A 54,953-nucleotide genomic window follows, 5' to 3' on the forward strand; every position below is an offset into this window, starting at 1 on the left:
CACGGCCTTGTGCGTGGTGTTGCCGGTATTCAGGTCGGGGAACACAAAGACCGTGGCCTTGCCCGCGACCTGGCTGTTGGGCGCCAGTTGCCGGGCCACCGTTTCGTTGGCGGCGGCGTCGTATTGCAGCGGGCCGTCGATCAGCAGCGAACCCTGGGCCTCATGCGCCAGCAGGGTAGCCTCGCGGACTTTCTCTACCTCTTCGCCGCTGGCCGATTCGCCGCTGGAATAGCTGATCATCGCCACTCGCGGGGTGATGCCGAACGCGGCCGCCGAGTCGGCGCTCTGCAAGGCGATCTCGGCCAGTTCGCTGGCGCTCGGGTGCGGGTTCATCACGCAGTCGCCGTAGACCAGCACCTGCTCGGGGAACAGCATGAAAAACACCGACGACACCAGGGTGCAGCCCGGCGCGGTCTTGATCAGTTGCAGGGCCGGGCGGATGGTGTTGGCGGTGGAGTGGATCAGGCCGGAGACCAGGCCGTCGACTTCGTCCAGGGCCAGCATCATGGTGCCGATCACCACCGGGTCTTCCAGCTGTTGTTCGGCCATCGGTGCGTTGAGGCTCTTGCTCTTGCGCAGCGCCACCATGGGTTCGACGTAGCGTTCGCGGATCAGGTCCGGGTCGATGACTTCCAACCCTGGCGGTAATTCGATGCCTTGGGCCCGGGCGACGGCCTCGACGTCCGCCGGCTTGGCCAGCAGCACGCAACGGGCAATGCCGCGCGCCTGGCAGATCGCCGCGGCCTGCACGGTCAGCGGCTCGCTGCCTTCGGGCAGGACGATGCGCTTGTTGGCTTCCTGGGCACGCTGGATCAGCTGGTAGCGGAACACCGCCGGCGACAGGCGCATTTCCCGCGGCGTGCCGCAGCGCTGGTGCAGCCACTTGGCGTCCAGGTGGCTGGCGACGAAGTCGGTGATGATCTCCGCGCGCTCGCGGTCGTCGATGGGGATTTCCTTGTTCAGGCCGTTCAGCTGGTTGGCGGTGTCGTAGGAACCGGTGCTCACCGACAGCACCGGCAGGCCGGCGTTCAGGGCGCCGCGACAGAGCTCCATGATGCGCGGGTCGGGCAGGGTATCGCTGGTCAGCAGCAGCCCGGCCAGGGGCACGCCGTTGATCGCCGCCAGGCTCACGGCGAGGATGATGTCGTCGCGATCGCCGGGGGTCACCACCAGTACGCCGGGCTTGAGCAGCTCCACGGTGTTGCGCATGGTACGCGCGCAGATGATGATCTTGGTCATGCGCCGGCTTTCGTAGTCGCCGGCATTGAGCACCTGGGCGCCCATCAGCTCGGCCACGTCGCGGGTACGCGGGGCATTCAGTTCCGGCTGGAAGGGGATGCAGCCGAGCAGGCGGAAGTCGCCGCTGCGCAGCAACGGCGAATGCTCTTTCAGACGAGCGGAAAAGGCTTCCATGCTTTCGTCGGTCCGCACCTTGTTGAGGATTACCCCCAGCACTTTCGGGTCGCGTGGGCCGCCGAACAGTTGGGCCTGCAATTCCACGCGGCCGGACAATTCGGTGAGCACTTCGTTTTCCGGGGCGGACACCAGGATCACCTCGGCATCCAGGCTTTTCGCCAGGTGCAGGTTGACCCGCGCGGCGTAGCTGGCGCTGCGGGTCGGCACCATGCCCTCGACCACCAGCACGTCCTTGCCGACGGCCACCTGCTGGTAGAGGGTGATGATTTCTTCCAGCAACTCGTCCAGCTGGCCGTCGCCGAGCATCCGCTCGACATGGGCCAGGCCCAGCGGTTGTGGCGGCTTCAGGCCGTGGGTGCGGGCCACCAGTTCGGTCGAGCGTTCAGGGCCGGTATCGCCGGGGTGCGGCTGGGCAATGGGCTTGAAGAAGCCTACCTTGAGACCGGCCCGCTCCAGGGTACGCACCAGCCCGAGGCTGATGGAGGTCAGGCCCACACCAAAATCGGTGGGCGCGATAAAAAAAGTCTGCATGCGGATTCTCGAAGGGTGCATGGCAACGGCGGGCTGCCTATGTGTGGCGCTCCACCGGAAATTCAGGCGCCAAGATTATCGCTAACCGAGCCTTGAGCGCACCAGCCGCAGGCGAAGGGATGGCCTATTTTTTCCGCGCGCCGGCGCGGGTCCAGGACCCAGGCCCGGGATTGCCAGGGCGGTTGGTGGCGCAGGTGCTGGGTATGGCCGCAGGACAGCTCGGCGACCCAGTGACCCTCTTCGTCTTGATGAAAGCCGGTGATCGTCGCGCCTGGCGTGGCGTTCCGTTTGTCTGGGTTCCGTTCGCTTTCGGGCGATTGCTTCGCTAAACTTGCGCATTCTTCATTCTTATGCAAAAGGTCTCGCCCCATGCTGATCGCCGCCAATAAGGCTGTCTCCATCGACTATACCCTGACCAACGACGCCGGTGAGGTCATCGACAGCTCCGCCGGCGGCGCGCCGCTGGTCTACCTGCATGGCGCAGGGAACATCATCCCGGGCCTGGAAAAAGCCCTGGAAGGCAAGAACGTCGGCGACGAGCTGAGCGTTGCCGTTGAACCGGAAGATGCCTACGGCGAGTACGCTGCCGAACTGGTCAGCACCCTGAGCCGCAGCATGTTCGAAGGCGTCGACGAACTGGAAGTGGGCATGCAGTTCCACGCTTCCGCTCCCGATGGTCAGATGCAGATCGTCACCATCCGCGACCTGGACGGCGACGACGTGACCGTCGACGGCAACCACCCGTTGGCCGGCCAGCGCCTGAACTTCAAGGTCAAGGTCATCGATATCCGTGACGCCAGCCAGGAAGAAATCGCCCATGGCCACGTCCATGGCGAAGGTGGCCATCACCACTGATTTCTGCGCTAAGCTCAAGTTTGACTGGAGAGGCGCCTGCGGGCGCCTTTTTAGTCCGCGGCTTTTCTTGCCGGGCAACAGACGGTACTGTCGAGGGGCTGTTTTCTGCAAGAACACGGGAATCTGGAGTTCGTCATGAGTGCTTTTCACGACCTTAAATTGAAAGCCCTGGATGGTCAGGAGCTACCGCTCGCGCCCTTCAAGGGGCACGTCGTGCTGGTGGTCAACGTCGCCTCCAAGTGTGGTTTGACACCACAGTACGCGGCGCTGGAGAACCTCTACCAGCAGTACAAGGGCCAGGGTTTCAGCGTTCTGGGCCTGCCGTGCAACCAGTTCGCCGGGCAGGAGCCAGGCTCCGAGCAGGAGATCCAGGCGTTCTGCAGCCTCAACTACGGCGTGACCTTTCCCTTGAGCAGCAAGCTCGAGGTGAACGGTCCTGAGCGCCATCAGCTGTACCGTCTGCTGGCGGGCGAGGGTGCGGAATTTCCGGGCGACATCACCTGGAATTTCGAGAAGTTCCTGCTGGGCAAGGATGGCCGTGTCCTGGCGCGTTTTTCGCCGCGCACCGCGCCTGACGATCCGTCCGTGATCCAGGCCATCGAGAAAGCCTTGAGCTGAATCTGCACGCCGGGCGCTCTTGCCCGGCCGGTTTACCGCGCGTTCGCGCAACCTCGTATCCCTGCGCTTTGGCACCTTAATCACCCTGATCAATAGTGCTGGGCGTTACTCTGGGGACAGAATATTATCGCCATCATAAGGTCGTCGGCGCGCTCGCTCGACGTGCCGCCTCCCTGTGATTCCCGCGATTCAGACTGTCTGCCCTGGAGTACAACATGCCTGTTCAAGCTTTGTTCAAACCCTTTCAGCTGGGTGCCCTGGAGCTGTCGACCCGTGTGGTGATGGCGCCGATGACCCGCTCGTTTTCCCCGGGCGGCGTGCCGAACTCGAAAGTCATCGAGTACTACCGTCGCCGTGCCGCGGCCGGCGTCGGGCTGATTATCACCGAAGGCACCACGGTCGGGCACAAGGCTTCCAACGGTTACCCGAACGTGCCGCGTTTCTACGGCGAGGCTGCCCTGGCCGGCTGGAAGAAGGTGGTGGATGCGGTGCACGCCGAAGGCGGCAAGATCGTTCCGCAACTGTGGCATGTGGGCAATGTGCGCCGCCTGGGTACCGAGCCGGACGCCAGCGTGCCGGGCTACGGTCCGTCGGAAAAACTCAAGGACGGCCAGGTGGTGGTCCACGGCATGACCCAGGACGATATCCGCGAAGTGATCGCCGCCTTCGCCCAGGCCGCCAAGGATGCGCAGAGCATTGGCATGGACGGCGTGGAGATCCACGGGGCCCACGGTTACCTGGTCGACCAGTTCTTCTGGGAAGGCAGCAACCAGCGCACCGACGAGTACGGCGGCACCCTGGCCCAGCGCTCGCGCTTTGCCATCGAGCTGATCCAGGCCGTGCGCACCGCGGTGGGCCCAGGCTTCCCGATCATCTTCCGCTTCTCGCAGTGGAAACAGCAGGACTACAGCGCGCGCCTGGTACACACCCCGGAGGCCTTGGGCGAGTTCCTCAAGCCGCTGGCGGACGCCGGCGTGGATATTTTCCACTGCTCGACCCGACGTTTCTGGGAGCCGGAGTTCGAGGGTTCCGAACTGAACCTGGCCGGCTGGACCCGCCAGCTCACCGGCAAGCCGACCATCACCGTGGGCAGCGTCGGCCTCGACGGCGAGTTCCTGCAATTCATGGTCAACACCGACAAGGTGGCGCAGCCGGCGAGCCTGGAAAAACTCCTGGAGCGCCTGAACAACGATGAGTTCGACCTGGTGGCGGTAGGCCGCGCGTTGCTGGTGGACCCGGACTGGGCGCAGAAGGTGCGTGAAGGCCGCGAGCAGGACATCCTGCCGTTCAGTCGTGAGGCGTTGATGACGCTGGTTTAAGCGGTAAATCGATCGCGAGCAAGCTCGCTCCTACAGGTCACGTGAATCATGTAGGAGCGAGCTTGCTCGCGATGTTTTTATCAAGGCAACAACCGCCCCTCGGGCGCCGCCGTTGCTTCCGTGCAGGCGCCGCGCAACTGGGTCTCGAACTGCTCGATGATCGCCGCCCAGCCCTGGCGGCTGGCATGCTGGCGGGCATTGAGGCGTACCCGGCGCAAGGTCTCGGGCTCTTCCAGCAGCCAGTTGGTCGCGTCGCAAAACGCACTTTCGTCCCCCGGCATCGCCAGCACGCCGTTGTAGCCATGGCGAATGTGCTGGGCCGCCGCGGCCTGGTCGTAAGCCACCACGGCCAGCCCCGAAGCCAGGGCCTCCAGGACCACGTTGCCGAAGGTTTCGGTCAGGCTGGGGAACAGGAACAGATCCCCCGACGCATAGTGGCTGGCCAGCGCTTCGCCACGTTGCGAGCCGCAGAACACGGCATCCGGCAGCTCCTTTTGCAGCTCGGCGCGTTGCGGGCCGTCGCCGACCACGATCAATTTCATCGGCTGTTGTGGATAAGTGCGTTGCAACTGCTCGAAGCAACGCTTGAGCAGGCCGAGGTTTTTTTCCGGCGCCAGGCGCCCGACATGAATCACCGCGATGTCGTCGCTGCGCAGGCCCCAGCTTTCCCGCAACTCGCCGAGGCGCTTGGCCGGGTGGAACAATTGGCTGTCGACGCCGCGCGACAGCAGGGCCAGGCGCTCGAAATTACGCCGTTCCAGTTCCAGGCGCTGGCTGGCGCTGGGCACCAGGGTCAGCTTGGAGCGGTTATGGAACCAGCGCAGGTAATGGGTCAGCAGGCGCGTCAGCAACCCCAGGCCGTACTGGCTGGAGTACTGCTGGAAATTGGTGTGGAAGCCGCTGACCACGGAGATCCCCAGGCGCCGTGCCGCCCGCAGCGCGGACAGTCCCAACGGGCCCTCGGTGGCGATGTACAGCACGTCCGGGCGCTGGCGTTTCCAGCGGCGCAGCAGCTTGTGCATCGACGACTGGCCCCATTGCAGCCCCGGATAACCCGGCAGCGGCCAGCCCCGGCACAGCAGCAGGCCGTCGTCGCTGACCCGGCTCTGATCGCTGCCCTGGCGCGGGCGAATCAGCTCCACCTGATGGCCGCGGGCGCGCAAACCGTCGCACAGGCGGCCAAGGGTATTGGCCACGCCATTGATTTCCGGTGGGAAGGTCTCGGTGATCAGGGTGATATGCAGAGCTGTCGTCATGGCCTCAGTGTCAGCCGAGGCCATGTCGTCATTGTGACGTTGCAGTGATGGATTTGTGACCCGTCAGCCCTGGCGGGTCACCAGGTTTTCCGCGCCGCGTTCGCGCACCCAGAACAGCGTCGCCCCGGCCACGGCGGCCGGCATCATCAGAATGTTGACCACTGGGATCAGCAGCACCAGGTAGACGATCCCGCCGAAGCTCATGCTCTGCCAGCGCTTTTCCCGCAGCCAGGCGAGCATCTCGTTCCAGCCCAGCTTGTGGTTGTCCGCCGGGTAGTCGATGTACTGGATCGCCATCATCCACACCCCGAACAGCAGCCACAGCGGCGCGGCGACCAGGTTCACCACCGGAATGAACGACAGGATGAACAGGCCGATGGCCCGCGGCAGGAAGTAGCCCAGCTTGCGCATTTCCCGAGCCAGGGTGCGCGGGATCATGGCGACCAGTTCGCCCCAGCTGAAGGGTGGGAAGTCGTCGGTGCCGCGCACCACCACTTCGACCTTTTCCGCGAGAAAGCCGTTGAAGGGGGCGGCGATTACATTGGCTAGCATGGTGAAGGTGAAAAACACCATCAGCAGCACCAGCACCACGAACAGCGGCCAGAGGATGTAACCGAGAAAACTCAGCCAATCCGGCAGGGACGGCATCAGGGCATCGACCCACAAGCTGAACTGATGGCCGGCGAAATAGATCAATCCGACGAACAGCACCAGGTTGATGACCAGCGGTAACAGGACGAACAGGCGCAGGCCGGGGCTGAGCACCAGCTTGAGGCCTTCGCGCAGGTATTGCGGGCCAGACAGGACGGGGGCGGGCATAAGAGGCTCCAAGGTGGAAACGCGCCGACCTTACCGGCTTTGCCCCACAGGCGAAAGCGCGGTCGCAAGGTCGACATCAACTGTAACAAAGGCGCCGGTAAATACGCCGATACGGGATAGAGACCACCTATGAGCTGGATTGTTAAACCGTATTTCCTTAATCTTCGCCCCCTCTATACGCTGCACCCATTATTTTTTGGACGGCGAATCCGAAGCCTTCCCCAAGTGCTTTCGCTGTCCTTTTTTATTCCAGCCGGCAACCCGGCGTTCCGCGCCAGTTGTCCGGGCCGGTCGATAGGAGTGAGTCATGTCTGATGTACGTCATTCGCGTGTGATTATTCTCGGTTCCGGCCCTGCCGGTTACAGCGCCGCGGTCTACGCCGCCCGCGCCAACCTGAAGCCGCTGCTGATCACCGGCATGCAGGCCGGCGGCCAGCTGACCACCACCACCGAAGTCGACAACTGGCCGGGCGATGTCCACGGCCTGACCGGCCCGGCGCTGATGGAACGCATGCGCGAGCACGCCGAGCGTTTCGAAACCGAAATCGTCTTCGATCACATCAATGCCGTGGACTTCGCCGCCAAGCCTTACACCCTGACCGGCGACAGCGCGACCTACACCTGCGACGCGCTGATCATCGCCACCGGCGCCAGCGCCCGCTATCTGGGCCTGCCTTCGGAAGAAGCGTTCATGGGCAAAGGCGTATCGGCCTGCGCGACCTGCGACGGTTTCTTCTATCGCAACAAGCCGGTGGCTGTGGTCGGCGGCGGCAACACCGCTGTCGAGGAAGCCCTGTACCTGGCTAACATCGCCAGCAAGGTCACCCTGATCCACCGTCGCGAGACCTTCCGCGCCGAGAAGATCCTGATCGACAAGCTCAACGCCCGCGTGGCCGAAGGCAAGATCGAGCTGAAGCTGAACGCGAACCTGGACGAAGTCCTGGGCGACAACATGGGCGTCACCGGCGCGCGCCTGAAGAACAACGACGGCAGCTTCGACGAAATCAAGGTCGACGGCGTGTTCATCGCCATCGGCCATACCCCGAACACTTCGCTGTTCGAAGGCCAGCTGACCTTGAAAGACGGTTACCTGGTGGTGCAGGGCGGTCGTGAAGGCAACGCCACCGCGACCAGCGTCGAAGGGATCTTCGCCGCCGGCGACGTGGCCGACCACGTGTACCGTCAGGCCATCACCTCGGCCGGCGCCGGCTGCATGGCCGCCCTGGACACCGAGCGTTACCTGGACGGCCTGCAGAACGCTTCGTTCTGAAACCGTTGAAATGAAAAAACCGGCGCAAGCCGGTTTTTTTATGGGGCGACCTTGGGACCGCTATCGCGAGCAAGCTCGTTCCTACAGGGGGATGTGCAGTCCTTGTAGGAGCGAGCTCGCTCGCGATCGGGTCTTTCAATCAGCGCCGAGCCAGCGGCTGGGCGGCAAACTTCACGCCCGCCAGGCCATGGGCGATCAGCGCGCGGATATTGCCGTGGTCGCTGCCTTCAGGGGTCGCCAGCACCGAGCGGTAATGCTCGCCGAACGCCAGCAGTGTTTCTTCGTCGCTCAAGCCTTCCAGCAACGCCAGGCCCAGGGTCTTGCACGAGCCTTCGTTCTGCCCGGCGGCGTTTTCTACGCCGCCGTTGACGAAGGCCTGGGGCTGGTAGTCGTAGCCGGCGGCGACAAAGGCCAGGGTGTCGGCGAAAACGTGCTCGCCGCTCTTGAGGCTGGCGCGCAGGGTGTTCAGGTCAGTCATGGGGTTTTCCTTTGGCGAACGCCGCTTGCTGTTCGGCGCTGGCTTCTTTCTGGTAGAGATGCTTCCACTCGGCGTAGGGCATGCCGTACACCACTTCGCGGGCGTCATCGAGGCTGACCTCGATCTGGCGCTCGTCGGCCTCGGCCTTGTACCACTTGGACAGGCAGTTGCGGCAGAAGCCGGCGAGGTTCATCAGGTCGATGTTCTGCACGTCCTTGCGGCTGTCCAGGTGCGCGACCAGGCGGCGGAAGGCGGCGGCTTCGAGTTCCAGGCGTTGTTGGGGAGTCATAGGTCTCTCTGAGACAGCTTCAAGCGGCAAGCTTCAAGCTGCAAGATGGATTGCGGTGGCTGGAAGTTTACAGCTTGAAGCTTGCCGCTTGTAGCTAGCGGCTCGCTGCAAGCGTTATCGACACCGACTCGGCGAAACGCAGGGCATGGGGTTTGTCGACCTCGACCTCGGCGTACAGCACCGATTCGTTGGCCATGATCAGGTCGAGGATTTCCTGGGTCAGGCGCTCGAGCAGGGCGAAGCGGTTGCCTTCCACGTGGGCGATGATCGCCTTGGTGATGGTGCGGTAGTTCAGCGCATGGTCGATGTCGTTGTCGCGCACGGCTTCCTGCGCGGCGTACAGGATGGTCAGGTTGATCAGCACATCCTGCTTGTTGAGGATCTCGTCCTCGTTGATTCCGATGAAGGTCCGCAGGCACAGGTCCTTGACCCGGATGCGAGCCATTCCTGGCTGAAGTTGTGGCATTGCTACTTGCTCCGTCCGATCAATTGCAGGAATTCCTGGCGGGTGGTGCTCGAGTCGCGAAAGGCCCCGAGCATCACCGAGGTGTGCATGGTCGAGTTCTGCTTCTCGACACCGCGCATCATCATGCACATGTGCCGGGCTTCGATGACCACCGCGACGCCGGCGGCCCGGGTCACCTGCTGCACCGCATCGGCGATTTCCCGCGTGAGGCTTTCCTGGATCTGCAGGCGCCGGGCGAACATGTCGACGATACGCGCGATCTTCGACAGGCCCAGCACCTTGCCGGTGGGAATATAAGCCACATGGGCCTTGCCGATGAAGGGCAGCAGGTGATGTTCGCACAGGGAATAGAGTTCGATGTCGGCGACTATGACCATTTCATCGTTGTCGGAGGCGAACAGCGCGCCATTGACCACCTCGTCCAGCGACTGGCTGTAGCCATGACATAGGTACTGCATGGCCTTGGCCGCGCGTTGCGGGGTGTCGAGCAGGCCCTCGCGCTCGGGGTCTTCACCGAGACCCTTGAGGATCTCGCGGTAATGCTGGGGCAGGGAAAGAGTCATGCAACGTCCTCGCGGGAAGCCTTACTTGAGGTGCCGCCCGCCGTTGACGGTCAGGGTAGTGCCGGTGACATAAGGGTTGTCGAGCAGATAACGCAGGCTCTGGTAGACCACCTCGCAACCGGGCTCGATGCCCAGGGCGGATTTGGCCAGGGCCTTGGCGCGGTATGCCGCGTCGTCGTCGGGGTTGAACATTAACAGAGCCGGGGCGATGCCGTTGACCTTGATCGTGGGCGCATATTTGGCCGCGAAGGACAGGGTCAGGCTGTTGAGGCCGGCCTTGGTGGCGCAATAGGCAATGTGCTTGCTGCTGCCCTTGCGGGTGACATCGTCGCCGATATGCACGATGTCGGCGGGGCTGGAACGCCGCAGCAGCTCGGCGCAATGCAGGTTGATCAGGTAGGGCGCGAGCATGTGCACGCTGAACATGTCGGCGAAGGCCACGCTTTCCTGGCCCGGCGTTTCTTCCAGCCACTGCGAGGCGTTGTGCACGATCGCTCGCAGGCTGTCGGTATGGCTGCGCAACTGGGCGATGAAGGCCAGGATCCCGGCCTCGCTGGAAAAGTCGCCGAACAGCGTCAGCGCGCCGCGCTCGCGCAAGGTCTCGACGCCGGGGCGTTCGGTGCGATAGCTGACGATGACCCGATGCCCTTCTTCCAGCAGCCGCAGCGCGCAATGCAGGCCGACGCGCTGGCCGGCGCCGGTGATCAGGATCGGGGCGGGGGAAGTAGTCATGAACGGCTCGCGTCGCGGGTAGAGCAAAACTATACCAGCGGGCGCGGCGCTATGCGTGTCAGACCGGGTAATCGTTAATCGCGGGGGTCAATAATTCTGCGCAGAAGACACCGCCGGCAGCGGACGCGCCGGCGTGCTGTTCAGCCAACCGGACAACAGGTGGGTGGACAGCGGAATGAACCAGTAGACCATCAGCGGCGTCAGGGCCAGGGTGCTGACCAGCACGCGCGGCAGCAGGCTGAGCTCGCCCAGCAACGGGCTGAGGACAAAGTTGAAGATCAGCGACACCGGGAAGAACGCCAGCCAGATGGCTACCGCCTGCTTCCAGCGCGGCGGGCGCTGGCCGGCCGCGCCGAACCAGCCGTCGATACCGCTGACCCGATGTTCGTGGGGGTGGGCGAACAGGTCGCTGCCGCGGGCCAGCCAGGCGGTGCGCGAGGCGGAGTGTTCCCAGACGTGCAGGGTCTGCTCGTCGGCGAAGCGGAAGATGATCTGGAATTCGTTGTCGTCAGGCGGCGGGGCGAGCACGCCGGAACCCAGGTAACCGGGGAAGTCGGTGGCCAGTTGTTCGCCTTCGCGCAGCCATGCGATCAGGTCCTGGTAACGGCCGTCGGCGACGCGCCGAGCAACCATCAGGGTGACGGGTGAGGTAGACATTATGTATCTCCGTAAAACCAAACGCGTGGCCTGGGTAAGGCCGGACGCCGGACGCAGCGCCGGGGTGATGGGCTGTGTCGTGCAAGCAAGCAAGGATTATTCCTGATTGTGACAAATACACCAGAGGCAGCGGTCGATTCGCCCGCGTATTGAAGAAGTGTCATCGATGGGGGGTACAATGAGCGCCACTTCATCCACCGGTGTTTGCCGCCCAGATGCCCGTCATTACTGAACTTTCCTGCTCGACACAGCCCCTCGACGACCCCTCGCAGGACGATCTGTTTCCGATTCGGGAAGTTTCACGATTGACGGGCATCAACCCGGTGACCCTGCGGGCCTGGGAGCGTCGTTATGGGTTGATCCAGCCGACGCGCACCGAAAGCGGGCATCGCCTGTATTCGATGCTCGATGTCGAGACGGTCCGCGAGATCCTCGGCTGGATCGACCGCGGGGTCGCGGTGAGCAAGGTCGGCAAGATCATCGCCAAGACCCGGGCGGCCCGCGAGGCGCCGCCCCTGACGATCGGCGCCAGCGAGCCGGGCGACTACCGGCAGTGGCAAGGGCAGCTCAAGCGGGCGATCGGCGAGTTCGACGAGCCGCACCTGGAGCGGCTGTACGGCCAGATCTTCTCCAGCTATCCGCTGGCGGTGGTGTTCCAGGACATTCTCATGCCGTTCTGGAAGCAGCTGGCGCAGCAGCAGGAGTCTTACGGCCACGCCAGCGAATGGCTGTTCTTCGACCATTTCCTGCGTGTGCGCATCTTGCAGCGCTTGCTGTTGCAACGCGGCGCTGGCCAGGCGCGCCCGGTGCTGCTGGCGGCGCTGGCCGGGCAAGGCCGGGAGCTGGAACTGCTGGTGGCGGCGCTGATGCTGGGCAGCGCCGAGGTGGAGGTCAGAGTCCTGGCGCCGGGGCAGCCGTTCGACGAACTGACCCTGGTCTGCGAGAAGATCAAGCCCCAGGCGCTGGTGCTGTTTTCCAACCATGCCCCGGCGACGGAGTTGCCGCGCCGCTTGAACCGTTTGGCGATGACCCTGGATTGTCCGCTGCTGCTGGCGGGGGATGTCGCCGAACTGGCCCAGGACAGCCTGAACGCATCGCCCGTGGGCTGCCTGGGGAACGACGGGCGTTTGATGATGCAGCGCCTGCGCCAGTTTCTCAGCGGCACGCTCGATACCTGAGCCGCTGCCCAGGAAGAGCGCCGCGCCTCAGACGTGCAGGTTGGGGTGAGTCAGGCGGTGCTGCTGGAGAATGAACTGGCGCAGGCGTTCGGTTTCGTCCTGGTCGCTCTGGTTCAACCGATAGGCATAGAAGCCGGCATCGGTCTGGCGTTCGAACCGGCCGCGCAGGGCGATGCGTTCGTAACCCGAAGGGCTGAACCACTGGGCGAACTGCTTCGGCGGTTTGGTGTGGTTGCGGATCTCCAGCAACAGGCCGTTGAACGAAACCTCATGGACCCACAGTTGGGTGGGCTGGCCCCTGGTGTTTTCCAGCGCCACCGGCTCATCCAGCGTCAGGCGCCACGGCCGGACCCGCGGCCCGTCCTCGAAAATACTCGGCACGCCCAGGCGCAGGTGCAGCGCATGGAACTCGTCTTCCACCAGGTGCAGGGGAAAGGTCATCTGCTGGTTTTCAAAATGCGCCTGGATCGTCACCTGCTCGTTGGCCGCCAGGCGGGTGAGCAGGTCGCGGATCTGCGACCCCCCGTTGACCAGCAGGCTCGACGTCGCATCCCGCACATTGAGTTGCGGGTTGTGCTGCATGGTCTGGATGAAGTCCAGTTCATCCTGGGTGAGAAGAGCGTCACGGCGCATGATTCGGCTCGAAAGAAAAGGTTACGAAATCATTGGTGATTAAGCGTACTGACAACTAATTCTGCATCTTGTTAGCGCCGCTCGTCGCCTGGAAAACGGCGAGTTCCGCGCGGGTTTCGGCCAGTTCCTTTTCCACCTGCGCCAGCTTTTGCTGGGCCTTGACCTGGGCCGTCACATCTTTCTGCACACCGACGAAATACGTCAACTGGTCGCTTTCGTTGAACACCGGGGTGATCGACAACTCGTTCCAGAAATGACTGCCGTCCTTGCGGTAGTTGCGCAGTACCTGGCGGCACGGCCGGCCGCTGCCCAGGGCCTGGCGAATCGCCGCCAGCCCCGGCTGGTCGCGGTCGCCCGACTGGAGAAAGCGGCAGTCCTGGTAAAGCACCTCGTCGGCGCTGTAGCCGGTGAGCCGTTCGAATGCCGGGTTGACGTAAATGATGATGTTGTCTTCGCCTTCCTGCTCGGCGACGACAATCCCGTCGTTGGAGGCGTTGATCACCAGTTGCAGCAAGTGGGCATTGATCATCGGCGGCTTCCGCAATCGATCGGCAGGTGGCGGCAATTTTATGTCATGGCGCGGAGCTGTCTACTGGCCATTATGGGTAAATTTCACCCTGACGCAGGATTTTATCGCGTAGCTGCTAATATCCCACTCTTTTACTCAGCTTCAGGATCAGATTGATGAAAGTCGCCATCCTTTCCGGCTCGGTGTACGGCACGGCCGAAGAAGTCGCCCGGCACGCCGCCAAGCTCCTCAATGCCGCAGGTTTCGAGGCCTGGCACAACCCTCGCGCCACCCTGGAAGACTTCCAGGCGTTCGGCCCCGAAGCCTTTCTGGCCGTGACCTCGACCACCGGCATGGGCGAGCTGCCGGACAACCTGCTGCCACTGTTCTCGACCCTGCGCGACCAGTTGCCGGCGGCCTGGCGCGGTTTGCCTGGCGCGGTGATCGGCCTGGGCGACTCCAGTTATGGCGACACCTTCTGTGGCGGCGGCGAGCAGATACGCGAGCTGTTCGCCGAACTGGGCGTGCGTGAAGTGCTGCCGATGTTGCGCCTGGACGCCAGCGAAAGCGTGACCCCGGAAACCGACGCCGAGCCCTGGCTGGGCGAACTGGTCAGCGCCCTGCGCGGCTGACCGGACGCTCGCGCAGCAACGCCAGCCAGGCTTGCGCGGCCTTGGACAGGTAGGCGCCCTGACGCCAGATGAAGGCGATGTCCCAGCGCAGATAGTCGGGGGCCTGCAGCGTCAGGCGTACCACGCCGGGCCGCACCAGGCCGCGCGCCACCACGCTGGGCAACAGCACCACGCCTTGCCCGGCGGCCACCAGGGCGACGAGAAAGTCCGCCTGGCCGCTGCGCCCGCCTTCCTTCGGCGTGAACCCCGCTTGCTGGCACGCCTGTAATAGCCGGTCGTTGAGCACAAAGCTGCGTTGATAGAGCAGGAACGGGGTGTCCGCCAGTTGTTCCAGGCGCACCTGGGTGTGGGTCGCCAGCGGATGCTCGGTGGGCAGCAGCACGTCCAGCGGTTCGTCGCAAAAGGGCTGGTAGGCGAAGGCCGGGTCCTTGGGCGTCAGGCTGCCGCCGATCTCCAGTTCGCCGTTGAGCACCGCCTGCTCGATATTCAGGCTGCCGCCTTCGAGCAGTTGCACGCTGATGTTCGGGTAGCGCCGGCGGTATTCGGCGAACAGGCTGGCGAACAACGTATCGCTGCCCAGCAAGGGCAGGCCCAGGCGCAGTTCGCCGCGGGCCAGCTGGCTGAGGTCGTCCAGTTCGCTGAGCAGCTCGTTGCGCAGGCGCAGCATGCCTTCGGCGCGTTGCAGCACCACGACGCCGGCGGCGGTCAGGTGAATGTGCGAACCCTGGCGGTCCAGCAGCGGCGTGCCCAGGCTCTGTTCCAGCTGGGCAATCTGCTTGCTGACCGCCGATTGGCTGATATGCAGGGTCTTGGCGGCCTGGGTGAAGCCGCCCTGGTGAATCACTTCGACAAAACTGCGCAGCTGTTTGAAGTCCATGCCATGGATTCCCGAGGTTGATTCCATTATGGAATGGCTTCCAGTCTAACAATTCGCTTCGGTGATGGTAGGCGCCTGCTTAAAATGCAGGCCTGCGAGGACCGAATTCCATGAACGCTTCCACCTTCAAATACCTGGGCCGCCTGTTATCCGAACTGGCGGTGCTGCTGGCTATTTATCTGTTCGGCTGCCAGTTGGCCGCCTGGCTGGCATGGCCGATTCCCGGCGGGGTGATCGGGCTGGCGCTGTTGCTGCTGGCGTTCGCCCTGGGCTGGGTCAAGCCGGCGATGCTGCAAACGGGGGCGGGGCTGCTGATGGCCGAGATGTTGCTGTTCTTCATTCCGGCGCTGATGAGCCTGCTCGATTATGGCGGCCTGCTACGCCAGGACGGCTGGCGCATCCTGCTGGTGATCGGCGTCAGTACGCTGACGGTGATGCTGGTCACCGCGTTCACCGTGGAAGGGGTGTGCCGCTGGAGGATGCGCCATGACGCTTGAGCCCATGCCAGTGTTCTGGCTGGCGCTGACGCTCGCGGCCTATCTGTTCAGCCGCTGGCTCTACCGGCGCACGGGGCGCTACCTGCTGTCGCCGCTGATCCTGGTGCCGGCCCTGCTGCTGGCGATCGCCGTGCCGTTGCACACCGCCTATGCCGAATACTCCGCCAACACCCATTGGCTGATGCTGGTTTTGGGGCCGGTCACCGTGGCTTTCGCGGTGCCGATCTGGCAACAGCGCCAGTTGTTGGTACGCCATTGGTCGGCCTTGCTCCTGGGCATGCTGGCGGGCAGCGCTGCGTCTATCGCCAGTTCCTTCGCGCTGGCGCGGGGGCTGGCCCTGGACAGCTCGGTGACGATGTCCCTGGTGCCGCGTTCGATCACCACCCCGTTCGCCATGCCGCTGGCCCAGGACCTGGGCGGCGTGCCCGAGCTGACGGCGGTGTTCGTGATGTTCACCGGGGTGTTCGGCGCCATGCTCGGCGGCGTCCTGCTCAAGTGGCTGCCGCTGCGCAGTGCCCTGGCCCGCGGCGCGCTGTTCGGGGTCGGGGCCCACGGCGCCGGGGTCAGCCGGGCCCATGAAGTGGGCGGCGAAGAGGGCTCCGTGGCCGGCCTGGTGATGGTGCTCACTGGCCTGCTGAACCTGTTCGCCGCGCCTTTATTGGCGTCGTTGCTTTGACGGTTGACTTGTACCGATTGGAACTAAAATAAGCACTGACCCGCTCGGTCAGTAAGCTGGCTGCCAAGGCAACTACCTGAACCCGAGCGGCTGACTAGACTGACCCCCACGTCCGAAAAACATAATAAAAACTGCCGTCACTGAGGTCATCGCCGTGAGCCTATCCTCTGTTCCGTCGACATCGAGTGTGAAAGACCAGGTCAGCGCTGCCGAATGGCAGACCCGCGTCGACCTGGCCGCCTGTTATCGCCTGGTGGCGATGCATGGCTGGGACGATCTGATCTTTACCCATATTTCCGCCAAGGTCCCTGGCACCGAAGACTTCCTGATCAATCCGTTCGGCCTGATGTTCCATGAGATCACCGCGTCCAGCCTGGTGAAGGTCGACCAGGCCGGCAATAAACTGATGGACAGCCCCTACGAGATCAACCCCGCCGGCTACACCATCCACAGTGCCGTGCACGAGGTGCGCCACGATGTGGCCTGCGTGTTGCACACCCATACCGCGGCCGGGGTCGCGGTGTCGGCGCAACGGCAGGGGGTGTTGCCGATCAGCCAGCAGTCGTTGTTCGTGCTCTCGAGCCTGGCTTATCACGCCTATGAGGGTGTGGCCCTGAACCACGAGGAAAAAGCCCGGCTGCAAGCCGACCTGGGCGAGAACAATTTCCTGATGCTGCACAACCACGGGTTGCTGACGTGTGGCGGCACCATCGCCGATACCTTCCTGATGATGTTCACTTTCCAGCGTGCCTGCGATATCCAGGTGCTGGCGCAGAACGGCGCGGCGCAACTGATCGCCATCGAGCCGCAGATCCTGGCCGGGGCCAAGGCGATGATCGCCGGGGTCACCAAGAGCGCCCAGGGCATGGGCGGCGCACTGGCCTGGCCGGCGCTGCTGCGCAAACTCGATAAACAAGACGCGGGTTATAAACTCTGATGCCTATCACCGAGATTCCTCTGTGTGTATGGCGCAAGCGCGGGCATGACTTCGAGTTTCGCGGCCAGACCATTCGCTATTGGACCACGGGGCAGGGCGAGCCGCTGCTGCTGATCCACGGTTTTCCCACCGCCTCCTGGGACTGGCATTACCTGTGGCAACCCCTGGCCCAGCGTTACCGGGTGATCGCCTGCGACATGCTCGGCTTCGGCGACTCGTCCAAACCGCGCAACCACCGCTACAGCCTGCTGGAACAGGCGGACCTGCAGCAGGCCTTGCTCGAACACCTGGGGGTGAACGCGCCCGTGCATCTGCTGGCCCACGACTATGGCGACAGCGTCGCCCAGGAGCTGCTCGCCCGGCACTACGAAGACCGCTGCGACATCGCCAGTTGTGTCTTCCTCAACGGCGGGTTGTTTCCGGAAACCCATCGGCCGGTGCTGATGCAGAAGCTGCTGCTCAGCCCGCTGGGCTGGATGCTCGGCCGGGCGTTCAGCCGCGAGGGCCTGGCGAAGAGCTTCAGCCAGATCTTCGGCCCGCAGACCCGGCCCAGCGAAAGCGCGCTGGACGATTTCTGGAGCCTGGTGGAGGCCAATAACGGCCCGCGGATCCTGCACAAGCTGATCGGCTATATCCCCGAGCGCCGCGTGCAGCGCGATCGCTGGGTGGCGGCGATGCAGCGCGGCGAGGTGCCGCTGCGGGTGATCGACGGCGCGGTGGACCCGATTTCCGGGGCGCACATGGTCGAGCGTTACTGCCAGCTGATTCCCGACCCGGACACCGTGCTGCTGGCCGGCATCGGCCATTATCCGCAGACCGAGGCCCCGGTCCAGGTGCTCCAGCATTACCTGGCCTTTCGCGAGAACCTGGAGTTGCCGCCGCAGAAGGTGGCCTGCTCCTGAAATAACCCGGCGCGGTCCTTGGCCAACCCGGCCCTGGCTTGCGCCGGACGAACAAGCGTCGATCATCCCCCTGCCTTATTGCGCACCATTCAGCCCCAGCCGTATTTATTGTGACCGTAAGCCGCGTGCCTGACACTCGGGCCTATTGTCCATCTGGCCTGTGGGAGTTCGGTATGAGTGAGTCTGTGCGCTTCGAGAATAAAGTCGTGATCGTCACCGGTGCCGGCGGCGGTCTGGGGCGGGCTCACGCATTGTTGTTCGCCAAACACGGGGCGAAGGTGCTGGTCAACGACCTGGGCGGCTCGGCCCAGGGCGAGGGCGCCAATGCCTCGGCGGCGGACCGGGTGGTGGCGCAGATCCGCGAGGCCGGCGGCATCGCCGAGGCCAACCACGATTCGGTGACCGACGGCGACAAGATCGTACAGAACGCCCTGGATGCCTTCGGCCGGGTGGATGTGGTGGTGAACAACGCCGGCATCCTGCGCGACAAGACCTTCCACAAAATGGAAGACGCCGACTGGGACCTGGTGTACCGCGTCCACGTCGAAGGCGCCTACAAGGTGACCCGCGCTGCATGGCCGCACCTGCGCGAGCAGGGTTATGGCCGGGTGATCTTCACCGCGTCCACCTCCGGTATCTACGGCAACTTCGGCCAGTCCAACTACGGCATGGCCAAGCTCGGCCTCTACGGCCTGACCCGGACCCTGGCCCTCGAAGGGCGCAAGAACAACATCCTGGTCAACGCCATCGCGCCGACCGGCGGCACGCGGATGACCGAAGGGCTGATTCCGCCCCAGGTGTTCGAGCAGCTCAAGCCGGAACTGGTCAGCCCGCTGGTGGTGTACCTGGGCAGCGAAAACTGCCAGGAGACCTCCGGCCTGTTCGAGGTCGGCGGCGGCTGGATGGGCAAGGTACGCTGGGAGCGCAGCCTGGGCCTGGGCTTCGACCCGCGCGCCGGTTTCTCCCCGGAAGACGTCGCCGCGCACTGGCAGCAGATCTGCGACTTCGAAGGCGCGGCGCACCCCAAGGACAACATCGAAGCCTTGAAAGAGATGATGCAGAACCTGCAGCAATACGCGATCTGAGGCGCCCGCTCGCCCGCCTGCAACCGCGGTCTGCGCGGTTGTACTCCTGATGCGTTGGTCACTATGCTCGATGCACATCGACCGCATAAGGAAGCGCCGCTCATGTACGAATCCAGGACCCAGCCGCTGTTGTCGCGGCTGCTGTTTCTACGTCGCCTGTTTTTGCACGTCCTCGCCACCCTGGCACTGGTGGGCGTCTCGTTGCTGCTGGGGATCGCCGGGCACCTGTATTTCGAGCCGGGCGTGGGCTGGGACGAGGCGCTGTTCAACGCCGCGATGGTGCTTGGCGGGATCGGCCCGGCGGCCATGCCGGAGACGGCGGGGGGCAAGCTGTTTTTCGCCAGCTACGGCCTCTATACCAACCTGGTGTTCGTCGCCGCCTTCGGCCTGATCCTGACCCCGGTGGCCCATCGCCTGCTGCATCGTTTTCACTTCGATCCCGACGAACGCAAAGGCTGACAGGCACCCTGTAGGAGCGAGCTTGCTCGCGATAGGGTTTCGCCTGACACACCGCTGATCGCGAGCACGCTCGCTCTTGCAGAAAGCACCGGGCATAAAAAAGGCCGCTGCAAAGCAGCGGCCGAAGGAAGACGTTAGATCAAGGAGCAACAAATCAACGTCAGTGAACACGTGCCGAAGATCTGAATATCGTTGCTTCAAACCTTCTCAATCCTCTTGCCCCCAAGGCGGCGCGATCACACCTCTGGGCGACTCTGCGTGGCTGTTTGCCGTGAGAGCGAGGCCAGAATAAGGCCTGCTGGACCTGGGAAAAATAGCGATTCGGGACAAGGACTGTTACAGCTTGGGCAACAGTGGTGCGCGCCGGACGGGCATGCACCGCAACGGTGCAATCCATCCACCTGATACCCGTCCATCCAGCCCGTCGATGCGTTGCGCAAAGGCCCGGCCGACGAGGGCATTCATCCTTTCGGGCGACAACGCGAATACCTCCTTGGTGCGCTTATCGCTCCTGTGCGCCGGCAGTAGGGTGAGGCCTTCTGTCACTCACCGGGGAAGACGCATGACAAAAACAACAATGCGCGCCATCTTCAAACCGCGGGCGCTGGCCGTCGCGGTGGCCTTGGGGTGCTGTGCCCAGGCACAGGCCGTTTCGTTCAACATCGGGGAAATCGAGGGGCAGTTCGATTCGTCGCTGTCCATCGGCGCCAGCTGGGGCATGCGCGACGCCGACAAGGATCTGGTGGGTGTGGCCAACGGCGGTCGCGGGCAGTCCTCCACCGGCGACGACGGGCGCCTGAACTTCAAGAAGGGCGAGACCTTCTCGAAGATCTTCAAGGGCATCCACGACCTCGAACTGAAATACGGCGACACCGGTGTGTTCGTGCGCGGCAAGTACTGGTACGACTTCGAGCTCAAGGACGAGGACCGCGAGTTCAAGCCCATCAGCGACCACAACCGCAAGGAGGGCGCCAAGTCGTCCGGCGGGCAGATCCTCGACGCCTTCATCTATCACAACTATTCCATCGCCGACTTGCCGGGCACCGTGCGCGTCGGCAAGCAGGTGGTCAGTTGGGGCGAAAGCACCTTCATCGGCAACTCGATCAACAGTATCAACCCGATCGACGTCTCGGCGTTCCGCCGCCCCGGCGCGGAGATCAAGGAAGGCCTGATCCCGGTGAACATGCTGTTCGCCTCCCAGGGCCTGACCGACCAATTGACCGTGGAAGGTTTCTACCAGCTGGAGTGGGACCAGACCGTGGTCGACAACTGCGGCACCTTCTTCGGCAACGACGTGGTAGCGGACGGCTGCACCAGCGGCTACACCGTCGGCAGCCCGGCGATCCGGCCGCTGCAACCGATTGCCGCGGCGTTCGGCCAGGGCTTCACCGTGGCCCCCGAAGGCGTGGTGATCGGCCGCGCCGGCGACCGCGACGCCCGCGACTCCGGGCAGTGGGGCACGGCCTTGCGCTGGCTGGGCGACGACACCGAGTACGGCCTGTACTTCATGAACTACCACTCGCGGACCCCGACGGTCGGCACCATCACCGCCGGCAGCAGTACCCTGGCGAGCATCCCGGGGATCGTCAGCACCGCCAACCGCATCGCCCCGGGCACCGGTGCGGCCCTGGCCCAGAGCGTGATGCTCGGCCGTGGCCAGTACTACCTCGAATACCCGGAAGACATCCGCTTGTACGGCGCCAGTTTCTCCACCACCTTGCCCACCGGCACCGCCTGGACCGGCGAGATCAGCTACCGGCCCAACGCCCCGGTGCAGGTCAACACCAACGACCTGACCCTGGCCCTGGTCAACCCGATCGCCGGCGGCGCCGCTTCGCCGGTCCAGACCAGCGCGGGCGCCGACAACACTGGTTACCGGCGCAAGGAAATCACCCAGATCCAGAGCACCCTGACCCAGTTCTTCGATCAGGTGCTGGGGGCCGATCGCCTGACCCTGGTGGGCGAGGCGGCGATCGTGCGGGTTGGCGGCCTGGAGTCCAAGAGCAAGCTGCGCTACGGCCGCGATTCGGTCTATGGCCAATATGGCTACGGCGGCGATACCGATGGCTTCGTCACGCCGATGTCCTGGGGGTACCGCGCGCGGGCGATCCTCGATTACAACAACGTGATCGCCGGGATCAACCTCAAGCCCAACCTGTCCTGGTCCCACGACGTCAACGGCTATGGGCCCAACGGCTTGTTCAACGAGGGCGCCAAGGCGGTGAGCCTCGGGGTCGACGCCGACTACCGCAACACCTACACCGCCAGCCTCAGTTACACCGATTTTTTCGGCGGCGACTACAACACCCTCAAAGACCGCGACTTCCTCGCGTTGAGCTTCGGCGTGAACTTCTGATCAAGCCTCGACAGGATGGATAACCTTATGCGCAAGACTCTTTTGCAATGCGGCGCCCTGGCCTTGACCCTGCTGGCGGTCAACGTGATGGCGGCGGTCACCCCGCAGGAAGCGGACAAGCTCGGCACCAGCCTGACCCCGCTGGGCGCCGAGAAGGCCGGCAACGCCGACGGCTCGATCCCGGCCTGGACCGGCGGCATCGGCAAGAACGCCGGGGCCGAGGATGCCAAGGGCTTCCTCGCCGACCCGTTCGCCAATGAAAAGCCGCTGTTCACCATCACCGCGGCCACTGTCGACAAGTACAAGGACAAACTGTCCGACGGCCAGGTGGCGATGTTCAAGCGCTACCCCGACACCTACAAGATCCCGGTCTACCCGACCCATCGCACCGTCGGCCTGCCGCCGGAAATCTACGAGTCGGCCAAGCGCAGCGCGTTGAACGTCACCTCGATCAACGACGGCAACGGCCTGGCCAATTTCACCGGCAACCGCTACTACGCCTTCCCGATTCCGAAGAATGGCGTGGAGGTGCTGTGGAACCACATCACCCGTTATCACGGCGGTAACCTGCGGCGCATCATCACCCAGGCGACCCCGCAGACCAACGGCAGCTACACGCCGATCCGCTTCGAGGAAGAGGTGGCTGTGCCGCAGCAGATCCCGGACATGGACCCGGAAAAAGGCGCCAACGTGCTGACCTTCTTCAAGCAGTCGGTGACCGCTCCGGCGCGCCTGGCCGGCAACGTGCTGCTGGTGCACGAAACCCTCGACCAGGTGAAGGAGCCGCGCCTGGCGTGGATCTACAACGCTGGCCAGCGCCGGGTACGCCGCGCCCCGCAAGTGGCCTACGACGGGCCGGGCACCGCCGCCGACGGCTTGCGCACCTCGGACAACTTCGACATGTTCTCCGGCGCGCCGGACCGCTACGACTGGAAGCTGGTGGGCAAGAAGGAGATGTACATCCCCTACAACGCCTACAAGCTGGATTCGCCGAGCCTCAAGTACGACGACATCATCAAGGCCGGGCATATCAACCAGGACCTGACCCGCTACGAGCTGCACCGGGTCTGGGAAGTGGTTGGCACGGTCAAGCCGAGCGAGCGGCATATCTACGCCAAGCGCCATATGTACATCGACGAAGACAGCTGGCAGGTGGCCCTGGTGGACCACTACGACGGGCGCGGCCAACTGTGGCGGGTGGCCGAGGGGCATGCGCAGTTCTATTACAACCACCAGGTGCCGGCCTACACCCTCGAAGCGCTGTACGACATCATCGCCGGGCGCTACATCGCCCTGGGGATGAAGAACGAAGAGAAGCACAGCTTCGAGTTCGGCTTCGCCGCCAAGGCCGCCGACTACACCCCGGCGGCGCTGCGCGCGGCGGGCGTACGGTAAGGCTGCGGATACAAACGCTGGCAAAAGGCGACCGATCGGTCGCCTTTTTTATGGCCGCGAATCAGCGCGCTGAATACTTCTCAACAAGCGCCGGCGACGGGGCTAGGGTGGCGGCACGCAGGTTAAAACGATAAAAAGGCCCGCTGTCATGACCGCCATGCTCCCCTGTCCCGGATTCCTGCCCCGCCTGTCGTCCCATCACCTGTCCCGCAGCCGCCTGAGCGCGCCGCTTCTGGCCTCCACGGCCCGGGTCAAGTTGCTGTGCGCGCCCGCCGGCAGCGGCAAGAGCGCGCTGCTCGCCGAATGCCTGTTGCAGGCGCCGGCCGAGTGCCGGGTGTACTGGCTGCCCCTGGCCGGCGCGGTGCAGACCCCCGGGCAATTGTGCGCCGAGCTGGCGCGGGTACTGGGTCTGCAAGACGCGAGCGAGGCCGCGTTGCTGGGGTATCTGGCGCGTATCCAGAGCCCTGCCTGGCTGTTCCTCGACGATTACTGCCGGGTGGCGGCGCCGCAGTGGGACGGGCTGCTCGACCGCCTGCTGGCCCTCGACAATCCGGCGCTGACCTGGTGGCTGGGCGGTCGCCGTCGGCCGCAATGCAACTGGCCGCGGCTGCTGCTCGACGACCAGCTCTACGAGTACGCGGGCCCCGAGCTGGCCTTCACCCAGGCGGACATCGAACAGTTGCTGCGGCAATTGCCGCAGGCCTTGTCGAGCCATACCGCCAGCCGGATTTTCCAGCGCAGCGCCGGCTGGTGCGCGGGGGTACGCATCGCCTTGCTCGAAGGCAGTGACCTGGCCGCGGTGCCGTGCAAGCAGGGGCGGCCCAATACCCTGCTGGAATACCTCGAGCACGAGCTGTTCAGTGTCTTGCCGGCGGAGCTGACCGAGGTCTGGCAGGTCCTGGCGCACCTGCCGCGCTTCAATGCGCCCTTGTGCGAGCACCTGTTCGGTGCCGGGGAGGGCGCTCGATACCTGCGGGAGTTGCAGGAGCTGGGCTGCTTTATCGAGCCCTGGGAAGACTCGCCGCAATGGCTGCAAGTGTTCGCGCCCCTGGCCCGGTTGATGCGCGACGAACCCTGGCCGGCGGGGCGTTCCTGGCATCGTCGCGCCTGCCAGTGGTTCGCCGCCGGGGAAGACTGGCAGGCGGCGTTCGAGCAGGCGCTGCTGGCGCAGGAACACGAAGTCGCGGCCAGCCTGTTGCAGCACTTCAGCATCGAGCACTTGTTCGAGCGTGAGAACGTCGCGTTGCTGTTGCGCCTGCATGAGCAGCAGGGCGACGAGCTGATGTTCGCCAGCCCGCAACTGCTGGGCTTGTTGACGTCGGCCTTGCTGTTCGCCGGGCGCTTCGACCGGGCGCGGCACGGCATTGACCAGCTGGCGCGTTTTGCCCCGCAACCCTCGGCCTCCGCGCAGCGCCAACTGGTGGCGCGCTGGCAGGCGCAGCAGGGGTGGCTGTTGCACCTGCAAGGGCAGATGGCGGCGGCGCGGGAGCACTTTCTCGAGGCCCTCACCGAGCTGTCTGCCAGTGCCTGGCCGATCCGCCTGCTGTGCCTTTCGGGGCTGACCCAGCAGGCCCTACTCAGGGGCGAGCTGGAAGCGGCCCATGCCCTGAGCCGCGAGGCGTTGTGCCTGGCGCGGGCGCAGGATTCGTTGCTGTTCGAAGCGTTGCTGGAGTTGGATCACGCCCAGTTGCTGGAGCAGCGCGGGGCGTCCCATCGGGCAGAGAGCCTGTTGGCGCATGTGCATGAGTTATTGAGTCGGCAGGGCAATCGAGCCAGTCCCCTGCTCGGGCGTATTGCCTTGCGCCGCGGTCGCCTGGCATTGCGCCAGGGCTATGGCGAACAGGCCGCCGAGCATTTTCAGCGCGGCCTCGAACTGTGCCTGCCGAGCCAGGACAAACGCGTGCTCTACGGGTTTCTTGGCCAGGCGCTGCTGGCCGCCAACCAGGGCGATTACGCCCAGGCTTTCGTGTGTCTGCGCGATGCCGAGCGGCTGATGCAACAACGGCAGATTCCCGACTCGGTGTACCGCGGCGTGCTACTGCAAGTCAGCAGCAGCCTGTGGTTGCAGCAGGGGCGGCCGGAACTGGCCCATGAAGCCTTGAGCCGGGTGCTGCGCCACTGTCGCGGACCCCAGGCGGTGCAGGCGCCGCCGGCGAGCCTTGAACTGATTCCGCGGGTCGAATACCTGCTGGTGCTGGCCGAGGTTTACCTGCACCGCGCCCAGGCCCCGGTCGAGGCCTTGCAGCGCCTGCTGGAACAGGCCCGGCAACGGGGCATGCTGGGCTTGCAGACCGAGTTGCACTTGGCCCTGGCCGAGGTCGCCTACTTGCTGGGCGAGTGGACATTGTCCGCGCGGGCGCTGGGGGAGGGGGTGGAATTGGGCGCGCGATGCAACCTGCAACAACCGCTGCACGAGCTGCGTCTGCGCCAGCCGGCAATGCTGGAGGCGCCAGGGGGAACGGAACCCGAGGCGCCGCTGCCGGCAAACGGCGAGGGCCCGCTGAGCCAGCGCGAGTTGGAAGTGTTGCGGCTGATTGCCCTGGGCAGCTCCAATCAGCAGATCGCCGAGCAATTGTTCATTTCCTTGCACACGGTCAAGACCCATGCGCGACGCATTCACAGCAAGCTCAATGTGGAGCGCCGTACCCAGGCGGTGGCCAAGGCCAAGGCATTGGGGTTGATGTAGCGCAGGCCGATTCGACCCGAACGGCGCGGCTGCTGGCGGTCGCTGTGCCGCGGCCGCAAATGCTGATGACGTGACCTGTCAGCTAAATTGCACGGCTCTCTTTTACGACGGCTGCGCCGCCGAACGCAGCCTTCGGCAGCGGCTACAGGGTTGGTGATATCCCTGCTACGCACGGGCGCGCAGCGGCCGCAAACGGGGCGGCGCGCGATCAGGGCTGATAACCCATCCGCCAACTCACCGCCTGGGATGCCGCCAGCAGGCGTTGCGCCGCCGGGCCGTGCTCGTCGGCATGGAACAACGAGGTCGGGCCGACCACGGTCAGCACCGCGGCGACCTTGCCGGTGGCATCGAACACCGGCGCCGACAAGGCATCCACCCCGGGCATCAGCAGGCCGTGCACATGGTGCAGGCCACGCTGGCGGATCTGTTCGCAAAGTGCGGCATAGGCCTGTTGGTCAGCCAGCGCATGGGGGGCGTGGGCCTTGAGTTCCTGCTCGCGCAAATCGACGGTTTCGCGGCTCGGCAGGTAGGCGCCGAACACCAGCCCGGTGGACGAACTGAGCAGCGGCAGCACCGAGCCCAGTTGCGTCACCACGGTCACCGCGCGCACGGCGGGTTCGATGTGCACCACGGTCGCGCCCTGGTTGCCCCAGACCGCGAGAAAGCAGGTCTCGTTCAATTCGTCGCGCAGCTCGGCCAGGGGCAGGGCGGCGACCTTCAGTACGTCCATGCTGCCCAGGGCGGCCATGCCCACCCGCAACGCCTCGCGGCCCAGGCCGTAGTGGTTGGTGGCGGTGTTCTGCTCGGCGAAACCGCTGGCGATCAGCGCTTGCAGATAACGGTGGACCTTGCTCGCCGGCATCTGCACATGTTCGGCCAGGCGCGACAGCGAGGTGGCCGGCGACAGCTCGGCCAGGGCCTTGAGGATGTCGGTACCGACCTCGGCCGAGCGGACTTTCTGTTTACCGTTGCTGTCGCTGGTGCTGCGCGGCTTTTCCATGGAGGCGGTGTGATCCCGGGACGAATGGGCGTCTTTATAGCTTGACGGTCAATACCAATCAAATTACGTTATCCGTAATTGGATTACGATAAAAATAACGCACGCGTGCCCGGAGCTCTTCCCATGGAGTCGCAGGCCGCTGCCTACTCCCTGCCCAGGAGGCTCCATGAACCGCGATTCCACGGCGTCCGCACTGCAGTACCAGTCGGGCTTCGGCAACGAATTCTCCAGCGAAGCCCTGCCAGGCGCCTTGCCCGTCGGCCAGAACTCCCCGCAAAAAGCCCCCTACGGCCTTTACACCGAACTCTTCTCCGGCACCGCCTTCACCATGGTCCGCAGCGAAGCGCGCCGCACCTGGATGTACCGTATCCAGCCGTCGGCCAACCATCCTGCGTTCGCCAAGCTGGCTCGCCAGCTGGCAGGCGGCCCGTTGGGCGACGTCACCCCCAACCGCCTGCGCTGGAACCCGCTGGAGATCCCCGACGAGCCCACCGACTTCATCGACGGCCTGGTCAATATGGTCGCCAATTCGGCCGCGCAGAAACCGGCCGGGATCAGCATCTATACCTACCGCGCCAACCGCTCCATGGAGCGGGTGTTCTTCAACGCCGACGGCGAATTTCTGCTGGTGCCCGAACAGGGCCGCCTGCGCATCGCCACCGAGCTTGGGGTGCTGGAGGTCGAGCCGCTGGAAATCGCCGTACTGCCACGCGGCCTGAAATTTCGTGTGGAACTGCTGGACCCGCAGGCCCGCGGCTACCTCGCGGAGAACCACGGCGCGCCGTTGCGCCTGCCCGACCTGGGGCCGATCGGCAGTAACGGCCTGGCCAACCCGCGGGACTTCCTGGCCCCGGTCGCCCATTACGAAGACCTCCAGCAACCGACCACACTGGTGCAGAAATTCCTCGGTGAACTCTGGGGCTGCGAGCTGGATCATTCACCGCTGAACGTGGTGGCCTGGCACGGCAACAACGTGCCGTACAAATATGACCTGCGCCGTTTCAACACCATCGGCACCGTGAGTTTCGACCACCCGGACCCGTCGATCTTCACCGTGCTGACCTCGCCCACCAGCGTGCACGGCCTGGCCAACCTCGACTTCGTGATCTTCCCGCCGCGCTGGATGGTGGCCGAGAACACCTTCCGGCCGCCGTGGTTCCACCGCAACCTGATGAACGAATACATGGGCCTGATCCAGGGCGCCTACGATGCCAAGGCCGAAGGCTTCGTGCCCGGCGGCGCCTCGCTGCACAGCTGTATGAGCGCCCACGGCCCGGACGGCGAGACCTGCACCAAGGCGATCAACGCCGAGCTGCAACCGGCCAAGATCGACAACACCATGGCCTTCATGTTCGAGACCAGCCAGGTGCTGCGCCCGAGCCAGTTCGCCCTGGAATGCCCGCAATTGCAGAACGACTACGATGCTTGCTGGGCTTCGCTGCCCGCCACCTTCAATCCGAACCGGAGATAACCGATGAATCAGCCAACCATCCACCGCAGTTGGGTTGCCTCCGCCAACGATCACTCGGACTTTCCGTTGCAGAACCTGCCGCTCGGCGTGTTCAGCACCCAGGGCTCGGCACCGCGCAGCGGCGTGGCCATCGGCGAGCACATCTTCGACCTGGAAGCGGCGCTGGACGCCGGGCTGTTCGACGGCGCGGCCAAGGCGGCGGCCGAGGCCACCCGCGGCGGCCAGTTGAATGCCTTTTTCGCCCTGGGCCGTCCGGCCCGCGTGGCCCTGCGCGAACGCCTGCAGGAAGTGCTCGGCGAAGGCAGCAGCCTGCGCGGCAAGGTTGAAGCCCTGGGCGCGAAACTGCTGCCCCTGGCCGCCGATTGCCAGATGCACCTGCCGGCGAAGATCGCCGACTACACCGACTTCTATGTCGGCATCGAACACGCGCAGAACGTCGGTAAACTGTTCCGCCCCGACAACCCGCTGCTGCCGAACTACAAGTACGTGCCGATCGGCTACCACGGCCGTGCCTCGACTATCCGCCCCTCGGGCGCCGATGTGCGCCGGCCGAAAGGCCAGACCCTGCCCGCCGGCCAGAGCGAGCCGAGCTTCGGCCCGTGCGCGCGGCTGGACTACGAGCTGGAGCTGGGCATCTGGATCGGCCAGGGCAACGACATCGGCGAACCGATCGCCATCGGCGACGCCGCCGAGCACATCGCCGGTTTCTGCCTGCTCAACGACTGGTCGGCGCGCGACATCCAGGCTTGGGAATACCAGCCGCTAGGCCCGTTCCTGTCGAAAAGCTTCATTACCAGCATCTCGCCGTGGGTGGTGACGGCCGAAGCGCTGGAGCCGTTCCGCCGGGCCCAGCCGGCCCGTCCCGAGGGCGACCCGCAGCCGCTGCCGTACCTGCTGGACAAGCGCGACCAGGCCGCTGGCGGCCTGGATATCGAGCTGGAAGTGCTGCTGCTCACCGCCGCCATGCGCGAGCAAGGCCTACCAGCCCATCGCCTGACCCTGAGCAATACCCAGTACATGTACTGGACCGTGGCGCAGATGGTCGCCCACCACAGCGTCAACGGCTGCCAGTTGCAGGCCGGCGACCTGTTCGGTTCGGGCACCTTGTCGGGGCCGCAGAGCACTCAGTTCGGCAGCTTGCTGGAAATCACCGAGGGCGGCAAAAAAGCCATCGAACTGGCGTCCGGCGAAGTGCGCAAGTTCCTTGAGGACGGCGACGAAATCATCCTGCGCGGCCGCTGCCGCCGCGAGGGTTTCGCCGCCATCGGTTTCGGTGAATGCCGCGGTATCGTCCAGCCAGCACGCTAAGGGGGGAGAACCATGGAACTCTATACCTACTACCGTTCGACCGCGTCCTACCGGGTACGCATCGCGCTGGCGCTCAAGGGCCTGGATTACCAGGCGCTGCCGGTCAACCTGGTGGCGGCCGGCGGTGGCGCCAACCGCCAGCCGGACTACCTGGCGGTCAACCCGCAAGGCCGGGTGCCGGCCTTGCGCACCGACGACGGCGAGGTGCTGATCCAGTCCCTGGCCATCATCGAGTACCTCGAGGAACGTTATCCACAGGTGCCGCTGTTGTCTCGGGAGCTGGCGACCCGGGCCCACGAACGGGCGGTGGCGTTGCTGGTTTGCAGCGATATCCATCCGCTGCACAACTCCAGTACGCAGAACCTGCTGCGCCAATGGGGTTACGACGAAGCCCGGGTGCTGGAGTGGATCGGCCACTGGATCAGCAACGGCCTGGCGGCGATCGAACAGTTGATCGGCGAGCGGGGCTATTGCTTCGGCGACGAGCCGGGGCTGGCCGACGCCTGCCTGATTCCCCAGTTGTACGCGGCCGAACGATTCAAGGTGGCGCTGGAGGGTTACCCGCGGATTCGCCGGGTCGCCGCCCTGGCGGCCGAACACCCAGCCTTCCGGCAAGCCCACCCGGCCAACCAGCCCGATACGCCTGCCTGACCCCCTGAAGCCGCTGCCTGCGGCGGCTACAGATTGACCGCGCCCGTCCAGAGGCGCGGCGTCCCATAACGATAAAAACCAACAGGTACCTTGCGATGCACAATCAGCTTGCCAGCTTCCGGGCGGCGCTCGACGCCCGTCCGGTGTCGCGTTATCAGTGGTTGCTTCTTTTGCTCCTGGCCCTGTTGCTGGTCACCGACGGCTACGACGCCCAGGTCCTGGGTTATGTGGTGCCGGCCCTGGCCCAGGATTGGGGCCTGGAGAAAGCCGCGTTCGGCCCGGTGTTCAGCGCCAACCTGCTGGGCCTGACCCTGGGCTCCCTGGCGGTGACGCCGCTGGCGGACCGTTTCGGTGTGCGCCGCATCCTGCTGGCCTGCGTGCTGATCTACGCCAGCCTCACGGTGTTGATGGTGTTCGCCGACTCGTTGAACACCCTGATGGCCGCGCGTTTTATCTGCGGCATCGGCATGGGCGGGGCGATGCCCAGCGCCATGGCGCTGATGTCGGAGTATTCGCCGCCGCGCCTGCGCACGCTGATGGTGACCCTGGCCGCCTGCGGTTTTTCCTTTGGCGGCGCGGCGGGCGGTTTTGTCGCCGCCGGGTTTATCGATCGCTTCGGCTGGCAGGCGGTGTTCCTCGCCGGCGGCGTCACGCCGTTGTTGCTGTTTCCGTTTCTAGTCTGGTTCCTGCCCGAGTCCTTGCCGCGCCTGCTGCGCGACCCACCGCCTTATGCGCGCTTGCGCAAAGTCACCGCGCGCATGCTGCCGGACTGGCAGCCGCCGGCCGCCTCGATGGCGCAGAACGAAGCCGAGCAGGGCAGCAAGCTGACGGTGATCGAACTGTTCCGCCACGGTTATGCGCGGCCGACGCTGCTGATCTGGGCGACCTTTTTCGTCAGCCTGATCCTGCTGTATTTCATGATCAGCTGGCTGCCGTCGCTGCTGCTGGAGAGCGGCCTGGGGTTGAACGAAGCGAACCTGGTGACCTCGATGTTCCTGTTCGCCGGAACCCTGGGGGCGATCTGCATGGCCTGGTTCGCCGACCGTTTGAAACGCAAGGTGCGGCTGCTCTCGGCGGTGCTGGCCGGCGCCGCGCTGTGTACCGTCCTGCTGGGGCTGAACCACGACAACCCGGGTTACCTGGTGGCCTTCGTCTTCGCCGCCGGTTTCTGCATCATCGGCGGCCAGTTGACCCTGAATGCCTTCGCCAGCAACTTCTACCCGGCCCAGGTCCGCGCCACCGGTACCGGCTGGGCCCTGGGCGTCGGCCGCTTCGGCTCGATCCTCGGGCCGCTGTTCGGCAGCATGTTGCTGGCGATGCACATCCCGGTGCAGCAGATCTTCTTCTTTTGCGCGATCCCGGCGGTCATCGCCGCGCTGCTGATTATCCAGGTGCGCTCGCCCCGAGAGCCGGCTACCCCCGAGCCCGACCTCAACGCCAAATTCGCCCGCGACCAACGCTGAGGTCTGTAGGCGCGAGCTTGCTCGCGATCCAGGCTCTGCGGTAGGGCAGACAGGACGCTATCGCGAGCAAGCTCGCTCCCACAGGAGGGTGGGGATCAATGCACGATGCTGTTGGGCGGCAGATGGCCCAGGCGTTCGGTCAGGCGCAGGCGCTGGATCGGGTCTTCGCTGAGCAGCAGGGCGTGCTCCAGGTCGAAGCGTTCGGCGTTGGGGCAGTCCAGGTGCTGGTACAGGCTGGCGCGGGCCAGGTAGTCGGCGGCGCTGCCATTGCCCAGTTCCAGCACCCGTTCGGCATCGATCAGCCCGTTGAGGTGGTCGTCGTGGCTCAGGTGCAGCTGGCGCAGGTTGCGCGACAGGCGCTGGAGCATCTGCTGCGGGCTGGCCGTGGCCAGGTGTTCGGCGCTCAGCTTGAGGTTCGGCCCGTACTGGCGCTCCAGCAGCTCGCGACAGTCGTTGGGGTACAGGCGCCGGCCGCCGCAGGGGTCGAGCAGATGGTCGGCACCGGGCACGCGCAAGAGAAAGTGCCCGGGGAAATTGACCCCGACCATGGGGATCTCCAGGCGCCGCGCCAGCTCCAGGGCGATCAGCCCCAGCGCCAGCGGTTGCCCGCGCCGGGTGTGCAGCACTTTGTCCAGCAGCGCCGCCTGGGGGCGCAGCGGCAGGAACTCGTCCTGCTGGAAACCCAGGTCGTTCATGCGCCGCAGCAGCGGCTGGCCCAGTTCGCTGACCGGCAGTAACGGCAAGCCGACGCTGACCCGCTGTTGCAGTTCCTTGAAGTCTTGCAGCAACTGTTGGGGCGACACCTCGGCATCATGTTCGGCGGCGATCCACAGCGCCGCCTCGAAAAGCGCGGGTGGGGACTGCTGCAGGCAGGCGAAAAAAGCTTGACGCGGGTTCATCGAAATCTCCGGCGGATGCCTCGTTTTAGCCCCGTCGCGGGCGTTCGTCCAGTGGCGGACACAGGCTGTAGCAGGTTATTTCTTAAAGCCCGGAACGCCCCGGGGCTTATTCCCGCGCGCTCCAGCAATTTTCAGGCGCAAGCCTATACTGGCGACTACAAGAAGTGATTCGGGAGCCCGACGATGTTCGCTCTCATGCAAAGCACTCGCCTTGAATCGCTGCACCTGAGCGTTGATCCGGCCACCGGGTTGAAGGCGGTGATTGCCATTCATAACAGCCGCCTGGGGCCCGCCCTCGGCGGCTGTCGTTACCTTGCCTACCCCGACGATGAAAGCGCCGTGGCCGATGCCGTGCGCCTGGCCCAGGGCATGAGCTACAAGGCCGCCCTGGCCGGCTTGCCGCACGGCGGTGGCAAGGCGGTGATCATCCGCCCGCCCCATGTCGAAAGCCGCGCCGCGTTGTTCGAGGCTTTCGGCCGTTGCATCGAGCAGCTCGAAGGTCGCTACATCACCGCCATCGACAGCGGCACCTCGGTCGCCGACATGGATTGCATCGCCCAGCAGACCCAGCACGTCACCAGCACCACCGCGGCCGGCGACCCGTCGCCGCATGCCGCCATGGGCGTGTTCGCCGGCATTCGCGCCACCGCCATGGCCCGCCTGGGCAGCGACAACCTCGAAGGCCTGCGGGTGGCGGTCCAGGGCCTGGGCAATGTCGGTTTCGCCCTCGCCGAACAGCTGCATGCCGCGGGGGCGGAATTGCTGGTCAGCGATATCGACCCCGGCAAGGTGCAACTGGCCATGGAACAGCTGGGCGCCCATCCGATCGCCAACGAAGCCTTGCTCAGCACCCCGTGCGACATCCTCGCGCCCTGCGGCCTGGGCGGCGTGCTCAACAGCCACAGCGTGGCGCAACTGCGCTGCTCGGCGGTAGCCGGGTCGGCCAACAACCAGCTGACCAACCTGCAGGTCGCCGACCAGCTGGAAAACCGCGGCATCCTCTACGCGCCGGATTATGTGATCAATGCCGGCGGGCTGATCTACGTCTCGCTCAAGCACCGCGGCGAAGAGCTGGCGACCATCACCGCCCATCTGTCGAAGATCAGCCAGCGGCTCACCGAAGTCTTCGCCCACGCCCAGGCGGAAAAGCGTTCCCCCGCGCGAGTGGCCGACGACCTGGCCGAGCGCGCGCTGTACCGCTAGTCGGCGCGCAGGCCTTACCTGGCCCAGGGGCTGGTGCGCCGACGTCCAGGCCCGCTCGATTCCGCCCGGGGAAATGATGGGCGCGACCCTGACCCTGTCCAACTTCGGCACCCTGTTCGGGCGTTATGCCAACCCGGTGGTGGTGTATCCGGTGTTGCCGCTGTCGCTGGAACAGCCTGGGCCGTAGTTTTCCACAGGCATGAAAAAGGCCCTGGGTGTACACCCAGGGCCTGTTCAATTCGCGCCTGCTTACTTGGCGGCTTTACTCGCCTTGGCGGGCTTGGCCGGTGCCGCGGGTTCTGCCGCTTCGGGCTCTGCCACGGGAGCCTCTGGCTCGGCTGCCGCGGTCGGCGCGCTGAGCAGTTCGGACAGGGCGTCCGGTTGGCTCTTGAACGCCTTGGCGAACACATCGCGGTTCTTCGCCATGTAGATCCCGGCTTCTTCCACCTGCTGTTCGCTCAGGGAAGGCACGGCTTTTTGCAACACTTGCGCCAGCAATTCAGCCAGTTCGAGCATTTTGTCATGACGGTCAGCTTCGGCTTTATCCATGAACAAGCGCTCCAGATCTCGGCTGCTGCGGTATACCACTTCGACGGCCATTCACCACCTCACATGCCTTCACGATAATGGGTCTTTGCTACTACTGTATTTATATACAGCACGCAGAATAAGCCAATCCTGCGGCTTTGAATAGTGGCTTTTCAATGTAGCCGGGTTTCGGGGTTTGTCAGCCTTTCCCCTGTAGGAGCGAGCTTGCTCGCGATGGCGTCCTTTCGGACAAGGGGGTGAATGGCTGGGCCGCTATGCGGATCGCGAGCACGCTCGCTCCTACAGATTGGCGCCTGCCTGAACGTGCCTCATCGGCAGCGGCCACCATCTCACTTCCCGACGCTGGCCTTTTTTCTGCATGCAGGACAACCGTCACGTCCAATCCGCATCATCCGGTCGAGCCGACCTAAGGAAGAACCATCGTGAAAATCAATTGGGCCGAGAAACTGCGGCAGAACGTCCATCAGTTGGCCGAGTCCCTGGGCAACCTGTTCGTCGAAAGCTTCCACTACCTGGCGCTGTTCGCCATCGGCGCGGTGACGGCCTGGGCGGCGGTGATGGAGTTCCTCGGGATGCTCGAGCAGGGCCATATCAAGATCGACGATATTCTCCTGTTGTTCATCTACCTCGAACTGGGGGCCATGGTCGGTATCTACTTCAAGACCAACCACATGCCGGTGCGTTTCCTGATCTACGTGGCGATCACTGCGCTGACCCGCCTGCTGATCTCCAACGTGTCGCACCACAACCCGCCGGACCTGGGGATCATCTACCTGTGCGGCGGCATCCTGCTGCTGGCCTTCGCCATCCTGGTGGTGCGCTATGCCTCGTCGCAGTTCCCGTCGGTGAAGATCGAACACCCGCAGCGCAAGGTCGGCGCGGGCTCCAGCGAGCATCCGGACGTCGAGAAGGGCGAGCTTTAAACGGCCACCCGCAGGAACGGCCTTTGGCCGGGCCGGCCCTTGGCGGCCGGCAGCGGCAGCTTGAAGGTGTCGCTGTCGGTCATGGCTTCGAGGATGGCCAGGGCGCTGTGGCCCTGTTCGATGGCGATGCCGAACTGAATGCTCTGCACCAGGCGCTTGAGCCGCTGAGGGTCGTCGCGCTGGTCGGCGCTGATCATGCGCTTGGCCACCACCCGGCCGGCCTTGGAGAGGGTCAGCATGATGCTGCCGTCCAGGCCCTGGATGCTCAGGTTGACCCGGTATTCCGGGGTGAAGGCGTCGGTAATCAGCTGAAAAGGGTTGTCCATGTGCGTCACCGCTTGATTGGATCGTGCAGTCATTGACCAGCCAGGATCGGGATTAGTTCGTCTTTCCGGACCACCGGCAGGCCGTTCGCCGAGGGTTGATAACGTCCGTATTCCTCGGCTCCTGCAAAGCAAGGGGCATGCCGGGAAAAGCGCCGGCCAGTAAAACCGGGGGTGAAAAAAAACGGACCAAACGGTCCGTTTTTTCATGGGCTACCCGTTTCAGGGCACAAACGAATAAATGATCGCTGACAGTGCGATCAGGCCCACCAACACCACGAACAGATTCGACAGCCGGCCCGAGTACTGGCGCAGCGATGGCACTCGCCGGATCGCGTACATCGGCATTAAAAACAACAGGCAGGCGATCACCGGCCCGCCCAGGGTTTCGATCATGCCGAGGATGCTCGGGTTGAACGTGGCCACGGCCCAGCAGGTCAGGACCATGAACAGCGCGGTGCAACGCTCCAGGGCGCGCGACGACAGGGCCCGGCCACGGCCGCGCAGGCCTTTCACGATCAGGCCCTGGAAGCCTTCGCTGGCGCCGATGTAGTGGCCGAGGAAGGATTTGGTAATGGCCACCAGCGCGATCAGCGGCGCCGCGTAGGCGATCACCGGCGTCTGGAAGTGGTTGGCCAGGTACGACAGGATCGAGATGTTCTGTGCCTTGGCCGCGGCCAGGTCGGCCGGCGACAGGGCCAGCACGCAACTGAAGCAGAAGAACATCACCGTCAGCACCATCATGCTATGGGCCACGGCGAGAATGCCGCTGCTCTTGGCTTCGGCCTGGGCGCCGTACTGGCGTTTCTGGTCGACGGCGAAGGCCGAGATGATCGGCGAATGGTTGAACGAAAACACCATTACCGGGATCGCCAGCCACAGGGTCTTGAGGAACAGCGGCATGGACATGCCGTCGTTGGCCGAGGCGAAGAAGGCGCCGTTCCAGTTCGGGACCAGGCTGACGGCCAGTAGCAACAGCGCGGCGACGAAGGGATAGACCAGCATGCTCATGGCTCGCACGATCACGCCCTGGCCGCAACGCACGATGGCCATCAGGCCGAGGATCAACAGCAGCGACAACACCGCGCGCGGCGGCGGGGTCATGTGCAGCTGGTGTTCCATGAAGCTGCCCAGGGTGTTGGTCAGCGCCACGCTGTACACCAGCAGGATCGGGAAGATGGCGAAGAAGTAGAGCAGGGTGATCAGCTTGCCGGCGCCGACGCCGAAGTGTTCCTCCACCACCTCGGTGATGTCTCCGGAACGCCCGGACAGCACGAAGCGGGTCAGCCCGCGGTGGGCGAAGAAGGTCATGGGGAAGGCCAGCAGCGCCAGCACGATCAGCGGCCAGAAGCCGCCGACCCCGGCATTGATCGGCAGGAACAGGGTGCCGGCGCCGATAGCGGTGCCATACAGGCCGAGCATCCAGGTGGTGTCGTGCTTGCTCCAGCCCTGGCGGGCGGTAGCGGTGTCGCGGGCGGTCTCTGCGGCAGGTGTTTCGACAGCGGGTGTGCGTGCATCGGTCATCGGTATTGCCTCGTTATTATTTTTGCTCGGGCTCACGTGGGGCGGACGGTCAGGCGAGGAGGGTTAGCACTCCACCCAACTCACGGCCAGGCCGCCCCGTGAAGTTTCTTTGTATTTGTCGTGCATGTCGGCACCGGTATCGCGCATGGTGCGGATCACCCGGTCCAGGGAAATGAAGTGCTGGCCGTCGCCGCGCAGGGCCATCTGGGTGGCGTTGATCGCCTTCACCGCGGCAATCGCGTTGCGTTCGATGCAGGGCACCTGCACCAGGCCGCCGACCGGGTCGCAGGTCAGGCCGAGGTTGTGTTCCAGGCCGATTTCGGCGGCGTTCTCCAGTTGCTCCGGGGTGGCCCCGAGCACTTCGGCCAGGCCTGCCGCGGCCATGGCGCAGGCCGAACCGACCTCGCCCTGGCAGCCGACTTCGGCGCCGGAGATCGAGGCGTTTTTCTTGCACAGGATGCCCACCGCGGCGGCGCCGAGGAAAAAGTCGACGACGTCGTCATCCGACGCTTCGGCTTCGAATTTCATGTAGTAATGCAGCACCGCCGGAATGATCCCCGCCGCGCCGTTGGTCGGCGCGGTGACCATGCGCCCGCCGGCGGCGTTTTCCTCGTTCACCGCCAGGGCGAACAGGTTGACCCACTCCATCGCCGACAGCGTCGAGCTGATGATGTTGGGCTTGCCGATTTCCAGCAGATTGCGGTGCAGCTTGGCGGCGCGACGCGGCACGTCCAGGCCGCCGGGCAGGGTGCCTTCGTGGCGCAGGCCCTGCTCGACGCATTCGCGCATCACCTTCCAGACCTGCAGCAGGCCGCTGCGGATTTCGGCCTCGCTGCGCCAGGCCCGTTCGTTGGCCATCATCAGTTCGGAAACCCGCAGTCGATGCTGCTTGCACAGGGCCAGCAGCTCGGCGGCGCTGTTGAAGTCGTAGGGCAGCTCGACGGCATTGGCCGCCGGAGCGCCATCGGCGATTTCCGCTTCCTCGACGATAAAACCGCCGCCCACCGAATAGTAGGTCTGCTGCCACAGCAGGCCGTCCGCGGCAAAGGCCGACAGCGACATGGCATTGGGGTGGTAGGGCAGGCTTTCGTCGAGCAGCAGCAGGTCACGGCGCCAGTCGAAGGCGATGCTCGAACGGCCGCCCAGGTTCAGCTGGCCGCTTTCGCGCAGTTGCTGGATGCGCGGGCCGATGCTGCTCGGGTCGATGCTGTCGGGCCATTCGCCCATCAAACCCATGACGCAGGCACGGTCGGTGGCGTGGCCGACACCGGTGGCGGACAGCGAGCCGTACAGGCGGATTTCCACGCGCTGGACCTGCTCCTGCAAGCCCTGCTCGAACAGTGCCTGGGCGAAGGTCGCGGCGGCGCGCATCGGGCCGACGGTGTGGGAGCTGGACGGGCCGATACCGACTTTGAAGAGATCGAAAACACTGATAGCCATGCTAAAGCCTTACAAGCAATGGAAGGGAAATCGCTGCCATTTTTTGTAGGCCGAGCGTCAGGTCGGCGATACTGCCTAGCTCGGTCAGTGCTGACCAACGAATTTTCCTAAGACAGCCTTTAGCAGGACTAAACGATGAGCCGTCAGTTTCATGCCCAGACCTACGTCTGGCTGCATGTATTTTCCTGTGCCGCGCGGCACTTGTCGTTCACCCGCTGCGCGGAAGAACTGCACATCACCCCGGGGGCGGTCAGCCAGCAGATCCGCTTGCTGGAAGAGCGGCTCGGCTTTCGCCTGTTCCACCGCCGCGCCCGCGGCGTGGAACTGAGCGCCGAGGGGCAGCGGTTGGCGATCACGGTGAACGAGGCCTACGGCAGCATCGACGCCGAGCTGCGGCGGCTGGATGCCGGGATGATCAGCGGTACCTTGCGTCTGCGCTCGATTCCCTCGTTTCTCGGCAAGTGGCTGACCCCGCGCTTGCCCCGTCTGCAGCAGCGCTTTCCGGATATTCAGCTGCGGCTGGTGGCCGAAGACAGCAGCGTGGCGTTGCACGAAGGCGATTTCGACCTGGCCATCGACCTCAACGACGGCAGCTACCCGGGGTTGTTATCCACAGCGCTGCTGGACGAGCAGATCTTTCCGGTCTGCGCCCCGAGCCTGCTGCGCGGGCGACCGCCGCTGCACGGGCCGGCGGACCTGGTGCACTTTCCCTTGTTGCACGACATCACCGCCTGGCGCGGCAGCTACGAATACGCCGAGTGGGAGTTCTACTTGAATGCCATCGGGTTCGAGGGCGCCGATGTGCGGCGCGGGCATACCTTCAACCGCAACCACCTGACCATCGAGGCGGCGATTGCCGGCATGGGCGTGGCGATCGCCCGGCGCACCTTGCTCAACGACGAGCTGGAGCGCGGCACCCTGATCGTGCCGTTCGGCCTCGCGGTGCCCAATCACAAGCGTTACGTGCTGTTGTACGCGCCGGGTGCGCTGAGCCATCCGGGCGTGCGCGCGGTGCATGACTGGCTGGTGGAAGAGGCGGAGATCTTTCGCGGGTTGCACCCGTTGGGAGAGGGGCAATCGTAAGCAAAAAAGACCAGGTCGCGGTGCAACCCAATTCCCGACCTTAACAGCGCTTTTGCTCGTTGTCTGGCTTTATTTGCCAATAAATATTTATCTTTTTCCAGGGCTTGAATTGTTCTTCGCCGTGCCTAATTGTGTAACCAAGAGGTCAGGAAATGCAGCCTCGGCAGCACGGGCCTGACCCTCTTACGAGCACGCTGAAATAAGGGAAGAACTATGCAAATCCAAGTCCATAGCGATAACCATATTCAAAGCAGCCTTCGGATGGAGGAGTGGGTGCGCAGCACCGTTGAAAGCACGCTCGAACGTTACGAGGAAGACCTGACCCGGGTGGTGGTCCACCTGCGGGACGAGAACGGCGGGAAGTCGGGTCCGGACGATATGCGCTGCCAGCTGGAAGCCCGTCCGAAAGGTCACCAGCCGGTTTCCGTGACCCACAAGGCCGGTAGCCTGGAGCAGGCGCTCGACGGCGCCACGATCAAACTGGAAAGTGCCCTGGAGCATATGTTCGGCAAGTTGCGCGGCAAACGCGCGACCGTCGCGCCGACCCACGATGAAGCCAAGGCCGATGCCTTGCTCGAAGAAGAATTCCTGGAAAACGAACAGGCCGCGCTCAATAGCTGACGGCTGATTCCCCACAGACAGGGCCTGCAAACGCAGGCCCTTTTTTGTGCTCCGCCTACCTGTAGGAGCCAGCTTGCTGGCGATGGCCACGACGCGGCGTGCCAGGCCACACGCCATAAAGAGCACCAATCTCAGGCTTCTACAGGAGCGAGGCTTGCCCGCGATGCAGGCGCTGCGGTGGCTCAGAACGCCACGGACGTCTGCACGTACAGGGTCCGCGGCTCGCCCACGTATTTGCCTTTGTTGTTGTCGTCGAACGAGCGGGTGAAGTACTGGTGGTTGAAGATGTTCTTCACCCCGACCGCCACGCTCAGGTCTGACAGTTGCGGGCCGAAGTCGTAGGCGGCGCGGCTGCTGAACAGCATGTAGCCGGGAATCCGCCCGGTGCTGCCGTCGGCGCTTTCGGCGGAGGTGTTGGCGTTGTCGGCGAACTGGCTGCTCTGGTAGCTGCTGTCGAAGTTGAGTTTCCACGGGCCTTCGGTGTAGCCGATGCCGAGGGTGCCTTTGTGCTTGGACGAGAACGGCACGCGGTTGCCCTTGTTCGGCCCGTCTTCGCGGATGGTGGCGTCGACGTAGGCATAGGTGGCGTAGACATCGAAACCGGCCAGCGCCGGGTTCAGGCCGTCGAGGGCGTAGTTGACGCTGGTCTCGATGCCCTGGTGGCGGGTTTCGCCGCGGGCGATCACCGAGTCGTTGGTCTGGTTGCTGTCGTACTGGTTGTCGAAGTTGATCAGGAACGCGCCGATCTCCGCACGCAGGGCGCCGTCGTCATAGCGGGTGCCCAGTTCCCAGGTACGCGCCTTCTCCGGCTTCACTTCGCCGCTGCTCACGCGGTTGGGCATCTGGCTGTACTGCACGCTGCCGAACGAACCTTCGGTGTTGGCGTAGAGGTTCCAGCTGTCGGTCAGGTGATACATCACGTTCAGCGCCGGCAGCGCGGTGTTGTAGTCGCCCTTGTATTTGACGTTGGTCAGGTTGTTGGTCTGCTGCGACTCGATCATCTCGTAGCGGATGCCCGGGGTGACGGTCCACTTGCCGATGTCGATGCGGTCGTCGACGAAGAACGCATTGGCCTCGGTGCCGCCGCGGGTGTCGCGGTCGTTGCGGCTGCTGGTGCTCGGCAACTGCTGGTTGGCGCTGATCGGCGTGCGGTAGCGCAATTCGTGGCCGGCTTCGTTGATGTAGCGGTAGCCGATGCCCAGTTCATGGCTGGTCGGCCCCAGGTCGAAGCCCTGGGCCAGGCGGGTCTCGACGCCGCGCACCCAGTATTCGCGAGGCGACAGCGAGAGGAAGCTGCCCTGGTCGAGGTAGCCGCTGCGCAGGGTCTTGGTGAAGAAACTGTTGACGGTGAATTCGCGGCGATCTTCCTGGTAGCGATAGCCGACGTTGAACATCGTGCGGCGGCCCCAGAACTTGTCGTAGGGTCGGGTCGACTGGTACGGATCGGCCTTGTAGTCGGCGACGTTCAGGCCGCCGGGCATGTCGGCCTCACCCTCGTAGTACTGGGCCATGGCGTTGAAGCTGTTGGCCTCGTCGAGCTGGTAGTGACCTTTGAGGATCAGGTCGTCGATCTGCGTGTCGCTGTGTTCGCGCCAGTCGCCGCCACGGGTGCCGGAGTACAGCAGGGCGCCGCCCAGGCCGTTGTCGGCGGTGCCGCCGGCCAGCAGGTTGCCGGTGCTCTTGAAGCCGTCGTGGCTGGAGGACGGGCTGGTTTCGGTCTGGAAACCGCCTTTGACCGTCGGTTCGTTGGGGATCGCGCGGGTCACGAAGTTGACGATACCGCCGACGTTCTGCGGGCCGTAACGCACGGCGCCGCCGCCACGGACCACGTCCACCGCGTCCATGTTGCCCATGCTCACCGGGGCGAACGACAGCTGCGGCTGGCCATAGGGCGCGAAGGGCACCGGGATGCCGTCCATCAGCACCGTGGAGCGCGAGGCCAGGCGCGGGTTGAGGCCGCGGATGCCGAAGTTCAGCGCCATGTCGTGGCTGCCGGTGCCGTTGTTTTCCGGGGCGTTGACCCCGGGGATGCGGTTGAGCACGTCGCGGGCCTGGGTCGCGCCCTGGCGCTCGAATTCTTCGCGGCGGATCACGTCGCGCGCGCCCGGGTGCTCGAAGACGTTGGTCTGCGCCGCGTCGCCGAGCCAGTCGCCGACCACGCTGGAAGCGCCCAGCTCAAGGGCGGCGGGCGCGCCGGCGGCGCTGGCCGGTTGCAGGCTGAAGGCATTGCCGCCTTCGGCGCGGGCTTGCAGGCCGGTGCCCTTGAGCAGCGCGTTCAGAGCTTCTTCGGTGGTGTAGCTGCCTTCCAGGCCTGGGCTCTGCACGCCGCTGGCGACCTGGGAGCCGAAGGAAATCAGCACCCCGGCCTCGCGGCCGAACTGGTTCAGGGCGTTTTCCAGCGACGAGGCCGCGATGTGGTAGCTGCGCGCCGGGCCGTCGGCGGCGACGGCCAGGACGCTGAAGCTCAGGCTGGCGCCCAGCAGCAATGGGCGCAGGGCGCGGGTAAGGGGCGTGAGACGAGTGGGGTGCTGGGGCATGGACATCGATCCTGAGAAGGTGGCGGTCAAGGTGGCTTTCCTTCTCTGTCACGCGAGTGCGGGAAAACAGCTCACACAAAATGAAAAAAGTTTTGCTTCCTCACAAAACCGTAGGAGCGAAGCTTGCTCGCGATAGGGCCCGGCCAGCCGATGAAGATGCCGGCTGACAGATCGCCATCGCGAGCAAGCTTCGCTCCTACAGGTTGCTTCGGGTTCAGGCGCGGGCTTCGACCGTCACCCAGTAGCGGGTGAAGCGCCGGACTTTCACCGGCAGGCTGATTTCCAGCAGGTCGAGGATCCGTTCGCTGTCGTCCAGCGGGTAGCTGCCGGAGATCAGCAGGTCGGCCACCCGCGGGTCGCAGTTGAGCTGGCCGCGCCGGTAGCGGCCCAACTCGTCGAGGAAGTCCGCCAGGCGCATACGGGCGGCCACCAGCATGCCTTCGCTCCAGGCGCCGCTGCCGGCGTCCAGCGGGCGCGGGCTGTCCCAGCCGCTGTGGGTGAAACTCACTTGCTGCGCCTTGCCCACTAACAATGGGGCGCCCGAATAGGCCGCGGGGCTGAGGCTGACAGTGCCCTCGAACACCGCCAGCTGGGTGCGCTGGCTGAACTGGCGCAGGTTCAGCCGGGCGTCTTTCGTTCGCAGCAGGCCCTGGGCGGTCTGCACCAGCAGCGGTCGGCTGTCGGCCGCGCCGGTCAGGAGCATTTCCCCGGCCAACAAGCGGATCAAGCGCTGCTGGCCGTCGAAATTCACGTCCACCGCGCTGTCGGTATTGAGCTGCAACTGACTGCCGTCGCTCAATTGCAGCGTGCGCCGCTGGCCCACCGGGCTGCGGTAGTCGGCCATCAGCGACGGCAGCGGATTGTGGTCGCGCAGGCCCCAGGCGGCCGCGGAGCCGGCGCCGAGGATCAGCAGCAGTTTCAGCGCCTGGCGCCGGCTGGAGGACTTCGGCGCGTTGAGCGCGGCATGGGCCAGGGGCGAAGACAGGCCGCGCAAGCGCTGGTTGACCCGCTGGATATGTTCCCAGGCCCGCTGATGCTCGCTGTGGGCGTCGTGCCACTGCTGCCACGCCCGCTGCTGGCGCGGGCTGAGTGGGCCAGCCTGGGTTTCGAGCAACCAGTGCACGGCCTGTTCGGCGACCTGGGCGGCGATATCCGGCGGGCCGGGCAGGTTCGGTTGCATGGGGTTGTTCACAGGGCGAAGTAGCAGCGCAGCGCTGCCTTGTGCAGGTGGCGCTTGACCGTGGCGACGGAGATGCCCAGTTCGCAGGCGATCTCGGCGTGTTTCAGGCCGTCGACCTGGGCCAGCAGGAAGGCGCGTTTGACCAGGAGCGGCAAGCCGTCGAGCAACTGGTCCAGCTCCAGCAGGGTTTGCAGGATGATGGCCTTGTCTTCCTCCGAGGGCGCCACCTGTTCCGGCAGTTGCGCCAGGGCCTCGAGGTAGGCCCGCTCCAGGTCCTGGCGCCGGTAATGGTTGCACAGCACCCGTTTGGCGATGGTGGTGAGGAACGCCCGCGGCTCGACGATCGACGGCGCCTCCCGGGCGTTGAGCACCCGCATGAAGGTGTCCTGGGCCAGGTCGGCGGCGTTGTCGGGGCAGCCGAGCCTGCGCCGCAACCAGGCGTTCAACCAGCTGTGATGGGCGTGATAGAGGACTTCGACGGTAGAGGAGTGGGCCAAGCCGAACGCTCCGACAGCATGCAGATGCTTAAGAGAACAAGAATTGTTCGCATTGTAGAGGCCTGACATGGCATTCGGCAATCAGCCCGGACCAGCGGAAGCGCGGGCGTATCGTCGGGGCTTTTTTGCATATGAGAATATTTATCATTAATATTGCGCCGACTTGAGCCCGGCAAAAAATCTCTGCGCCGGGCTGTTCCGGTTTCAAGGTCGACACATGAAAAGCAAAATTGCCGCGCTGCCCTTTTCCTACCGCCTGGCCGTGACCTCGCGGGTCCTGGCCGCCGTGTTCGGCGGTTACCTGTTGGCGGCGTTGTCCAGTGTCTGCATGACCCTGCTGCTCCCCGTTTCCCGCGCCGACGCGGTGGTCGGCGGCATGATGACCTCCTTCCTGTTCTACCTGGTGGCCGTGCTCTGGTGCTTTGCCTGCCGCACGGCCTGGCAGGCCTGGTACGGTTTGCTGCTGCCGGCGCTGGGGCTGGCGGTGGTTGGCGCGTCGGCCCACTGGGCGAGCCTGCCGTGAAGGCGGGGCTGCGCCAGTCCATGGCCTGGTTGCACACCTGGACCGGCCTGGTGTTCGGCTGGCTGCTGCTGGCGATTTTCCTCACCGGCAGCCTGGCCTACTTCAAGGACGAGATCAGCCACTGGATGCAGCCCGAAGTGCCGGCGCGCTCGGTCAGTAACGAAACCAGCCTGATCCTCGCCCAGAGTTATCTGCAGCAGCACGCCCAGGGCGCGTCGCGCTGGTTCATCGGCCTGCCCGATGCCCGCGATCCGGGGTTGTCGGTGATGTGGCAGTTTCCGGGCAAGCCCGGCGAGCGCGGCGCTTTCACCCGCAAAGTGCTGGACCCGGCCACCGGCGCCGAGTTGCAGGCCCGCGACACCCGCGGCGGCGAGTTCTTCTACCGCTTCCATTTCCAGTTGCAGATGCCCTATCCGTGGGGCCGCTGGTTGTCCACCGCGGCGGCCATGCTGATGCTCGTGGCCCTGGTCAGCGGCATCGTCACCCACAAGAAAATCTTCAAGGACTTCTTCACCTTCCGCCCGCGCAAGGGCCAGCGTTCCTGGCTCGACGGGCACAACGCGGTGGGCGTGCTGGTGTTGCCGTTCCATCTGATGATCACCTACAGCAGCCTGGTGATCTTCATGTCGATGGTCATGCCGGCGAGCATCCTGGCGATCTACGGCAAGGACACCCAGGCCTATTTCAACGAGGTGTTCCCCGCCAGCAACAATGCCCCGGCCGCGGGCCGGCCGGCGCCGCTGGTGCAGCTTGAACCGCTGTTGCAGCTGGCTCGCGAACAGTGGCCGGGCGGCCGGGTCGGGCGCATCACGGTGAACAACCCGGGGGACGCCAACGCTTCGGTGAATGTCGTGCGCCACGGGGGCGACCGGGTGGTGCGCGACTTTGGCGGCGTGGTGTCGTTCGACGGGGTCAGCGGCAAGCTGTTGCAGGTCTCGCCGCCGCAGTCGACGACCCTGGCGATCAACGGCGCTTTCTACGGGCTGCATATGGGCCAGTTCGCCGGGCCGCTGCTGCGCTGGCTGTACTTTGTCTGCGGCCTGGCCGCCACCGCGATGATCGGCACTGGCCTGGTGATCTGGCTGGGCAAGCGTCAGCTCAAGCACGCCAAGAGCGGCGCACTGCCTTTCGAGCTGCGCCTGGTGCAGGTGCTGAACATCGCCAGCATGTCCGGGCTGGTGCTGGCGGTCGCCGCGTTCTTCTGGGCCAACCGCCTGTTGCCGGCGAGTTTTGCCGAGCGTTCGGACTGGGAGGTGAACAGCTTCTTTATCGCCTGGGGCCTGAGCCTGCTGCACGCCGCGCTGCGCGGCGAACGCCGGGCCTGGGTGGAACAGTTGAGCCTGGCGGCGCTGCTGCTGGCCAGCGTGCCGCTGCTCGACGCGCTGACGGTGCCCGATGTGCTCGACGGTTTCCTGGTCCATGGCGACTGGGTCCGGGCCGGGTTCGACCTGACTTGCCTGGCGGCCGGCCTGTTCCTGGCCTGGGCGGCCTGGAAGATGTCGAGCCGTGGCGCTCGTCCGGCCGCTGCCCCCCGCACACGGCGGGCCACCCTTGAAGCCGAGGTCAACTGAATGCTCCTGGCGCTCTTGCTGTGTTACCCAGGTTTCGCCGGATTGTGCCTGTCGATGGAGCGGCACCACGCCGAACTCCTCGGGCATAAACCCACGGCCGGCCGGCGCCGGGCCTTGCGCGGCGCCGGCTGGTTGCTGCTGGCGGCGGCCCTGTGGACGGCGGTCGCGGCGGCCGGCTGGGGCCTGGGCCTGGTGCACTGGTGCGCGGCGTTGATGCTCAGCGCCTTGTCGCTGGTGCTGGTGCTGCCGTATCAACCGCGCCTGGCGCTGCTCGCGGCCGGACTGGGCCTGCTGGTCAGCCCGCTGGCCGCGTTGGCGCAATGAGCGCTTCGCAGGGCCCGGCTTCGATTGTTCATTGACACACACACCTCGCCAATCGTTATCTGGGCGCCCGTTGCAGCGGCTGGAAGGCTGTCGGCGCGGGTTCGAGGTCATCAAGGAAATACGTTTTTCATGGGTTCAACACATCGTTTTTACACTCGCGGGCTGGGGTTGTTCCTGGCCCTGTCGCTGGCGGCTTGCGCCAGCCATCCCGGCGCCCGGTACGCCGCCAACCTGGATCAGGTCCTGGCCGACCCGGCGCTCAAGGGCGCCACGGTGTCGCTGAGCGTGCGTGATGCGCAGAGCGGCGCGGTCCTGTATCAGCGCAACCCGGACAGCCGGCTGATCCCGGCCTCGAGCCTCAAGCTGCTGACCACCGCCGCGGCCATGGACGTGCTCGGTCCCGATTACCGGTTCGTCACCGAAGTGCTGGGCGACGGCGCGCAACAGGGCGAGCGCCTGCTGGGCAATCTCTACCTGCGCGGCACCGGCGACCCGAGCCTGCAAGCCGCGGACTACCGCGAACTGGCGGCGGCCGTGGCGCGCGGCGGCATCCGCCAGGTCAGCGGCGACCTGGTGCTCGACGACACGGCCTTCGACGACCAGCGGCTCGGCGTCGATTGGGCCAGCGACGATGAAAGCCTGTATTACGCGGCGCAGATTTCCGCCCTGAATATTTCCCCCAACAACGACTTCGATGCCGGCAGCGTGCTGGTTTCGGTTACCGCGCCGTCGTTGCCGGGCGCGCCGCTGGCGGTCAGCGTCAGCCCGGGCAACCGCCTGATGAGCCTGCGCAATCAGGGCCGGGTCGGCCCGCAGGACAGCCTGCAGGTCGGCCGCGAGCATGGCAGCAACCTGCTGCTGGTCAGCGGCGCCTTGCCGCCCGGGCAATTGCGGCGGCATTGGGTCAGCGTCTGGGAGCCGACCCGGCTGGTGGCCGATGTGTTCCAGCAGGCCCTGGCCGAGCAAGGGGTGACGGTGCAGGGCCAGGTGCGGATCGGCCAGCCCACGGCGCCTGCCGCCCGTGTGCTGGCCAGCCATGCCTCGATGCCGCTGGCGGGGTTGATCACGCCGCTGCTCAAGCTGTCGAACAACAACATGTCCGAAGTGCTGCTCAAGGCCATGGGCCGCAAGACCGCCAACGCGGGCACGGCCGCTGCCGGGGTGGCGGCCATCGAGGGCTTCCTGCGGCGCCAGGGCCTGAGCCCGGAAGGGTTGGTGCAGGTGGACGGTTCGGGGCTGTCGCGGCGCAACCAGATTTCCAGTCAGAGCCTCAGCGACCTGTTGCTGGCGGCGTGCAAGCAACCCTGGTTCGCCACCTGGTACGCGGCGCTGCCGGTGGCCGGCGATGCCGCGCGCATGAGCGGCGGCACCCTGCGTTATCGCCTGCAAGGCACCGCGGCGGTGGACAACCTGCACGCCAAGACCGGTTCGATGCAGGGCGTGTCGTCGCTGTCCGGGTACCTGCGCGGCGCCGACGGCCGCCAGTTGGTGCTGGTGATGCTGTCGAACAACTACCGGGTCGACGGCAGCCAGATCAAGGCCCTGGAAGACCGCGTGGCACAGGCTCTTATGCACTGACTGCCCCCCTGTAGGAGCGAGCTTGCTCGCGATGGCGGTGTATCAGGCACACCGCGTGGCGCTTATCGCGAGCAAGCTGCGCTCCTACAGAGAGGGTGTGGCGTTTAGCCGAGAAAGGCCTGGCGGTACTCGCCGGGCGTGCCGCCCAGGGCCTGGCGGAAGCGGTTGGCGAAGTGGCTGGCGTTGGCGAAACCGCAGGCCAGGGCGATTTCGCCGAGGGGCAGGCGGGTGCCGCGCAGCAGCTCGCGGGCATGGCTCAGGCGCCGCGCCAGCAGGTATTGATGGGGCGGCAGGCCGAAGCTTTCGCGGAACATCCGCGCGAAGTGGTATTCGGACAACGCGCATAAGCTGCTGAGCTGCCCGAGGCTGATTGGCTCGGCCAGCTGGCTGTCGATGTACTCCACCAGTTTCCGGCGCTGATGCGCCGCCAGCCCGCCCTTGAGGCGCAGGCCCTGGCGCTGGCCGACCTGGGTCAGCAGGGCATGGCCGAGCATTTCGTGGGCCAGGCTGCTGGTCAGCAGGCGCTCGCCGGGCTCGTCCCAGTTCAGGCGGATCAATTGGCGAAAACGCTGCGCCTGCTGCAGGTCGTCGAGGAAGGTGTTTTCCTGCAATTGCAGCGCGCGGGGTTCGCGGTCCAGCAGGGTCACGCAGCCGAGGGCGAATTGTTCCGGGCTGAAGTACAGGTGGGCCAGGCGGATCTCGCCGTTGATCACCCAGGCCGAGCGGTGCTCGGCGGGCAGGATGCACAGCTTGTCCGGGCCGCCCTTGGTGCCCGGCTGGCCGCGGCGAAAGGTCCCGGTACCGCCGGCGATGTAGCACGACAGGGTGTGATGGCTCGGCGCTTCGTAGTCCTGGGCGTCGTGATGGTTGCTCCACAGGGCTGCAGCCAGGCCGTCACCGAGCTCGGCGCTGTGCTCGAGACGAGCATGGGGCGAGCGGTTCAGGGCCTGGAAGACTTGCAGGGTGTCCAGTGTGGGCATGGCAATGCTGTCTGAAAAGTTGAAGTGTGTAGCCGCTGCCGCAGGCTGCGATCGACCGCGAAGCGGGCGCAAGAGGTTCAGATCCCTGAAGGCCTGCGGCAGCGGCTACAGGCGTGAAGTCGGATGTTTCGCATCCTACTCCGTAGCACCCGACCTGACAGCCCGGCAGCCGACAAAAGCGCAAGTTTATGCAAGCGCCCGGACGCCCCATGGCCTGAAACTGGGTTGCCCTGCACAGGAGTCCCGCGCCATGAACCTCTCGCTTTATCTGCTCACCGTCCTGATCTGGGGCACCACCTGGATCGCCCTTAAATGGCAACTGGGGGTGGTGGCGATTCCGGTGTCCATCGTCTATCGTTTCGCCCTGGCGGCGCTGGTGCTGTTCGTCGTGTTGCTGCTCAGCCGCAAACTGCAAACGATGAACCGGCGCGGGCACCTGATCTGCCTGGCCCAGGGCTTGTGCCTGTTCTGTATCAACTTCATGTGTTTCCTGCACGCCAGCCAGTGGATCCCCAGCGGCCTGGTGGCGGTGGTGTTTTCCACCGCGACCCTGTGGAACGCCCTGAACGCCCGAGTGTTCTTCGCCCAGAAGATTGCCCGCAACGTGTTGCTGGGCGGCGCCCTGGGGCTGCTCGGCCTGGGCCTGCTGTTCTGGCCGGAACTGGCGGGTCATAGCGCCAGCCCGCAGACCCTGCTCGGCCTGGGATTGGCGCTGGCGGGCACATTGTGTTTCTCGGCGGGCAACATGCTGTCCAGCCTGCAACAGAAAGCCGGCCTCAAGCCGCTGACCACCAATGCCTGGGGCATGGCCTACGGCGCGGCGATGCTGGCCGCCTATTGCCTGGCCAAGGGCATCCCCTTCGACATGGAGTGGAACGCGCGCTACATCGGATCCTTGCTGTACCTGGTGATCCCGGGCTCGGTGATCGGTTTCACCGCCTACCTGACCCTGGTCGGGCGCATGGGGCCGGAACGCGCGGCCTACTGCACCGTGCTGTTCCCGGTGGTGGCGCTGAACGTCTCGGCCTTTGTCGAAGGTTACCAATGGACCGCGCCGGCGCTGGCCGGGCTGGTCCTGGTGATGCTGGGCAACGTTCTGGTGTTCCGTAAACCCAAGCCGGCGGTTGTCGCCGGCCCGCGGCTGGCCTGACCGATCTTTGCGACGGCTGCGCCGCCGTTCGCAGCCTCGCGGGCTCGGCAGCGGCTACAGGTCCCGCGGTGTTGGTGTAGGAGCGAGCGGGCGGCGTCCGACTTGCCCGCGATCGGGGCGACGCGGTGTGCCTGACGAACCGCTATTGCGAGCAAGCTTTGCTCCTACGGGTTTGGCGTGGGGTCAGCCCTTCCACACTTGCGGGTTGACCAGGTCTTGCGGGCGTTCGCCGAGCAGGGCGCTGCGCAGGTTGGCCAGGGCGCGGTGGGCCATGGCGTCGCGGGTTTCAACGGTGGCCGAGCCGATATGCGGCAGGGTCACGGCGTTTTTCAGCTGGAACAGCGGCGACTCGGCCAGCGGCTCCTTCTCGTAGACGTCCAGGCCGGCGCCGCGAATCGTGCCGTTCTGCAGCGCCTCGATCAGCGCCGGCTCGTCCACCACCGGGCCGCGGGAGATGTTCACCAGGATCGCCCCCGGCTTCATCAGCGCCAGTTCGCGATGGCTGATCAGGTGATGGGTCTTGTCGCTGAGCGGCACCACCAGGCAGACGAAATCCGCTTCGGCCAGCAATTGCTCGAGTTCACGAAATTGCGCGCCCAGTTCCTGTTCCAGCGCGGTCTTGCGGCTGTTGCCGCTATAGATGACCGGCATGTTGAAACCCAGGCGCCCGCGGCGGGCGATGGCCGCGCCGATATTGCCCATGCCGACGATGCCCAGGGTCTTGCCATGCACGTCGCAACCGAACAGCGGCGCGCCGACGCTGGCCTGCCATTGCCCGGCCTTGGTCCAGGCGTCGAGTTCGGCGACGCGCCGGGCACTGCTCATCAACAGGGCGAAGGCCAGGTCGGCGGTGCTTTCAGTGAGCACGTCCGGGGTGTTGGTGAGCATGATCCCGCGTTCGTTGAAGTAGGCCAGGTCGTAGTTGTCGTAGCCCACCGAAACGCTGGAGACCACTTCCAGGCGAGCGGCGTTTTCCAGCTGCGCGCGCCCCAGCTTGCGGCCGACGCCGATCAGGCCGTGGGCATGGGGCAGGGCTTCGTTGAATTGCGCGGCGATATCACCCTGCTTGGGGTTGGGCACTATCACCTCGAAGTCCTGGCGCAGGCGCTCGACCATGTCCGGGGTGATGCGGCTGAAGGCAAGTACGGTCTTTTTCATCGCGGGAAGGCTCGTCAGGCGGGGAGAATGCCAAGCAAGCTAACATTCCCGGCAAGCTTTTTGTAGCGCAGGCAGAGTGAGGCAATGTAGCCGCTGCCGCAGGCTGCGATCGGCTCCGCAGGAGACGTGCTCTTGAGATCGCCAAAGGCCTTCGGCCTTATCGCAGCCTGCGGCAGCGGCTACAGAGCGGGGGCCTTGCTCACTTGGCCAGGCGCACGCCGCTGAGGCCGCCGCTCAGTTCGTAGGCTGCCAGTTCCGCCTGGTGGGCGGCGAGAATCTCCGGCAGGGTGTTGCGCAGGTACTCGACCCAGGTCTTGATCTTGGCGTCCAGGTACTGGCGCGACGGGTAGATGGCGTACAGGTTCAGCTCCTGGGAGCGGTAATTGGGCATCACCCGCACCAGAGTGCCGTTGCGCAGGCCGTCGATGGCCGCGTACACCGGCAACACGCCCAGGCCCATGCCGCTGGTGATCGCGGTTTTCAGCGCGTCGGCGGAGTTCACCAGGAACGGCGAACCGTTGATGGCGACCATCTCCTGGCCTTCGGGGCCGTCGAACAGCCACTTGTCCAGGGCGATGACCGGGCTGACCAGGCGCAGGCAGGCATGGTTCGGCAGGTCGCTGGGCTTTTGCGGGCAACCGTTGGCTTTCACATAGGCCGGCGAGGCGCAGACGATGCTGTAGGTGATGCCCAGGCGCTGGGACACGAAACCCGAGTCCGGCAGTTCGCTGGCCAGCACGATGGACACGTCGTACCCCTCGTCCAGCAGGTCCGGCACGCGGTTGGCCAGGGTCAGGTCGAAGGTCACGTCCGGGTGCGACTTGCGGTAGCGGGCAATGGCGTCGATCACGTAGTGCTGGCCGATGCCGGTCATGGTGTGCACTTTCAATTGCCCGGACGGGCGCGCATGGGCGTCGCTGGCCTCCGCCTCGGCTTCTTCGACGTAGGCCAGGATCTGCTCGCAGCGCAGCAGGTAACGCTTGCCGGCTTCGGTGAGGGCGATACGGCGGGTGGTGCGGTTGAGCAGGCGGGTTTGCAGGTGAGCCTCCAGATTGGAGACCGCGCGCGAGACGTTGGCCGTGGTGGTGTCGAGCTGGACGGCGGCAGCGGTGAAGCTGCCGGCTTCGGCGACACAGCTGAAGGCGCGCATGTTTTGCAAAGTGTCCATGGGGTGCTCTCAGGGGAGATGGCAAATTGTGACACGAAGTAACAGGTTCTTGGCTATTCCACCAAGGGATTATCGCGTTAACGGTAACAAAGATTCACAGGAATCCCAGCTTATCGCGCTCAAGGCCGCCCCCTAGAATTGCCTCGATCTGTAGGGGCCGGCCGACGCAGACCCGTGCAATGCGCTGGGTCAGCGGCACCGTCTCGCGAGCCAGCTCGCTCCTGCAGAGGTCCGCCTCCCTCCCTATTTCAGGAATTCGCAGCAGTGCCGCGTCGCATCAGCAGAGAGCTGAAGACTCTCAGTGTTTGGGCTTTATCGTTAGCAATCAGCGGCTGCATCGGAACCGCGGGCATCGCCCCGCAGGACAAGGCACTACCGGCCAATACACTGGCCACCGACGACGCGATCCAGAGCGCCGCCCGCGACGCTCGCTGGCCCGCGGCCCAATGGTGGCAGGCCTATGGTGATGCCCAACTGAACCGTTGGGTGACGCAGGCGGTGCAGGGCAGCCCGAGCATGGCCATGGCCGCGGCCCGGGTGCGCCAGGCGCGGGCGCTGGCCGGGCTCGCCGAGTCGGCCGAGTCGTTGCAGATCAAGGGCGACGCCACCCTCAAGCGCCACAACTGGCCCACCGATCAGTTCTACGGCCCGGGCGAGCTGGCCAACAGCACCACCTGGGACAACAACGCCGCGCTGGGCTTCAGCTACGCCCTGGACCTCTGGGGCCGCGAAAGCAATGCCAGCGAGCGGGCCGTGGACCTGGCGCACATGAGCGTCGCCGAGGCCCGCCAGGCCCGCCTGGAACTGCAGAACAATGTGGTGCGTGCCTATATCCAGCTGTCGCTGCACTACGCCCAGCGTGACATCGTCCTGGCGACCCTGAAGCAGCAGGAACAGATCCTCGAGCTGGCGCAAAAGCGCCTGGCCGGTGGTATCGGCACCCACTTCGAAGTCAGCCAGGCGCAGACCCCGCTGCCGGAAACCCATCGTCAACTGGACGCCCTGGACGAAGAAATCGCCCTGAGCCGTAACCAGTTGGCGGCCCTGGCTGGCCAGGGGCCGGGGGCGGGCGCACAGTTGCAGCGGCCGAGCCTGTCCCTGGCCGCGCCGTTGAAACTGCCGTCGGCGCTGCCCGCCGAACTGCTCGGCCAGCGCCCGGACGTGGTCGCCAGCCGCTGGCAGGTGGCGGCCCAGGCGCGGGGCATCGACGTCGCCCATGCCGGCTTCTACCCCAACGTCGACCTGGTCGGCAGCCTCGGCTACATGGCCACCGGCGGCGGGGCGCTGGAGTTCCTCACCGGCAAGAAGCTCAACTACAACGTCGGCCCGGCCATCAGCCTGCCGATCTTCGACGGCGGCCGCCTGCGCGCCGAACTGGGCGAGGCCGCGGCCGGCTACGACATGGCCGTGGCCCACTACAACCAGACCCTGGTCGCTGCGCTGAAGGAGATCTCCGACCGGCTGATCCGCCGCGAGTCCATGGACAAGCAGGCGCACTTCGCCGCCGAATCGGTGGCCTCGGCGCAGCAGACCTATGACATCGCCATGGTCGCCTTCCAGCGTGGGCTGACCGACTACCTCAATGTGCTCAATGCCCAGGGCATGCTGTTCCATCAGCAGCAGATCCAGCAGCAGGTCCAGGCCGCTCGCCTGAGCGCCCATGCTGAACTGGCGACGGTCCTGGGCGGCGGCCTGGAGGCCGGGCGCGATGTGCCCGAGGACAGCAAGACCCAACCGGG

53 protein-coding genes and 2 pseudogenes (2 of these 55 cut by a window edge) are annotated in these 54,953 nt (G+C 65.1%); 30 read left to right on the forward strand and 25 right to left on the reverse strand.

The window, feature by feature from the left end; translation table 11 throughout:
* Positions 1-1,947 carry the 5' portion of a phosphate acetyltransferase gene (pta, locus tag BTN82_RS04235; RefSeq protein WP_075117912.1) on the reverse strand. The gene continues 153 nt to the left of window position 1, outside the view, so 1,947 of the gene's 2,100 nt are visible here — the first part of the coding sequence; the start codon lies at positions 1,945-1,947; its stop codon lies off the left edge, out of view.
* A 62-nt stretch (positions 1,948-2,009) separates the two neighbouring features.
* Positions 2,010-2,348 (reverse strand): DUF3565 domain-containing protein, encoded by a 339-nt coding sequence (locus BTN82_RS04240; RefSeq protein ID WP_075117913.1) that lies wholly within the window; start codon positions 2,346-2,348, stop codon positions 2,010-2,012.
* On the opposite strand from BTN82_RS04240, the gene BTN82_RS04245 reads away from it, so the two are divergent.
* The 3 genes from BTN82_RS04245 to BTN82_RS04255 all read left to right on the forward strand — a co-directional run bounded on the left by BTN82_RS04245 (position 2,317) and on the right by BTN82_RS04255 (position 4,739).
* Positions 2,317-2,802: a peptidylprolyl isomerase gene (locus BTN82_RS04245; RefSeq protein WP_075117914.1), complete on the forward strand. Its 486-nt coding sequence runs from the start codon at positions 2,317-2,319 to the stop codon at positions 2,800-2,802. The genes BTN82_RS04240 and BTN82_RS04245 overlap by 32 nt on opposite strands.
* A gap of 135 nt (positions 2,803-2,937) precedes the next feature.
* Positions 2,938-3,420 (forward strand): glutathione peroxidase, encoded by a 483-nt coding sequence (locus BTN82_RS04250; protein WP_075117915.1) that lies wholly within the window; start codon positions 2,938-2,940, stop codon positions 3,418-3,420.
* 215 nt (positions 3,421-3,635) lie between these two features.
* Complete coding sequence (locus BTN82_RS04255) at positions 3,636-4,739, forward strand: NADH:flavin oxidoreductase (protein WP_075117916.1); 1,104 nt, start codon at positions 3,636-3,638, stop codon at positions 4,737-4,739.
* 80 nt (positions 4,740-4,819) lie between these two features.
* On the opposite strand, the gene BTN82_RS04260 is transcribed toward BTN82_RS04255, so the two are convergent.
* Complete coding sequence (locus tag BTN82_RS04260) at positions 4,820-6,019, reverse strand: glycosyltransferase family 4 protein (protein ID WP_075117917.1); 1,200 nt, start codon at positions 6,017-6,019, stop codon at positions 4,820-4,822.
* Between the two features lie 39 nt (positions 6,020-6,058).
* Positions 6,059-6,814 carry a sulfate transporter CysZ gene (cysZ, locus tag BTN82_RS04265; protein ID WP_075117918.1) on the reverse strand — a complete coding sequence of 252 codons (756 nt, stop codon included), beginning with the start codon at positions 6,812-6,814 and terminating at the stop codon, positions 6,059-6,061.
* A gap of 307 nt (positions 6,815-7,121) precedes the next feature.
* Here cysZ and trxB point away from each other — a divergent pair, with 307 nt between their 5' ends.
* The gene (gene trxB / locus BTN82_RS04275; protein WP_075117919.1) at positions 7,122-8,084 is read left to right on the forward strand and encodes a thioredoxin-disulfide reductase; all 963 of its coding nucleotides are present in this window, start codon (positions 7,122-7,124) and stop codon (positions 8,082-8,084) included.
* 139 nt (positions 8,085-8,223) lie between these two features.
* Here trxB and BTN82_RS04280 read toward each other — a convergent pair whose 3' ends face one another.
* The 6 genes from BTN82_RS04280 to BTN82_RS04305 all read right to left on the reverse strand — a co-directional run bounded on the left by BTN82_RS04280 (position 8,224) and on the right by BTN82_RS04305 (position 11,269).
* Positions 8,224-8,562 (reverse strand): HopJ type III effector protein, encoded by a 339-nt coding sequence (locus tag BTN82_RS04280; RefSeq protein WP_075117920.1) that lies wholly within the window; start codon positions 8,560-8,562, stop codon positions 8,224-8,226.
* Entirely contained in the window at positions 8,555-8,851 is a 297-nt protein-coding gene (locus BTN82_RS04285) for a DUF1244 domain-containing protein (RefSeq protein ID WP_075117921.1), read from the reverse strand. The genes BTN82_RS04280 and BTN82_RS04285 overlap by 8 nt, the downstream gene beginning before the upstream one ends.
* A 94-nt stretch (positions 8,852-8,945) precedes the next feature.
* Positions 8,946-9,317, reverse strand: a complete 372-nt coding sequence (gene folX / locus BTN82_RS04290; protein ID WP_007929829.1) for a dihydroneopterin triphosphate 2'-epimerase — start codon at positions 9,315-9,317, stop codon at positions 8,946-8,948.
* 2 nt (positions 9,318-9,319) lie between these two features.
* Positions 9,320-9,880 carry a GTP cyclohydrolase I FolE gene (folE, locus tag BTN82_RS04295; RefSeq protein ID WP_075117922.1) on the reverse strand — a complete coding sequence of 187 codons (561 nt, stop codon included), beginning with the start codon at positions 9,878-9,880 and terminating at the stop codon, positions 9,320-9,322.
* A gap of 21 nt (positions 9,881-9,901) precedes the next feature.
* Entirely contained in the window at positions 9,902-10,612 is a 711-nt protein-coding gene (gene folM, locus BTN82_RS04300) for a dihydromonapterin reductase (protein ID WP_075117923.1), read from the reverse strand.
* Between the two features lie 87 nt (positions 10,613-10,699).
* A complete protein-coding gene (locus BTN82_RS04305) occupies positions 10,700-11,269 on the reverse strand; it encodes an antibiotic biosynthesis monooxygenase (protein WP_075117924.1) in 570 nt (189 codons plus the stop codon).
* A 215-nt stretch (positions 11,270-11,484) separates the two neighbouring features.
* Here BTN82_RS04305 and BTN82_RS04310 point away from each other — a divergent pair, with 215 nt between their 5' ends.
* Positions 11,485-12,447: a MerR family transcriptional regulator gene (locus BTN82_RS04310; RefSeq protein ID WP_075117925.1), complete on the forward strand. Its 963-nt coding sequence runs from the start codon at positions 11,485-11,487 to the stop codon at positions 12,445-12,447.
* A 27-nt stretch (positions 12,448-12,474) separates the two neighbouring features.
* Here BTN82_RS04310 and BTN82_RS04315 read toward each other — a convergent pair whose 3' ends face one another.
* Complete coding sequence (locus tag BTN82_RS04315; RefSeq protein WP_075117926.1) at positions 12,475-13,080, reverse strand: hypothetical protein; 606 nt, start codon at positions 13,078-13,080, stop codon at positions 12,475-12,477.
* Positions 13,081-13,135: 55 nt separating this feature from the next.
* Complete coding sequence (locus BTN82_RS04320) at positions 13,136-13,609, reverse strand: PAS domain-containing protein (RefSeq protein ID WP_075117927.1); 474 nt, start codon at positions 13,607-13,609, stop codon at positions 13,136-13,138.
* Between the two features lie 155 nt (positions 13,610-13,764).
* Between BTN82_RS04320 and BTN82_RS04325 the strand changes: the two genes are divergently transcribed.
* Positions 13,765-14,220 (forward strand): flavodoxin, encoded by a 456-nt coding sequence (locus BTN82_RS04325; RefSeq protein ID WP_075117928.1) that lies wholly within the window; start codon positions 13,765-13,767, stop codon positions 14,218-14,220.
* Here the strand turns inward: BTN82_RS04325 and BTN82_RS04330 are convergent.
* Complete coding sequence (locus BTN82_RS04330) at positions 14,201-15,097, reverse strand: LysR family transcriptional regulator (RefSeq protein WP_075117929.1); 897 nt, start codon at positions 15,095-15,097, stop codon at positions 14,201-14,203. The genes BTN82_RS04325 and BTN82_RS04330 overlap by 20 nt on opposite strands.
* 110 nt (positions 15,098-15,207) lie before the next feature.
* On the opposite strand from BTN82_RS04330, the gene BTN82_RS04335 reads away from it, so the two are divergent.
* The 9 genes from BTN82_RS04335 to BTN82_RS04375 all read left to right on the forward strand — a co-directional run bounded on the left by BTN82_RS04335 (position 15,208) and on the right by BTN82_RS04375 (position 26,090).
* Positions 15,208-15,594 (forward strand): CidA/LrgA family protein, encoded by a 387-nt coding sequence (locus tag BTN82_RS04335; protein WP_075117930.1) that lies wholly within the window; start codon positions 15,208-15,210, stop codon positions 15,592-15,594.
* Positions 15,584-16,270, forward strand: a complete 687-nt coding sequence (locus BTN82_RS04340; RefSeq protein WP_075117931.1) for an LrgB family protein — start codon at positions 15,584-15,586, stop codon at positions 16,268-16,270. The genes BTN82_RS04335 and BTN82_RS04340 overlap by 11 nt, the downstream gene beginning before the upstream one ends.
* A 154-nt stretch (positions 16,271-16,424) precedes the next feature.
* Positions 16,425-17,207, forward strand: coding sequence for a class II aldolase/adducin family protein (locus BTN82_RS04345; RefSeq protein WP_075117932.1), 783 nt, complete (start codon positions 16,425-16,427; stop codon positions 17,205-17,207).
* Positions 17,207-18,109, forward strand: a complete 903-nt coding sequence (locus BTN82_RS04350) for an alpha/beta fold hydrolase (RefSeq protein ID WP_075117933.1) — start codon at positions 17,207-17,209, stop codon at positions 18,107-18,109. The genes BTN82_RS04345 and BTN82_RS04350 overlap by 1 nt, the downstream gene beginning before the upstream one ends.
* Positions 18,110-18,282: 173 nt before the next feature.
* The gene (locus tag BTN82_RS04355) at positions 18,283-19,194 is read left to right on the forward strand and encodes an SDR family oxidoreductase (protein WP_075117934.1); all 912 of its coding nucleotides are present in this window, start codon (positions 18,283-18,285) and stop codon (positions 19,192-19,194) included.
* A 102-nt stretch (positions 19,195-19,296) separates the two neighbouring features.
* Positions 19,297-19,653 (forward strand): hypothetical protein, encoded by a 357-nt coding sequence (locus tag BTN82_RS04360; RefSeq protein ID WP_075117935.1) that lies wholly within the window; start codon positions 19,297-19,299, stop codon positions 19,651-19,653.
* 562 nt (positions 19,654-20,215) lie between these two features.
* Positions 20,216-22,009: a DUF1302 domain-containing protein gene (locus BTN82_RS04365; RefSeq protein WP_075117936.1), complete on the forward strand. Its 1,794-nt coding sequence runs from the start codon at positions 20,216-20,218 to the stop codon at positions 22,007-22,009.
* Between the two features lie 27 nt (positions 22,010-22,036).
* Positions 22,037-23,404 carry a DUF1329 domain-containing protein gene (locus tag BTN82_RS04370; protein ID WP_075117937.1) on the forward strand — a complete coding sequence of 456 codons (1,368 nt, stop codon included), beginning with the start codon at positions 22,037-22,039 and terminating at the stop codon, positions 23,402-23,404.
* 148 nt (positions 23,405-23,552) lie between these two features.
* Entirely contained in the window at positions 23,553-26,090 is a 2,538-nt protein-coding gene (locus tag BTN82_RS04375; protein WP_075117938.1) for a LuxR C-terminal-related transcriptional regulator, read from the forward strand.
* Positions 26,091-26,298: 208 nt separating this feature from the next.
* Here BTN82_RS04375 and BTN82_RS04380 read toward each other — a convergent pair whose 3' ends face one another.
* Positions 26,299-27,090 carry an IclR family transcriptional regulator gene (locus tag BTN82_RS04380; RefSeq protein ID WP_075117939.1) on the reverse strand — a complete coding sequence of 264 codons (792 nt, stop codon included), beginning with the start codon at positions 27,088-27,090 and terminating at the stop codon, positions 26,299-26,301.
* Positions 27,091-27,256: 166 nt separating this feature from the next.
* On the opposite strand from BTN82_RS04380, the gene hmgA reads away from it, so the two are divergent.
* The 4 genes from hmgA (at position 27,257) to BTN82_RS04400 (ending at position 31,983) form a co-directional block, all read left to right on the forward strand.
* The gene (gene hmgA / locus BTN82_RS04385) at positions 27,257-28,561 is read left to right on the forward strand and encodes a homogentisate 1,2-dioxygenase (protein ID WP_075117940.1); all 1,305 of its coding nucleotides are present in this window, start codon (positions 27,257-27,259) and stop codon (positions 28,559-28,561) included.
* A 3-nt stretch (positions 28,562-28,564) separates the two neighbouring features.
* Positions 28,565-29,869, forward strand: a complete 1,305-nt coding sequence (fahA, locus tag BTN82_RS04390; protein WP_075117941.1) for a fumarylacetoacetase — start codon at positions 28,565-28,567, stop codon at positions 29,867-29,869.
* 12 nt (positions 29,870-29,881) lie between these two features.
* A complete protein-coding gene (gene maiA / locus BTN82_RS04395) occupies positions 29,882-30,520 on the forward strand; it encodes a maleylacetoacetate isomerase (protein ID WP_075117942.1) in 639 nt (212 codons plus the stop codon).
* A gap of 95 nt (positions 30,521-30,615) precedes the next feature.
* A complete protein-coding gene (locus BTN82_RS04400; protein ID WP_075117943.1) occupies positions 30,616-31,983 on the forward strand; it encodes an MFS transporter in 1,368 nt (455 codons plus the stop codon).
* A 95-nt stretch (positions 31,984-32,078) separates the two neighbouring features.
* Here the strand turns inward: BTN82_RS04400 and BTN82_RS04405 are convergent, their stop codons facing one another.
* Positions 32,079-32,882, reverse strand: coding sequence for a SirB1 family protein (locus tag BTN82_RS04405; RefSeq protein ID WP_075117944.1), 804 nt, complete (start codon positions 32,880-32,882; stop codon positions 32,079-32,081).
* Between the two features lie 183 nt (positions 32,883-33,065).
* On the opposite strand from BTN82_RS04405, the gene BTN82_RS04410 reads away from it, so the two are divergent.
* Entirely contained in the window at positions 33,066-34,085 is a 1,020-nt protein-coding gene (locus BTN82_RS04410) for a Leu/Phe/Val dehydrogenase (RefSeq protein ID WP_075117945.1), read from the forward strand.
* Between the two features lie 34 nt (positions 34,086-34,119).
* Positions 34,120-34,236, forward strand: a pseudogene (locus BTN82_RS30880) (2-oxo acid dehydrogenase subunit E2); the annotation flags it as partial.
* A gap of 191 nt (positions 34,237-34,427) precedes the next feature.
* Here the strand turns inward: BTN82_RS30880 and BTN82_RS04415 are convergent.
* Positions 34,428-34,685, reverse strand: a pseudogene (locus BTN82_RS04415) (YebG family protein); the annotation flags it as partial.
* A 371-nt stretch (positions 34,686-35,056) separates the two neighbouring features.
* On the opposite strand from BTN82_RS04415, the gene BTN82_RS04420 reads away from it, so the two are divergent.
* A complete protein-coding gene (locus BTN82_RS04420) occupies positions 35,057-35,557 on the forward strand; it encodes a phosphate-starvation-inducible protein PsiE (protein WP_075117947.1) in 501 nt (166 codons plus the stop codon).
* Here BTN82_RS04420 and BTN82_RS04425 read toward each other — a convergent pair.
* The 3 genes from BTN82_RS04425 to BTN82_RS04435 all read right to left on the reverse strand — a co-directional run bounded on the left by BTN82_RS04425 (position 35,554) and on the right by BTN82_RS04435 (position 38,844).
* A complete protein-coding gene (locus BTN82_RS04425; RefSeq protein WP_075117948.1) occupies positions 35,554-35,883 on the reverse strand; it encodes a DUF3509 domain-containing protein in 330 nt (109 codons plus the stop codon). The genes BTN82_RS04420 and BTN82_RS04425 overlap by 4 nt on opposite strands.
* 219 nt (positions 35,884-36,102) lie before the next feature.
* Entirely contained in the window at positions 36,103-37,404 is a 1,302-nt protein-coding gene (locus BTN82_RS04430) for a serine/threonine transporter (protein WP_075117949.1), read from the reverse strand.
* Between the two features lie 63 nt (positions 37,405-37,467).
* On the reverse strand, positions 37,468-38,844 hold the full coding sequence (locus BTN82_RS04435; RefSeq protein ID WP_075117950.1) for an L-serine ammonia-lyase: 1,377 nt from the start codon (positions 38,842-38,844) through the stop codon (positions 37,468-37,470).
* 135 nt (positions 38,845-38,979) lie between these two features.
* Between BTN82_RS04435 and BTN82_RS04440 the strand changes: the two genes are divergently transcribed.
* On the forward strand, positions 38,980-39,927 hold the full coding sequence (locus BTN82_RS04440; RefSeq protein ID WP_075117951.1) for a LysR substrate-binding domain-containing protein: 948 nt from the start codon (positions 38,980-38,982) through the stop codon (positions 39,925-39,927).
* A 213-nt stretch (positions 39,928-40,140) separates the two neighbouring features.
* Complete coding sequence (locus tag BTN82_RS04445; RefSeq protein ID WP_075117952.1) at positions 40,141-40,548, forward strand: HPF/RaiA family ribosome-associated protein; 408 nt, start codon at positions 40,141-40,143, stop codon at positions 40,546-40,548.
* A gap of 182 nt (positions 40,549-40,730) precedes the next feature.
* On the opposite strand, the gene fecA is transcribed toward BTN82_RS04445, so the two are convergent.
* The 3 genes from fecA to BTN82_RS04460 all read right to left on the reverse strand — a co-directional run bounded on the left by fecA (position 40,731) and on the right by BTN82_RS04460 (position 44,762).
* The gene (gene fecA / locus BTN82_RS04450; RefSeq protein ID WP_075117953.1) at positions 40,731-43,085 is read right to left on the reverse strand and encodes a TonB-dependent Fe(3+) dicitrate receptor FecA; all 2,355 of its coding nucleotides are present in this window, start codon (positions 43,083-43,085) and stop codon (positions 40,731-40,733) included.
* Between the two features lie 214 nt (positions 43,086-43,299).
* Positions 43,300-44,265, reverse strand: a complete 966-nt coding sequence (locus BTN82_RS04455; protein ID WP_075118127.1) for a FecR domain-containing protein — start codon at positions 44,263-44,265, stop codon at positions 43,300-43,302.
* A gap of 8 nt (positions 44,266-44,273) precedes the next feature.
* Positions 44,274-44,762: a sigma-70 family RNA polymerase sigma factor gene (locus tag BTN82_RS04460; RefSeq protein WP_075117954.1), complete on the reverse strand. Its 489-nt coding sequence runs from the start codon at positions 44,760-44,762 to the stop codon at positions 44,274-44,276.
* Positions 44,763-44,979: 217 nt separating this feature from the next.
* Here BTN82_RS04460 and BTN82_RS04465 point away from each other — a divergent pair, with 217 nt between their 5' ends.
* The 4 genes from BTN82_RS04465 to dacB all read left to right on the forward strand — a co-directional run bounded on the left by BTN82_RS04465 (position 44,980) and on the right by dacB (position 48,758).
* Entirely contained in the window at positions 44,980-45,285 is a 306-nt protein-coding gene (locus tag BTN82_RS04465) for a DUF3649 domain-containing protein (RefSeq protein ID WP_075117955.1), read from the forward strand.
* A complete protein-coding gene (locus tag BTN82_RS04470; RefSeq protein WP_075117956.1) occupies positions 45,282-46,856 on the forward strand; it encodes a PepSY-associated TM helix domain-containing protein in 1,575 nt (524 codons plus the stop codon). Before BTN82_RS04465 ends, BTN82_RS04470 begins: the two co-directional genes overlap by 4 nt.
* Positions 46,857-47,180, forward strand: coding sequence for a DUF3325 domain-containing protein (locus BTN82_RS04475; RefSeq protein WP_075117957.1), 324 nt, complete (start codon positions 46,857-46,859; stop codon positions 47,178-47,180).
* 129 nt (positions 47,181-47,309) lie between these two features.
* Positions 47,310-48,758 carry a D-alanyl-D-alanine carboxypeptidase/D-alanyl-D-alanine-endopeptidase gene (gene dacB, locus BTN82_RS04480; RefSeq protein ID WP_075117958.1) on the forward strand — a complete coding sequence of 483 codons (1,449 nt, stop codon included), beginning with the start codon at positions 47,310-47,312 and terminating at the stop codon, positions 48,756-48,758.
* Positions 48,759-48,862: 104 nt separating this feature from the next.
* On the opposite strand, the gene BTN82_RS04485 is transcribed toward dacB, so the two are convergent.
* On the reverse strand, positions 48,863-49,738 hold the full coding sequence (locus BTN82_RS04485) for a helix-turn-helix domain-containing protein (RefSeq protein WP_075117959.1): 876 nt from the start codon (positions 49,736-49,738) through the stop codon (positions 48,863-48,865).
* A 250-nt stretch (positions 49,739-49,988) separates the two neighbouring features.
* Between BTN82_RS04485 and BTN82_RS04490 the strand changes: the two genes are divergently transcribed.
* The gene (locus tag BTN82_RS04490) at positions 49,989-50,888 is read left to right on the forward strand and encodes a DMT family transporter (RefSeq protein ID WP_075117960.1); all 900 of its coding nucleotides are present in this window, start codon (positions 49,989-49,991) and stop codon (positions 50,886-50,888) included.
* 183 nt (positions 50,889-51,071) lie between these two features.
* Here the strand turns inward: BTN82_RS04490 and BTN82_RS04495 are convergent, their stop codons facing one another.
* Positions 51,072-52,046, reverse strand: a complete 975-nt coding sequence (locus BTN82_RS04495; protein WP_075117961.1) for a 2-hydroxyacid dehydrogenase — start codon at positions 52,044-52,046, stop codon at positions 51,072-51,074.
* A 199-nt stretch (positions 52,047-52,245) separates the two neighbouring features.
* Positions 52,246-53,214 (reverse strand): LysR family transcriptional regulator, encoded by a 969-nt coding sequence (locus tag BTN82_RS04500; protein ID WP_075117962.1) that lies wholly within the window; start codon positions 53,212-53,214, stop codon positions 52,246-52,248.
* Positions 53,215-53,478: 264 nt separating this feature from the next.
* Between BTN82_RS04500 and BTN82_RS04505 the strand changes: the two genes are divergently transcribed.
* A protein-coding gene (locus tag BTN82_RS04505; protein WP_075117963.1) for an efflux transporter outer membrane subunit crosses the window boundary here: on the forward strand, positions 53,479-54,953 show its 5' portion. Its footprint extends 37 nt past the window's final position; 1,475 of the gene's 1,512 nt are visible here — the first part of the coding sequence; its start codon is at positions 53,479-53,481; its stop codon lies beyond the right edge, outside the window.

Origin of the sequence: Pseudomonas chlororaphis (assembly GCF_001921865.1) — a bacterium.
GTDB lineage: Bacteria > Pseudomonadota > Gammaproteobacteria > Pseudomonadales > Pseudomonadaceae > Aquipseudomonas > Aquipseudomonas chlororaphis_D.

Coding starts and splice junctions, on each gene's coding strand:
- BTN82_RS04245 (WP_075117914.1), top strand. CDS start 2,317: ATGCTGATCGCCGCCAATAAGGCTGTCTCCATCGACTATACCCTGACC.
- BTN82_RS04240 (WP_075117913.1), bottom strand. CDS start 2,348: ATGGAGACAGCCTTATTGGCGGCGATCAGCATGGGGCGAGACCTTTTG.
- BTN82_RS04250 (WP_075117915.1), top strand. CDS start 2,938: ATGAGTGCTTTTCACGACCTTAAATTGAAAGCCCTGGATGGTCAGGAG.
- BTN82_RS04255 (WP_075117916.1), top strand. CDS start 3,636: ATGCCTGTTCAAGCTTTGTTCAAACCCTTTCAGCTGGGTGCCCTGGAG.
- BTN82_RS04260 (WP_075117917.1), bottom strand. CDS start 6,019: ATGGCCTCGGCTGACACTGAGGCCATGACGACAGCTCTGCATATCACC.
- cysZ (WP_075117918.1), bottom strand. CDS start 6,814: ATGCCCGCCCCCGTCCTGTCTGGCCCGCAATACCTGCGCGAAGGCCTC.
- trxB (WP_075117919.1), top strand. CDS start 7,122: ATGTCTGATGTACGTCATTCGCGTGTGATTATTCTCGGTTCCGGCCCT.
- BTN82_RS04280 (WP_075117920.1), bottom strand. CDS start 8,562: ATGACTGACCTGAACACCCTGCGCGCCAGCCTCAAGAGCGGCGAGCAC.
- BTN82_RS04285 (WP_075117921.1), bottom strand. CDS start 8,851: ATGACTCCCCAACAACGCCTGGAACTCGAAGCCGCCGCCTTCCGCCGC.
- folX (WP_007929829.1), bottom strand. CDS start 9,317: ATGCCACAACTTCAGCCAGGAATGGCTCGCATCCGGGTCAAGGACCTG.
- folE (WP_075117922.1), bottom strand. CDS start 9,880: ATGACTCTTTCCCTGCCCCAGCATTACCGCGAGATCCTCAAGGGTCTC.
- folM (WP_075117923.1), bottom strand. CDS start 10,612: ATGACTACTTCCCCCGCCCCGATCCTGATCACCGGCGCCGGCCAGCGC.
- BTN82_RS04305 (WP_075117924.1), bottom strand. CDS start 11,269: ATGTCTACCTCACCCGTCACCCTGATGGTTGCTCGGCGCGTCGCCGAC.
- BTN82_RS04310 (WP_075117925.1), top strand. CDS start 11,485: ATGCCCGTCATTACTGAACTTTCCTGCTCGACACAGCCCCTCGACGAC.
- BTN82_RS04315 (WP_075117926.1), bottom strand. CDS start 13,080: ATGCGCCGTGACGCTCTTCTCACCCAGGATGAACTGGACTTCATCCAG.
- BTN82_RS04320 (WP_075117927.1), bottom strand. CDS start 13,609: ATGATCAATGCCCACTTGCTGCAACTGGTGATCAACGCCTCCAACGAC.
- BTN82_RS04325 (WP_075117928.1), top strand. CDS start 13,765: ATGAAAGTCGCCATCCTTTCCGGCTCGGTGTACGGCACGGCCGAAGAA.
- BTN82_RS04330 (WP_075117929.1), bottom strand. CDS start 15,097: ATGGACTTCAAACAGCTGCGCAGTTTTGTCGAAGTGATTCACCAGGGC.
- BTN82_RS04335 (WP_075117930.1), top strand. CDS start 15,208: ATGAACGCTTCCACCTTCAAATACCTGGGCCGCCTGTTATCCGAACTG.
- BTN82_RS04340 (WP_075117931.1), top strand. CDS start 15,584: ATGACGCTTGAGCCCATGCCAGTGTTCTGGCTGGCGCTGACGCTCGCG.
- BTN82_RS04350 (WP_075117933.1), top strand. CDS start 17,207: ATGCCTATCACCGAGATTCCTCTGTGTGTATGGCGCAAGCGCGGGCAT.
- BTN82_RS04355 (WP_075117934.1), top strand. CDS start 18,283: ATGAGTGAGTCTGTGCGCTTCGAGAATAAAGTCGTGATCGTCACCGGT.
- BTN82_RS04360 (WP_075117935.1), top strand. CDS start 19,297: ATGTACGAATCCAGGACCCAGCCGCTGTTGTCGCGGCTGCTGTTTCTA.
- BTN82_RS04365 (WP_075117936.1), top strand. CDS start 20,216: ATGACAAAAACAACAATGCGCGCCATCTTCAAACCGCGGGCGCTGGCC.
- BTN82_RS04370 (WP_075117937.1), top strand. CDS start 22,037: ATGCGCAAGACTCTTTTGCAATGCGGCGCCCTGGCCTTGACCCTGCTG.
- BTN82_RS04375 (WP_075117938.1), top strand. CDS start 23,553: ATGACCGCCATGCTCCCCTGTCCCGGATTCCTGCCCCGCCTGTCGTCC.
- BTN82_RS04380 (WP_075117939.1), bottom strand. CDS start 27,090: ATGGAAAAGCCGCGCAGCACCAGCGACAGCAACGGTAAACAGAAAGTC.
- hmgA (WP_075117940.1), top strand. CDS start 27,257: ATGAACCGCGATTCCACGGCGTCCGCACTGCAGTACCAGTCGGGCTTC.
- fahA (WP_075117941.1), top strand. CDS start 28,565: ATGAATCAGCCAACCATCCACCGCAGTTGGGTTGCCTCCGCCAACGAT.
- maiA (WP_075117942.1), top strand. CDS start 29,882: ATGGAACTCTATACCTACTACCGTTCGACCGCGTCCTACCGGGTACGC.
- BTN82_RS04400 (WP_075117943.1), top strand. CDS start 30,616: ATGCACAATCAGCTTGCCAGCTTCCGGGCGGCGCTCGACGCCCGTCCG.
- BTN82_RS04405 (WP_075117944.1), bottom strand. CDS start 32,882: ATGAACCCGCGTCAAGCTTTTTTCGCCTGCCTGCAGCAGTCCCCACCC.
- BTN82_RS04410 (WP_075117945.1), top strand. CDS start 33,066: ATGTTCGCTCTCATGCAAAGCACTCGCCTTGAATCGCTGCACCTGAGC.
- BTN82_RS04425 (WP_075117948.1), bottom strand. CDS start 35,883: ATGGACAACCCTTTTCAGCTGATTACCGACGCCTTCACCCCGGAATAC.
- BTN82_RS04430 (WP_075117949.1), bottom strand. CDS start 37,404: ATGACCGATGCACGCACACCCGCTGTCGAAACACCTGCCGCAGAGACC.
- BTN82_RS04435 (WP_075117950.1), bottom strand. CDS start 38,844: ATGGCTATCAGTGTTTTCGATCTCTTCAAAGTCGGTATCGGCCCGTCC.
- BTN82_RS04440 (WP_075117951.1), top strand. CDS start 38,980: ATGAGCCGTCAGTTTCATGCCCAGACCTACGTCTGGCTGCATGTATTT.
- BTN82_RS04445 (WP_075117952.1), top strand. CDS start 40,141: ATGCAAATCCAAGTCCATAGCGATAACCATATTCAAAGCAGCCTTCGG.
- fecA (WP_075117953.1), bottom strand. CDS start 43,085: ATGCCCCAGCACCCCACTCGTCTCACGCCCCTTACCCGCGCCCTGCGC.
- BTN82_RS04455 (WP_075118127.1), bottom strand. CDS start 44,265: ATGCAACCGAACCTGCCCGGCCCGCCGGATATCGCCGCCCAGGTCGCC.
- BTN82_RS04465 (WP_075117955.1), top strand. CDS start 44,980: ATGAAAAGCAAAATTGCCGCGCTGCCCTTTTCCTACCGCCTGGCCGTG.
- BTN82_RS04475 (WP_075117957.1), top strand. CDS start 46,857: ATGCTCCTGGCGCTCTTGCTGTGTTACCCAGGTTTCGCCGGATTGTGC.
- dacB (WP_075117958.1), top strand. CDS start 47,310: ATGGGTTCAACACATCGTTTTTACACTCGCGGGCTGGGGTTGTTCCTG.
- BTN82_RS04485 (WP_075117959.1), bottom strand. CDS start 49,738: ATGCCCACACTGGACACCCTGCAAGTCTTCCAGGCCCTGAACCGCTCG.
- BTN82_RS04490 (WP_075117960.1), top strand. CDS start 49,989: ATGAACCTCTCGCTTTATCTGCTCACCGTCCTGATCTGGGGCACCACC.
- BTN82_RS04495 (WP_075117961.1), bottom strand. CDS start 52,046: ATGAAAAAGACCGTACTTGCCTTCAGCCGCATCACCCCGGACATGGTC.
- BTN82_RS04500 (WP_075117962.1), bottom strand. CDS start 53,214: ATGGACACTTTGCAAAACATGCGCGCCTTCAGCTGTGTCGCCGAAGCC.